Raw genomic sequence first — 54,931 nt, forward strand, 5'->3', positions numbered from 1 at the left:
GCGGCGCGGACAGGTGGACCGGCTGGTCATCACCCGTCCGGCGGTCGAGGCGGGCGAGAAACTGGGCTTCTTGCCGGGCGACCTGAACGAGAAGGTCGATCCCTATCTGGCCCCGATCTGGGAGGCGCTGAACGACATCCTCGGCGCCGAGGACGTGCAGCGCCGCCGCGACAAGGGCGAGATCGAGGCCGCCCCCATCGCCTTCATGCGCGGTCGCACCCTCAGCCACGCCTTTGTCATCGTCGATGAGGCCCAGAACACATCGCGCCTGCAGATGAAGATGGTCCTGACCCGTCTGGGCGAGGGCGCGCGGATGGTGGTGACGGGCGACCCGTCGCAGATCGACCTGCTGAACCCGCGCGATTCCGGCCTGGCCCACGCCCTGCGCATCCTCGACGGGGTCAAGGGCGTCGGCATCCTGAAGTTCGAGGCCTCGGACGTGGTGCGTCACGCCATGGTCGAGCGGATCGTGCGCGCCTACGACGCCGACGCCGCAAAAGGGCGTCCAGCTCCGGACCTTGAAGACCCCGCATGATCGAGATCGAAGTCGAGGCCCAGGCCTGGACCGGCGCCCTGCCGGAAACCGAGGCCGTGGTGACGAAGGCGGCCGAGGCCGCGCTTGGCGCCGTCGCGGGCGATGTGGTCGTACTTCTGACCGACGACGAGGCGGTGCGGGAACTGAACGCCCGGTTCCGTGACAAGGACCGGCCGACCAATGTCCTGTCTTTTCCCGCGCCCGAAAGCGCCGCCCCGCACCTGGGCGACATCGTCCTGGCCTACGGCGTCTGTGCATCCGAAGCCCAGGCCCAGGGCAAGTCCCTGTCAGACCATCTGAGCCATCTGATCGTCCACGGCGTCCTGCATCTTCTGGGGCGTGACCACGAGGACGACGCCGAGGCCGAGGAAATGGAGGCCGAGGAGCGCGAGATCCTGGCCGAACTGGGCGTCGCCGATCCCTATGCCGCCGAATCCGCTGACCTTGGGCAGGACGTTTGATCATGTTTCCCGACGCCGCCCTGGACCGGTTCGCCGCCCGTATCCGCGCCCTGCCCGAGCGGCGGCGCGCCCTGACCTGGCGGTTGATCCGCATCGGCCTGGCCCTGATGGCCGGGGCGGGAACAGCCCTGGCCCATCCGCCGTTCGGCGTCCTGATCGGCCTTTTGGGTTATCCGCTGCTGATGATCCTGGCCGAGCGCTCGGACACGGTGCGCGGCGCCTTCTGGATGGGTTGGCTGGCCGGTTTCACCTATTTCTTCATCGGCTGCTGGTGGGTGGCCGAGGCCTTTTTCGTCAATCCGGAACAGGCCTGGATGGCGCCCTTCGCCGCCAGCCTGCTGCCCGCCGGGATCGGCCTGTTCTGGGGGACCGCCTGCGCCCTTTATCGCCGGCTCGCCCCCGTCGGGGTGGTCCGGGTCCTGCTGTTCGCCGCCCTGTTCTGCGCCGCCGAATGGCTGCGCGGCCATGTGCTGACCGGTTTTCCCTGGAACCCAGCCGGGGCGACTTGGCGGGCAGGGGGCGGCATGTCGCAATTCGCCTCGGTCGTCGGCGTCTATGGACTGAGCCTCGTCACGCTCGCGGCCACCGCCGCCCTGGCCCCTCTGGTCGGCCCCGGCGCGGCGCGCAGCCGTCTGATCTCGGCAGGACTGGGTGTCCTGGCCCTGGTTTCGGCGGGCGTCTTCGGCGCCGTGCGGCTGGCGCAGGCCGATCTGCAGTTCACCGACACCCTGGTCCGTCTGGTCCAGGCCGATGTGAAACAGGAGACGAAATGGTCGCCCGAGGCCTATCGCTCCATCGTGGATCGCTATGTGGCCCTGACCGGCCAGCCCGGCGCCCGGGTTCCGGATGTCGTGGTCTGGCCCGAGGGCGCCCTGCCGGCTTCGGCCAACGAGGTTTTCGCCTCGACAGATGCGATGGCCATCGCCGGCGCCCTGCGGCCGGGGCAGACCCTGTTGATGGGGCTGGCGCGCGGCGAGGCGGATCTGACGGCGCCGGGAGGCGGCCGCTATTACAACAGTCTGTTCGCCCTGGCCGACGAAGGCGGGCCCGGCCTTCGGATCGCCGCCGTCTATGACAAGCACCGGTTGGTCCCGTTCGGCGAATATCTGCCGCTGGGTTCGGTCATGACCGCCATCGGCCTGCGCAGTCTGGTGCATATGCCCAGTGATTTCACCGCCGGGCCGACCCCGGCGCCGATCCAGATTCCAGGCGCGCCGCCGGTCCAGGTGCTGATCTGCTATGAAAGCCTCTATCCAGGCTTCACCCCCGGCGCGGCGGGTCGGCCGGACTGGATCGTCAACGCCTCCAACGACGCCTGGTTCGGGGCGACCTCGGGTCCCCGCCAGCATCTGAACCTGGCCAGCTACCGCGCCATCGAAACCGGACTGCCCATCGCCCGAGCGACGCCGACGGGAATTTCGGCCATGATCGACCCCTGGGGCCGGATCGTGGACGGGCAGCGTCTGGACCCCGGCGTCATGGGGGTGATCGACGCTCCTCTGCCGCGCCCGACCGGCGTCACCCCCTATGGACGACTGGGCGACTGGCCTTTCCTGGCGGCCCTGCTGGCCGCCGGGCTCGCCGGCTTGTGGCCGCTGATTCTAAGAACTAGGCTTCGCCCGAATCGGTCAGTGATTTGAGTGGGCGGGGACGGCATGGCGCGTGAGAAGCTCGAGGAGCCGCATCCCGTCGATCGCCACGTCGGCCGCCGCGTTCAGGAAAAACGCCTTGATCTGGGACTGACCCAGACCGCCCTGGCCCGCGCGGTCGGTGTCAGCTTCCAGCAGGTCCAGAAGTACGAGAAGGGCGCAAACCGCGTCTCGGCGTCGAAGCTGTTCGAGATGGCCGAGTTCATGAAGGTGGACATCCCCTTCTTCTTCCAGGGTTTCCACGACGCCCAGCCGGGCGTGGGTGAAGAAGAGGCGCCCGGCTTCGACCACGAGCACAAGCCGACGAAACACAGTGTCGAGATCGCCCGCCTGGCCCCGCGCCTGCCGGCCCGGAACCAGAAGCTGATCCTGGACATGATGCGCGAAATGCTGGGCGAGGGCGCCGACAAGCCGGGCTGAGCCCGATCATCCGACGGCCGTGATCTCCACCGACTGTCCCGCCACTACGGCTTCGTCCCCGACCCGCTTGCCCAGCAGGGCGCGGGCCAGCGGCGAGACATGGCTGACCGAGCCCTTGGCCGGATCCGCCTCGTCCTCGCCGACGATCCGCCAGGTCTGGACCCGGCCGTCCTCGCGTTCGATGGAGACTGAACCGCCGAAGCGCACTCCGCCGTCGTCTGCGGTGGGCTCCTGCAGTTGGGCGGAGGCGCGGCGGGCGGACCAGTAGCGCAGATCCCGCGTCGCGCGCGCCATGGCGGTTCGGTCGCTTTCGATCGAGCCCTTCACCTGGGCGGCGGTATAGGCGGCGCGGGCGGCGGCCAGTTCGGCTTCGATCAGGGCCAGGCCTTCGGGCGTGACCAGATTGGGGTGGGGCGAGATCGGCCGGTCCGCCAGGTCGGCGGCGGTGGCTTCCAGATCTTCTTCTCGGGTGAATGCAACGCTCATGGTTCGGAACATAGGGACCCGCGTCCCTATAGCCAGCGTCGCCGCGAGCGGGCAAAGCGGGGGATGACCCAATCCAAACGTCAAGTTCATGTCATCGGCGCCGGCCCCGCGGGACTGATGGCGGCTGAACGCCTCGCCCAGGCGGGTCTGAACATTGTGGTTCACGAGCGGATGCCGTCCGTCGCGCGCAAATTCTTGATGGCCGGTCGCGGCGGGTTGAATCTGACCCATTCCGAGCCGCTGGACCGGTTCCTGACCCGCTATGGCCCGGCCCAGGCGTCGGTCTCGCGTTGGATCGACGCCTTCACGCCCGCCGACCTGACCGCCTGGGTCGAGGGTCTGGGCCAGCCCACCTTCGTCGGCTCCAGCGGGCGGGTGTTTCCCGACGCGATGAAGACGTCGCCCTTGCTGCGAGCCTGGCTGGCGCGGCTGGAGGGTCTGGGCGTCGAGATCCGCACCCGGTCGCGCTGGACGGGCTGGCGGGATGGGACTCTGGTGTTCGAGACCCCGGACGGAGAACGGTTGGAACGGCCGGACGCCGTGGTCCTGGCCCTGGGGGGCGCCAGCTGGCCGCGCCTGGGTTCGGACGGCGCCTGGAAGCCCTGGCTTGAGGGCGCCGGGGTCGCCGTCGCGCCCTTCCGCCCCGCCAATGTCGGCTTCGACCTCGCCTGGTCGCCGCTGTTCCGTGATCGGTTCGCCGGCCAGCCGCTGAAGGGCGTCGCCGTGACCCATGGGAACAAGACAGCGCGCGGCGAGGCCATGATCGCGCGGTACGGCCTCGAAGGCGGCGCCATCTACGCCCTGTCGGCCGCGCTGCGGACGTCGGTAGAGACGGACGGTCAGGCTGATGTCCGGATCGATCTGAAGCCTGATGTCGCGGTCGGCAAGCTGACCGACCGGCTGTCGAAACCCCGGGGCAAGGCCAGCCTGTCCAACCATCTGCGCAAGGTTGTGGGGCTTGAGCCGGTCGCCGTCGCCCTGCTGTATGAAGTCGGCCCCCTGCCGGTTTCGCCGCGCGCCCTGGCCGAGCGGATCAAGGCCATGCCGTTGACGCTGAAGGGCGTTCAGGGGCTGGAGCGCGCGATCTCTTCCGCCGGCGGGGTGGCGCTGGAGGGCGTCGACAAAAGGCTGATGCTCACCGCCCGACCGGGCGTCTTCGTCGCCGGCGAGATGCTGGACTGGGAGGCGCCGACCGGCGGCTACCTGCTTCAGGCCAGCTTCGCATCCGGCGTCCAGGCGGCGCGCGGCCTTATGGCCTGGCTCGACAGCCGGGACTGACGCGGGCAGGGTTGAACCCCCCGCCATTCTGGAGCTCTCCCCCGATGCGCCACGCCCTGCCCGCCGTTTCCGCCCTCGCCCTGATCATCGCCAGTTCCTCTGCGACCGCGCAGGATAAGCCTGACATCAATGCGTCGCGGATGAATGAGGCCGTGCGCGTTCTGGCGTCGGACGAATTCGAAGGCCGCGCCCCCGCATCGGCGGGCGAGGAAAAGACGGTCGCCTGGCTGGTGGAGCAGTTCCGCGCCGCCGGGGCCGAGGGCGGTGGACCGGACGGGGCCTTCGTCCAGGTCGCCCATCTGTCGCGCACGCGCCAGGACGGCCCCGCCGCCATCTCCGCCCAGGTCGGCGACCGCGCCCTGGTTCTGGAACGTGGAGCGGACGTCCTGGTCTCCAGCGACCGCCCCACCGACCATATCACCGTGACCGACGCCCCCGTCGTCTTCGTCGGCTATGGCGCGACTGCGCCCGAGCGCCAGTGGGACGATTTCAAGGACGTGGACGTGCGGGGCAAGGTCATCGTCGTCCTGGTCAATGATCCGGATTTCGAAGCGCCGGCCGGCGATCCGGTGGCCGGCAAGTTCGACGACAAGGCCATGACCTTCTACGGTCGCTGGACCTACAAATTCCTCGAAGCGGGCCGTCGCGGCGCGGCCGGCGTGCTGGTGGTGCATGAGACGGCCGGCGCCGGCTACGGCTGGTCGGTGCTGCAGAATTCGTCGGCCGCGCCCAAGTTCGACATCGTCCGCGTCGATCCGAACGCCGAGCGCGCCCCTTTCCAGGGCTGGATCCAGCGCGCCAAGGCCGAGGAACTGTTCACCGCCGCCGGCCTGGACTTCGCCACCCTGAAGGACAGCGCCCGTCGCGCCGATTTCCGTCCCATCGTCCTGCCGGGGATGACGATGAGCGTCGATTTCGGACAGATCGCCGACCGGGTGGAAACCAAGAACGTCATCGCCCGCATACCCGGCTCCGAACGACCCAATGAGACCGTCATGTACGGCGCCCACTGGGACGGTTACGGCGTGGGCACGCCCGATGCCTCGGGCGACACGATCTATAATGCGGCCGTGGACAATGCGACCGGGGTGGCGGCCCTGCTGGAGCTGGCCCACGCCTTCGCCGATGCGCCGCGTCCGAAACGTTCGGTGGTCTTCGCCGCCTGGTCGGGCGAGGAGGCGGGCTTGCTGGGTTCGACCTATTACGCGGCCAATCCGGTCTGGCCGCTGGAGACGACCGTGGCCAACATCAATGTCGACAGCCTGCTGCCGGGAACGGAGATCGACCCCAATGTCGTCGTCATCGGCAAGGGCAAGAACCAGCTGGACGAGGTTCTGGCCCGCCATGCGACCGCGACCGGCCGCACCCTGATCGCCGATCCCGCGCCCCAGGCCGGCGCCTTCTATCGCTCGGACCACTTCCCCCTGGCCCTGAAGGGCGTGCCGGCCCTGTTCCCGGCCGCCGGCTTCACCGGCGCCAGCGCCGCCAGCCGCGACTATGTCCAGAACCGCTATCACCAGCCGTCGGACGAATGGGATGCGACCTGGCGCATGGACGCCGCCGCTGCGGATGTGGCCCTGATCTACGCCGTCGGCCGCGACCTGGCCCAGTCCGACGTCTGGCCCGAATGGAACCCCGGCGCCGAGTTCGGCCCCGCGCGGGATCAGTCCAAGGCTCTGCGGCCCTAAGAGGCCGCCGTCTGGAAGGAGGGCACGACGAGCTGCAGCTCGGGCGCGGCGGCGCTGGTCGCGGCGCCCAGCGGCAGGTGCAGGATGAAGGCGGCGCCCTTGCCGGGCTCGCTCTCGACCTCGGCCCAGCCGCCGTGCAGCTCGACCAGGGCCTTGACCAAGGCCAGGCCGACGCCGGGGCCGCCGCGCTCGCGCCGCACGAACCGGTCGAAGACGTGGGCCTGAAGGTGATAGGGGATGCCGCGTCCCGAATCCGAAACGGTCACGCGCATTTCCGACGGGCCCATCTCGGCGGACAGGGTCACGGCGCCGCCTTCGGACACGGCGCGGGCGGCGTTCTCCAGCAGGTGGTTCAGGGCCTGGCCGATGCGGTGGTCGTCCGCGCGGATCGGCTTCAGCCCTGGCGGGCAGGTCACGGTCAGGGTCGCGCCCCGGCCCTCGACCTTTGCGCGCACCCGTTCGGCGGCCTGCTCCAGAAGATCCTGAACACGCACGTCGCCCAGCGACAACTCCATCTCGCCGGCGTCGATCTGGGCCATGTCCAGGACGTCGTCGATGGACCGGGCCAGCTGGCTGGCGGCGACCCGGATGGCGCCCGCATGCTGGCGGCTGCGTTCCGGCAGGTCGCCCATGGTCTCGAGCAGTTCGGAATAGCCGACGATGGTCGTCAGCGGGGTGCGCAGCTCATAGGAGACGCTGCCGACGAACTCGCGTTTCAACGCCTGACTCTCGGCCAGAGCCTGTTCACGCTGAACCAGGGCCTGTTCCAGACCGCGCCGGGCCGTGATGTCCGAGAAGGCGACCAGGGTGGCGCCGTCCGGCAGGGGGCGGGTCTGCCAGGCCGCGATCCGGCCATCGATGGTGCGCCCTTCGCCCGATATGGCGACCCGGCTTTCGGGGTCGGGATCGGCGACGCGAGCCTTCAGACCCAGCCACAGGGCCGGATCGGGCAGGACGGCCTTGCACAGTTCGGCCAGGGCGTCGAAGTCGGTCGAGCCGGCGATCTGTTCCGCCGACAGTTTCCAGAAGGTCTCGAACGCCTCGTTGTGCAACCGCAGCCGTCCGTCCGAACCGAACACCGCGACGGCGTCGTTCAGCTTGTCCAGGGTCGCGGTCTGGACCTGGATCTGGGCGTTGAACCGGCTTCTCAGGTTCAGTTCGTCGGTGATGTCCGAGAAGATCAGCAATATGCCGCCCAGCGGATGGGGCTGGCGCACGACCCGCAGGGTGCGACCGTCCGGAAGCGACCAGCTGTCGTCGGGCGAGGCCTGGGACGCGCCGTAGAACTCCAGCTCGCGCGCCTTCCAGCCCGCATAGTCCATGACCTCGGGCAGGCGGCGACGTTGCCGCAGCCGGTCCAGCAGTTCGGCGTGGGTCGGGCGTTCGTCCAGCCAGGCGGGGTCGATGTCGAACAGGGTCTGGAAGGCGGTGTTATGGAAGGCCAGCCGCTTGGACGGGCCGAAGATGGCCACGGCGTCAGCCAGATGGTTCAGCGTCTCGTCATGGGCGTCGACGTGGCGGCGCAGGGTGTCGCGTGTCTCCTCCGCCTCGGTCACCTCGATGGCGAAGGCGGTGACGGCGCCGCCGCCGGCCGGTTCGGCGATGATCCGCCAGGCGCGGCGATGGCCGCCGCCGGTGGTCCAGCGGAAGCCCTCCTGGCGCACGCCCAACCGCCCGGCTTCCGCGACCAGGGCGTCGGCGCCCCGGTCGAACGACAGGCCCTTGTTCCGCGCCGTCTCGACGCTGTCGGCGCCGATCTCGTGCAGCCAGACCCGGTTGGCCCAGGCCAGTTTGCCGGCGCCGTCCACCACCCAGGTCGGGATCGGCGAGGCGTCGCCCAGCAGGGCCAGGCCGCTCTCGGTCGCGTCGGCGCCGGTCAGCATCACGCGCGACGCCGGTGACAGTCTCAGCCAGGCGCCGCCGCCGGCCACCCGTCCCTCGATCCGCCAGGGTTCGACGTCGCCCAGTTCGATCAGACCTTCGAACGCCTTGCCGGCCGTCACCAGGCCGTCGATCAGCACCACATAGGAGGTCTTCAGCCGGGTCAGCAGGGCGTGTCCCGCCGTATCGCCGCTGGCCTCGGTCAGGCGATCGATCAGTTCGGGCGGGCCGATGGGGGCGCCGCTGGCTTCGCCTTCGGGGGTCAAGGCCAGGCTGACGTCGTCGAAGGCGCGCAACATGCTGTCGTGGCGGCTGAGATCGGCGACGGCCGCCGCCCGCTCGCCCTCAGCCAGGGCCGTGGCGGCGTTCAGCCTGGCGCGCAGACGCAGAGCCCAGGCGCTGACCGCCAGGGCTAGCCCGGCTGCGCCCGCAGTGGCGACATAGGCGATGTCGGCCTCGGCCATTCTTGTCCCTGGGTCCCGCGACCTGATTCGGCGTTCACCATACCGCAAACCCGGCCAGAAAAAGTCAGTCTTCGTCGCGTCATCGCGCCCCGTTGCATGGCGGGCCCCAGACGGCGATAGCGAAGGCATGACCGACGCGACCGCCGATCTCTTCGCCCCCTCCCTCGACGATTTCGCCCGATTGGCGCGCGAGGCGTTCGACGCCCTGCCGGCCGAGTTCCGGGCAGCGGCGGGCGAGGTGGTGTTCCGCATCGACGATTTCGCCGACGAACAGACGCTGGCGGACCTTGAGATCGAGGATCCGTTCGAACTGACCGGCCTGTATCATGGCGTGGACATCGGCCGACGCGACAGCCTGGGACCGGCGGCGGAGCCGTCGCGGGTCTTTCTGTATCGCCGCCCGATCCTGGACGAATGGTGCGAGCGCGGCGACGTCGGCCTGGCCGAACTGATCGCCCACGTCCTGATCCACGAGATCGGCCACCATTTCGGCCTGTCAGACGACGACATCCACGCCATCGAGGACGACGCCGACTGAAGCCTTATTTCGTGGCCGGGTAGGGGGTCGTCACCGCCCCCGAGATCATGCCGGGGATGGCCTCGCCCAGACCCAGCAGGATGAACTGGATCGCCAGGGCGCACAGGATCAGGCCCAGGACGCGCACGATGATGGCCATGCCCACCTCGCCCAACAGGCGGCTGAGCGATCCGGTCATGGCGAAACAGACGAAGGAGACGGCGCAGGCGGCCGCGATGGCGACCAGCGACCCCATGGTTCCGGCATAGCCCAGCTTGGCCGCCTCGCCTGCCTGGATGATGACCGCCGAAATGGCGCCGGGGCCGATCATCAGCGGTATGGCGAAGGGCACCACCAGCCGTTGGAACCGGCGACGGGCGTAGCCGCGCACATCCTGGCCGTCGGCGATGGCGTCCTTGTCGGCGAACAGGGCCAGGAAGTCGCCGCGCGCCATGTCCAGGCCGAGCAGCAGCAGCAATATGCCCCCCGCGATCCGGAAGGCCGCCAGCGAAATGCCGAAGAACTGCAGCAGGCCCAGGCCGGTGAACAGGAAGAAGGCCAGGAAGACGGCGGCGAAGGTGCAGATCAGGGCCGAGACTGAAATCCGCTGGCGCAGGGTCGCCCCGGCGGTCGCGGCGGCGAAGATCGGCAGATTGCCGATGGGATCCAGCAAGGCGAACAGGGTCACGAACAGGTTGACACCCAGATCGACCGCGTTCATCGCCTCGCCTCGCTCTTGAAATTCAACACGCCGGCCGCGCCGACGCACCCCTTGCGTTCCCGCATAGCCGCTCAGCGCGAGTCCGTCGATGACCCAGACCGAAACCTTGGCCCCCAATCGCGGTCCAGACGAACGGATCATCTGCGCTCTGGACGTCCCGACCATCGCCGAGGCGGCCGCCCTGGTCGCGCGGGTCCAGGACGCGGTGGGCTTTTACAAGATCGGGCTGCAGCTGTTCGCGGCGGGCGGCATGGACCTGGCGCGCGACCTCAAGGCCGAGGGCCGCAAGGTGTTTCTGGACTGGAAGCTGCACGACATCGGCGCCACGGTCGAGAAGGCGGCGGCCAATCTGGCGGACGCCGGCTGCGACCTGCTGACCGTTCACGCCCGGCCCCAGGTGATGGCGGCGGCGGCGCGCGGCGTGGCGGGGTCGAGCTTGAAGGTGTTGGGGGTCACGGTCCTGACCAGTCTGACGGCCGAGGATCTGGCCGCCGACGACCACAGTCTGTCGCCGGCCGACCTGGTCGAGCGCCGGGTTCGACAGGCGCTGGACGCCGGGATCGACGGCGTCGTCTCCAGTCCCCATGAGGCGGCGCGGGTGCGTGAGATCGCGGTCGAGGCCGGCCGTCCGGACTTTTTGATCGTGACCCCAGGGGTCCGGCCCGCAGGCTCGGCCCTGGACGATCAGGCCCGGGCCGCTACGCCCGAAGCGGCGCTCCAGGCCGGGGCGACCCATCTGGTGATCGGCCGCCCGATCACGGCGGCGGCCGATCCCCGGGCCGCCGCCCTGGCGGTCGCCGAAAGCATCGCCCTGATCTGATCAGCCGCGCTCGCCCGGCTCCTGGGCGTAATGCTGGCGCGGCGGGGCTTGCGGCGCGACATAGCCGGGGGGCGGGAGGTCGCCGTAATAGTCCTGGACGGGCGGCGGCGCGTGGATTTCGGGCGGCGCGACATGGATCTGGGCCGGGGCGACCTCGACCGGCGGCGCCTGCACATAGACGGGCGGCTGTTCGATATAGACCGGCGGACCGGTCACGATCTCGGGCGGCGCGATGTTCACCTGAGACGGGGCGACATAGATCCGCTGCGGCGCGACATAGACGGGCGGCCCCTGAACCTGGATCGGAGCCTGCACATAGGCGCGCTGCGGCTCGTAATAGCCCCCTTGTTCGTAGCCGCGCTGCTCATAGTGTTCGTACCGCTCCTGATAACGGCCTTCGTACCGATCTTCGCGATAGGCCGGGCGCGGGGCGGGGCGGCAGTCGCAGTCGACCGGACGTTGCGGCTGATAAGGGCGCCAGCCGATATAGTCGCGCCCGAAGCCATAGGTGGGATAGCCGACCGGGGCGCTGACCGGGGCCGGGCCGACGAAGTTCACGGGCGGGCCGGGAATATAGCCGCCCGAATACCCGCCGTCGGCGTAACCGCCGCCGCCGACATAGGTCACGCCGCCGCTGCCGCCGCGGCTGAAGCTGGACGAATGGGAATAGGCGCGGGCGTTGACGGCGGAATAGGCGGCCGCACCGGCATGGGCCGAGGCGCCGGCCCCCGCATTCACGTTCACATTGACGTTGCTGTTGTGGCCGCCGCCGTAATGACCCCCGCCCCCGTGTCCGCCGCCGCAGCTTCCACAGCCCCCGCCATGGCCGCCCGACGGGCCGCCGGCCAGGGCGGGAGCGGCGGACAGCAGAAGGGCCGCAGACGCGGCGGCGATCGTGGACTGTATCGTCACGGGACAGACTCCTCTGAATTGTCTCCGTTCAGGCAAGTCCCGCGCCCCGCAGAATTGCGCCGCGTCAGAAGTCGATGGCCAGGCCCTTCTTCTCCCAGTCGCCGTAACGGGTGGGTTCGGGACCGCTCGGCCCGCCGTGTTCCGGGTCGGTCTGGGCGACCTGTTCGGCCGCGCGACGATCAGCCGCTTCCAGCAGGGCGCGGCGCGCGACTTCGCTCAGCGGCTTCTCCGGCGTCGCATGGGGGATTTCGGCGTTGAAAACAGGCGCGTTTTCATTGTCGGGCGAGGGGGCGGTCCCCTCGGGGGTGGGATGTTCGGTCACAGGTCGGCTCCCTTGAGGGCGGCGTCTCATGGCCTCAAATAGTCGATTGAAGCCGCGACGCCAGAGAAACCGGATGATCGCGGATGGAACGACGATGAACCATCTGAAGACCTTCATCCTTCTGGCCGCCTTGACCGCCCTGTTCGGGGGGGTGGGTTATCTGATCGGCGGCGCGACGGGCATGGCCGTGGCCCTGGTGTTCGCCGGCGGGATGAACCTGTTCAGCTACTGGAACGCCGACAAGATCGTGCTGAAGATGTACCGGGCCCAGCCGGTCGACGAGCAACATCCGAATGCGGTGGTGCGCAACTATGTCGCCGATGTGCGCCAGATGGCCCGCGACGCCGGCCTGCCCCAGCCCCAGGTCGCCATCATTCCCAACGACCAGCCCAACGCCTTCGCCACCGGCCGCAATCCGGAACGGGCCGCCGTCTGCGCCACCACCGGCCTGCTGGACATGCTGACGCGCGAGGAGGTGCGCGGGGTGATGGCGCACGAACTGGCCCATGTGAAGAACCACGACACCCTGATCATGACGGTGACCGCCACCATCGCCGGCGCCATCGCCGCCCTGGCCAATTTCGCGCTGTTTTTCGGCGGCGGCGAGGACCGCGAGCGACCGGGCGGCATCATCGGAACCCTGGCCCTGATGATCCTGGCGCCCATGGCCGCCGGCCTGGTGCAGATGGCGATCAGCCGGGGCCGCGAATACGAGGCCGACCGTATCGGCGCCGAGATCGCCGGCGACCCCCAGGCCCTGGCCTCGGCCCTGCAGAAGATCGACGCCTACGCGAAGCGGATCCACAATCCGACGGCCGAACGCAATCCGGCCTCGGGCCAGATGTTCATCATCAATCCTCTGGCGGGACGCGGCGCCGACAACCTGTTCTCGACCCATCCGGCCACGGTCAACCGGGTGCGCGCCTTGGCGGAGCTGGGCGCCAAGACGGGGATGCGCCCTCGCGCGGCGGCGACGACGCCGTTCGTCTCGGCGGTTCCTGTCACGCCACGTCGCACGATCACCGGCGTGCCGACCACGCCGCCGGAGCCACGCGGACCCTGGGGCTGATCGCCGCGCTTTGGGCCGCTTTTGCCGTTTGCGCTAGGCGTGCGGATCAATTCAGATGCGGGCCTGACCAAACAAGGGGGTTCCATGTCGCGTCTGCTTGCCTTCGTTTCCGCTGCCGCTCTGCTCGCCACGCCCGTCGCCGCCCAGTCGGTGGATCGGGTCGTCGTCAACGGCATCATCGACCAGGGGCTGAACCACAGCCAGGTCATGCAGACTGCGGCCTATCTGACCGACCGGATCGGCGGGCGGATGACCAACTCCCCGCAGATGCGCGAGGCCGAACAATGGTCTCAGCAGCGGTTCCGCGACTGGGGCCTGTCCAATGTCCGGGCGGAAGGGTTCGAGTTCGGCCGGGGCTGGTCCATCGTCCACTCCAGCGCCCGCATGACGGCGCCGCGCCCGCTGGACCTGCGCGCCATCCCGGTGGCCTGGACCCCGTCGACCAACGGCACGATCAGCGGCGGGGTGATCGTCGCCCCGATCTCCAAGGTCGAGGACTTCGACAAATGGCGCGGCAAGCTGTCCGGCAAGATCGTCATGCTGTCGCAACCCGGCACGGGGTCCGAGCCGACGGAACCGGCCTTCAAACGCTGGACCAGCGCCGAACTGGCCGAGCGGAACACCTATTCCCAGCCGCAGTATTCCCCCATCGCCATCCAGAAGCAGCTGGAGACCGCTGACTTCGCCGCCAAGCTGGACGCCTTCCTGGTCGAACAGGGCGCCCTGGCCTGGGTGAAGATCTCCCAGCGCGACGGCGGCCTGCTGCACGGCACAGGCTACACCTATCAGGTGGGAGCCACGCCGAAGCTGGCGGGGATGGAGCTGGCGGCCGAGGACTATCGCCGCCTCGCGCGTCTCGCCCTGACCGATGCGCCGCCGACCCTGGAGCTGAACAGCGAGGTCCGGTTCCACGACGAGGACGTCAACGCCTACAACATCCTGGCCGACATCCCCGGCACGGCGCGGGGCGCTGAATATGTCATGGCCGGCGCCCACCTGGACAGTTGGGTAGCTTCGGACGGCGCAGTGGACAACGCGGCCGGCAGCGCGGTCGTCATGGAGGCGGCGCGTATCCTCAAAACCCTGGGCGTCCGGCCCAAGCGCACCATCCGCTTCGCCCTGTGGAGCGGCGAGGAACAGGGCATATTGGGCTCCCTGGCCTATGTGGACCAGCATCTGGCGACGCGCGCGCCTGCGACCGATCCGGCCTTGGCGGCCCTGCCCAACAATCGCACCTGGCGCAACCGCTGGCCGGTCGAACCGCGCCCCGGCTATGGCGATCTGGTCGCCTATTTCAACATCGACAATGGCTCGGGCAAGATTCGCGGTATCAATGCCGAGGGCAATGTCGCCGCCGCGCCGATCTTCCAGGAATGGCTGGCGCCCTTCGCCAGCATGGGGGCCACGACCGTCTCCCTGCGCCCGTCCGGCGGCACCGACCACGTCTATATGCAGACCGTCGGCATCCCCGGCTATCAGTTCATCCAGGACCCGCTCGACTATTCCAGCCGCCTGCACCACACCAGCATCGACAGCTATGACCACCTGAAGGCCGAGGATATGCGTCAGGCGGCCGTCATTCTGGCCAGCTTCCTGCTGAACGCCGCCAATCGTGACGAGCCCCTGCCGCGCATGCCGCTGCCGACCCAACCCACGCCCAGCGATCCGTTCGAATATCCGGCGGACTGAGATCGACGCCTGATGAGGGGGCGGCGGGAACGCAGCCCCCTTTTTTACCGGGTCAGTCGCGCTCGACGCACAGGGCCACGCCCATGCCGCCGCCGATGCACAGGGTCGCCAGGCCCTTCTTGGCGCCCGATCGTTTCATTTCGAACAGCAGGGTGGTCAGGATGCGGGCGCCCGAGGCGCCGATGGGATGGCCGATGGCGATGGCGCCGCCGTTGACGTTGACCTTGGCCGGGTCGAGGCCCAGTTCCTTGACCACGCACAGGCTCTGGGCGGCGAAGGCCTCGTTGGATTCCACCAGATCCAGGTTAGCGACGGTCCAGCCCGCCTTTTCCAGCGCCTTCTTCGAGGCGGGGATCGGCCCCGTGCCCATGATCGACGGGTCGACCCCGGCGGTGGCGTAGGAGGCGATGCGGGCCAGGGGCTCCAGGCCGCGGGCCTTCGCCTCATCGGCGCTCATCAGCACCAGGGCGGCGGCGCCGTCGTTCAGGCCTGAGGCGTTGGCGGCGGTGACGCTGCCCTCCTTGGCGAAGGCCGGCCGCAGTTTCTGCATCAGCTCGATGGTCGCGCCGTGGCGGATGTATTCGTCCTTGTCGACGACGACGTCGCCCTTCTTGCCGGGAATGACGACCGGAACGATCTCGGCGTCGAACCGACCTGCGTTTTGCGCCGCCTCGGCCTTGTTCTGGCTGGCGAGGGCGAATTCGTCCTGGGCCTCACGGGTGATGGCCCACTTGTCGGCGATATTCTCGGCCGTCTGGCCCATGTGATAGCCGTTGAAGGCGTCCCACAGCCCATCCTGGATCATGGTGTCGATCAAGGCGACGTCGCCCATCTTGTGGCCGGCGCGGAGCTGCTGGGCGTGCGGCGCCTGGCTCATGCTCTCCTGGCCGCCGGCGACGACGATCTTCGCATCGCCCAGCGCGATCTGCTGGGCGGCGATGGCCACGGCGCGCAGGCCCGAGCCGCAGATCTGGTTCAGGCTCCAGGCCGTCGCCGCCTGGCGCACGCCGGCGCCGATTGCGGCCTGACGGGCCGGGCCCTGTCCGGCGGCGGCCTGCAGCACATGGCCCAGGATCACCTCATCGACCTCATCGCCCGAGACGCCCGCCCGTTCCAGCGCCGCCCGAATGGCGACCTCGCCCAGTTTCGACGCCGGCAGCGCGGACAGGGCCCCCAGGAAGGACCCGACGGGCGTGCGGGCGGCGGAGACGATGACGACCTCGGTCATGGGATTTCACTCGATGCGGAATAATGAGTTGCCGTTTTGCCGCATCCCGGCGGCTTCGTCACCTGTGGCCGAAACAGACCGCCGCAGATTCAGTCATTCGTCACCCTGTCGGCGCATTCTGGAGGAACGATACGGACGATCCCGGATTTGATTGGCCATGCTCCGCACGCTGAAACGCTTCGCCGCCCACGTCTGCACGCCGGACGAGCTGGACATGATCGAGCACTACCAGACGCGCGCCGAAAGACTGGCGGACCTCTGGGTCCATGTCGTCGGTCTGATGCTGGCGGCGGTCGGGGGCGTCATCCTGGCCGGTCTGGCGGGAGTCTACGCCGGAATCGGCGGGGTCATGGCCACGGCCATCTACGCCCTGTGTCTGGTCGGCATGCTGACCGCTTCGACGATTTACAACTGGACCAGGCCCTGCGCCGCGCGACCCGTGCTGCGACGGCTCGACGAGGCGGCCATCTTCCTGATGATCGCCGGCAGTTATACGCCCTTCACCACCCAAAGATTCGAAGGACTGTGGTCGGTCGGTTTCACCGCCCTGATCTGGACCCTGGCCTTCGTGGGCGCCGGGGTGAAACTGTTCGCGCCACGCATTTCCGACAAGTTCTGGAGCGGCGTCTATGTGGTGTTCGGCTGGCTGGCCGTGGCCGCGCTCAAGCCCATGGTCGAGACGGTCCATCCGGTCGCCCTGGCCCTGCTGGTGATCGGCGGTCTGATTTACACCGCCGGCGTCCTGGTCTTCATCAGCCCCAAGGTGCGTTTCCGCCGCGCCATCTGGCACGGCTTCGTCGTCACCGGCGCGACGGTCCACTGGACGGCGGTTCTGGTGGGTGTCGTGCTGGCCCCGGCGATGAGCCACTAGATATCCGTCCGATCCCTGCGTCTTTAGGCCGCCGAAACCCCCCTCTGGCGCATCGCGTCGCAACGGAGGATAGTGACGCGTTGCAACATCGCGAGAACAAGCGTGGCTGACGAAAAGATCAAGGGTGGAAAACACGGCGACGGCGCCCAGGTCGTCATCAAGAAGTATGCGAACCGCAGGCTCTATAATACGCGGACCAGCGCCTATGTGACGCTGGAGGACCTGGCCGCCATGGTGCGCGAAGGCACCGAGTTCGTCGTCTATGACGCCAAGACCAATGACGACCTGACCCGTCAGATCCTGACCCAGATCATCTTCGAGGAAGAGAGCCGGGGCGAAGCCCTGTTGCCGGTTCAGTTCCTGCGCCAGCTGATCGGATTTTACGGCGGCTCCATGCAGGGGGTTCTGCCCTCCTATCTGGAGATGTCGCTGGCCAATTTCGGCCGCCAGCAGGAACAGTTCGCCAGTCAGATGAGCCGGGCCTTCGGCACGGGGTCGGGCGCGACCCTGATGGAGGAGGCGGCCAAGGCGAACATGGCCATGTTCGAACGGGCCATGCAGATGTTCCCGGCCTTCGGCTATTCCCGGACCGAGTCCCAGGCGATGACGACTGAAACCGGGGACGGGGCTCCAGCGGCGCCTGACGCCTTGGACGAGATGCGTCGCCAGATGGACGAGATGCGCGCCCAGATCGATCGTCTGGCGGGCGGGGCGAAGGCGATATGACCGAGCGCATCCGGGCGGTCGGCGGGCCTGAGCGGATCGATCGCCGCGAAGGCGAGCGCCGGGAACGCGAGCGGCGGGCCGAGCATGAGGCGTCCCGCGCCCTGGTCCCGATCGAACCCGCCGAACCCGAGTTCAAGCCCGAAACCGCCCCGGCAAGACCTGCCGTCCATGTGGCGGCCGAGCCGGGGGCGGCCGCCTTTTTCGCGCAGCAGATGGGACAGCGCGGCCAGAAGCGCGGTCTGCGCGGCGGCCCACCCGTGCTGGGCGCCGCCCGCGCCGCCTATCTGGGGACCGAATATTCGGGCGAGGCCGAGCGTCGCCCTCCGGCCGGCCAGGCGGCCAAGACCGACATCTGATCGCCGCAGGGTCCAAGCGGCACGGGGTTTGCTGGGGCGGGGGCAGGACGCCTCTTTTCGGACCAGCCCATGCCCGCGCTTCATCTCGCCGCCAAGGTTTTCGACGTCGCCGTCGTGGCCCTGATCTTTACGGCTTTTTCTTAGGGGGCCTATCGCCCTTCGGGCGACTTGAGGCCCGCACCCGTCAGCCCGCCAGGTCGAAGTCCTTGCGGGACGAGATGATGGTGACGATGAAGCCGGCCAGGACGTCCAGCAGGATCATCACCACGATCAGGAAGAAGGTCGAGGTGGCGAAGCCGCGGATCAGCAGGAACTCGACCAGAACGACGATGAACAGGACCATCGACAGGGCGTGATTGACGATGGCGACCTTCTGGCTGGAGGTCGACTTGATCAGCTCGAAGAACAGCAGGATCAGGCCCAGGAACAGGATCAGGTCGCCCGAACCGATATTCCACTGGGCGCCGGACGCCATCGGGATGGAGAACATCGGATCACGCAACAGGGCGTCGGCCTGGGCCATGCCCATGTCGCCCGGGGCGCCGAACAGCACGACGATATTGTACAGGATCACCGGGATCAGCAGCAGGGGTATGGCGATCAGCATGGCGGTCCTCCCCGGCGCAACGGCTGCGCTTGTTAAGCTTGATTAACTCTATTTGACCGGTTTCGCCACGCCGGAGGTGTGACGGCGCCCTCAGTGGCGGGGAAATCCGCCTGCGCGGCTGAGGGCGGACGGGGCCGGGCGGCCGAGGGCCTCGCCGATCCAGCGGGCCGTGGCGATCAGGGCGTCCAGATCATAGCCGGTCTCGAATCCGCCGCGCGCCAACATATAGACCAGGTCCTCGGTGGCGATATTGCCGGTGGCGCCCGGGGCGAAAGGACAGCCGCCGATGCCGCCGACCGAGGCGTCCAGCACGTCGATCCCGGCCTCGACCCCGGCGTAGGCGTTGGCCAGGCCGGTGTTGCGGGTGTCGTGGAAATGCAGGCGGAGCACGGCGTCGGGCGCGGCCTTGCGGGCCGCCTCGACCTTGCGCGTCACGGCCCAGGGATCGCCGGCGCCGATGGTGTCGGCCAGGCCGATCTCTGCGACGCCCAGGTCCGCCAAGGCCCCGACCACGTCCGTCACCTGATCCACCGAGACCTCGCCCTCGAATGGACAGCCCCAGACGCACGAGATCATGGCCGACAGGGACGGGGCGCCGTCCGAGGCTTCCGCATTGTGCCGACGGGCGACGATCTCGCCCAGCATGGCCAGCTGGTCCTTCACCGACAGGCCCTGGTTCTTCAGGCCGAAGCCGTCGGTGGCGGCCACCGAGACATTGACCTCGTCCACCCCGGTCGCCAGGGCCCGGTCATAGCCCTTGCCGTTCAGGACCAGGCCGATGCGGCTGCGGCCCGTTGCGTGCGGCAGGGCGGCCATGACGGCTTCTGCGCCCGCCATCTGCGGCACATATCTGGGATGGACGAAGGAGACGGCCTCGATCCGTCGGGCGCCGGCCGCTTCCAGCCGCCGCACCAGATCGGCGCGGACGGCGGGGTCCAGCACGGTTTTCTCGTTCTGCAGCCCGTCGCGGGGCCCCACTTCGACGATCTGGACGAACCGGCTCATGGGGCTTCGCCTGCGTCATCGCCTGTTCCGGGCCGAGGCGGCGGCGCATAGACGGTCAGGGTCATCTCGTCCCCGCCCGAATAGTTGTAGCCCCGCACCACCCCGACGGCCCGGCCCGAAACCCCTAACCGGCCGGCGGCGTCGCGGAAGGCGTCGGCGTCGCGCGCCTCGACGATGGCGGGCCGTCCCTCGGCCAGGGCGCGGGCGGCGCCCTCGGCGTCGGTCAGGTCCGTGTCCCGGCCGGTCAGGAAGACGAAGCTGGGCTCATGATAGGTGGTGATGGCCACCGGGCCGGGGGTGCGGCCCTGGCGCGGATGCAGGTCGGCGGCCTCCAGCGTCTTCTCCAGCTGGGGGGCGATGGCCAGGGGGCGCAGCTGACGGATGGTCCCGGCCAGGGCGCCATGGGCCACGATGCCGAAGGCCAGGGACGCGACCAGGGCCGCGACCGGTGCCCGGTTCAGCAGCAGGAAGGCGCCCATGGCCGCCGCCGCCAGGGTCGTGACCACGGTCAGGGCGGCCCAGGTCTGGGCCGTCGAGGTGCCATAGACCGTCAGCCCATAGACGGTGACGCCGATGATCAGCAGGGCGGCGAACAGGGCCAGGGCCGCGCCGGTGATGCGCGAGACCTTGCCGATGGGCCGCGCCAGGGCGGCGGCGGCCAGCAGGGCCAGGGCTCCGAAGGTCGGCAGGGTGTAGTGCCACAGCTTGGTCGGGGCCAGTTCGAACATCAGCCAGCCGGGAACCAGCCAGCAGACCAGGAAGCGGATGGCCGGCTCGGCCCGCCGGCTCCAGCCGGTCGAGACGGCGGCCGGCAGCAGCAGGGTCGAGGGGAAGAAGAGCAGGGGCGCCAGCAGCAGATACAGGCCGGGGAAGCCCGAATGGCTTTCGTGGGCGCCGGCGATCTTGGGGGCCAGGTCGCCGCCGATGGCTTCGCGCCAGAAGCCGCCGTCGGTGGCGATGGTGATGGCGATGGCCCAGGGCCCGACCATCAGGGCGACCAGGGGCAGGCCCCAGCCCCAGCCGAGGCGGGACAGCCATTTGATGTTCCGGTCCCAGATCGACAGGGCGATCACGGCCAGGGCGATGACCAGAAGCCCGATCGGTCCCTTGATCAGGATCGACAGGCCGACCCCGATCCAGAACAGCAGCTTGTGCGGCCGGATCGGCCGTTCCCCGGCCCGGGTCGCCATATAGATCCGCGCCAGGGCCGCCATGGCCAAGGTGGTGGCGCCGCACAGCATGGCGTCGGTCTTGGCGATGCCCGCCTCGGTCGACAGCAGGAAGGTGGCCCCCATGATCGCGCCGCCGAAGAAGCCGACGCGGGCGCCCAACAGAGCCGATCCGGCCCAGGCCACGGCCCAGGCGGCCAGCATGGCGCCGAGCAGGGACGGAATCCGGTAAGGGGCGATGTCGCGATCCTCGACATCCGAGGTCAGGGCGACGGCGACGGCCTGCATCCAGTAGATGCCGACCGGCTTCTTCCAGCGCGGCTCGTCCTGATAGCGAATATCGACATAGTCGCCGCTCTCCAGCATCTGGGACGTGGCCTGGGCGAAGCGGCTCTCGTCGCGGTCCAGCGGCGGCAGCAGCAGCAGGCCGGGCAGGCCGGCGATCAGCGTCAGCAGGGCCGCCAGGAGCGGACCTTTCCAGCCGGCGATGCGGCGATCCAGATCGAAAGTCTTCATGAGAGACTCCTTACACGGCGACCGGCCCGTCGTCAGCCGTCTCCCCTAAGCCGTCGATCTCGTCTATGGAGCGGCCATGACCGCCGAAAACAGCCCTGCGCCTCTGATCTCCGTCGTCGTGCCCGTCCATGACGAGGCGGGCGCCGCCGTGCCCCTGGCCCGCGAGATCGCGGCGGCCTTCGCCGGGCGATCCTATGAGATGATCTTCGTCGACGACGCCTCCAGGGACGCGACCCTGGCTGAGCTCAGGGCCGCCATGGCCGAACTGCCGGCCCTGCGGGTCCTGGCCCACGGGACCAATGCGGGCCAGAGCCGGGCGGTCCGCACCGGGGTGCTGGCGGCCCGCGCCCCCGTGGTCGTCACCATGGACGGCGACGGCCAGAACCCCCCGGCCGACGCCCCGCGCCTGGTCGACGCCCTGCTGGCCGCGCCGGCCGACGTCGGCCTGGTCGGCGGCCGCCGCGCCAAGCGCCAGGACAGCCAGGCCAAGCGCCAGGCCTCGATCTGGGCCAACCGCATCCGCCGCCGCCTGCTGGGCGACGACGCCGACGACACCGGCTGCGGTCTGAAGGCCTTCCGCCGCGACGTCTTCCTGCGCCTTCCCTATTTCGATCACATCCACCGCTATCTGCCGGCCCTGATGATCCGCGAGGGGTTCCGGAACCAGTACCTCGACGTGGACCACCGCCACCGCGAGACGGGCCAGTCGAAATACACCAACTGGGGCCGGCTGCGGGCCTCCTTCTCGGACCTGCTGGGCGTCATGTGGCTGAAGACCCGGTCGCGCCGTCCGGGCGCCATTTCGGAATTCTGACACGGCGAAACGCTCCGTCCCTTCGGCGGAGTTTGAGGCCCTTTGGAAGCGGAGGGCTGGGCGGGGCGCCGGGCCTTCGCCCGGAGTTTGGAGTGTTGAGTACCGTTTCGACGAAGGTTTGACGCCCCGCGCGGAAGGTTGGCCTGCAAGCTCGGGGCGCCGAGCGGTGGCGGTCTTATCGCCTAACCCCATAAGCCTGCGACGGGTCGGCAAGGTCTGCGAACCCTGTCCCGAGTGCGGCCGAGTATCCCCCTCGACCCTCCGGCGGCGCACCATGTGTCGCCGTCGGCGCGGAGGGATTTCACCCCCGCTCCCGTTCCATCCGCTCCCGCCGCCGCAAGGTCGCAGGCCTTACGAGCCCTCCAAGCGACGAGACCGGGGCGGATTATAGGGGGTGGGGGAACCCTGGCGGGAAAGTCGGGGCGAGAATCTGACAAGCCGTTGGAATTGCTGGGGGTGAGGCAGCGTCATTGTGACAGTTGGGTGGGATTGTTGATCACGTTCGGGCCCCCTCCGTCTCGCCGGCTTCGCCGGCGATCCACCTCCCCAAGGGGGGAGGAATGGGACGACGGAGATCCTCCCCCCTTGGGGGAGGTGGCGCGGCGCAGAGCGCCGTGACGGAGGGGGCGCGTCACCCCTCGCCGACGTCAAACGAAAAGGGCGGGACCTTGCGGTCCCGCCCTTCTGCCTTTCAGCCTGAGCTGGAGTGGCTTGGACTTAGAAGTCCATGCCGCCCATGCCGCCCATTCCACCCATGTCGGGGGCCGAGGAGCCGCCCTTCTTGGGGGCGTCGGCGACGGCCGCTTCGGTCGTGATCAGGATCGAGGCCACCGAGGCGGCGTCGGTCAGGGCGGTGCGAACCACCTTGGCCGGGTCGATCACGCCCATGGCGACCAGGTCGCCGTACTCTTCCGTCTGGGCGTTGAAGCCGTAGGTGGCGGAGCTGTTTTCCAGCACCTTGCCCACGACGATCGAGCCTTCGACGCCGGCGTTTTCCACGATCTGACGGATCGGGGCCTGGATGGCGCGACGGATGATGGCGATGCCGGCGGTCTGGTCGGCGTTGTCGCCGGTCAGGCCGTCAAGCGCCTTGGTCGCCTTCAGCAGGGCGATGCCGCCGCCGGGGACGATGCCTTCTTCAACGGCTGCACGCGTGGCGTTCAGGGCGTCGTCGACGCGGTCCTTCTTTTCCTTCACTTCGACTTCGGTCGAGCCGCCGACGCGGATGACGGCGACGCCGCCGGCCAGCTTGGCCAGACGTTCCTGCAGCTTTTCCTTGTCGTAGTCCGAGGTGGTGTCCTCGATCTGGCGCTTGATCTGGCCGATGCGGGCCTCGATCTCTTCCTTGCCGCCAACGCCGTCCACGATGGTGGTGTCGTCCTTGGTGATCGTGACTTTCTTGGCCTTGCCGAGCATGTCGATCGTGACGTTCTCAAGCTTGATGCCCAGGTCTTCCGAGATGACCTGGCCGCCAGTCAGGATGGCGATGTCTTCCAGCATGGCCTTGCGGCGATCGCCGAAGCCCGGAGCCTTGACGGCGGCGACGCGCAGGCCGCCCCGCAGCTTGTTGACCACCAGGGTGGCCAGGGCCTCGCCTTCGATGTCCTCGGCGATGATCACCAGCGGACGGCCCGATTGCACGACGGCTTCCAGGATCGGCAGCATGGCCTGCAGCGACGACAGCTTCTTCTCGAACAGCAGGATCAGGGGCTCTTCGAGTTGAACCTCCATCTTGTCGGCGTTGGTGATGAAGTAAGGGCTCAGGTAGCCGCGGTCGAACTGCATGCCTTCGACGACGTCCAGCTCGGTCTCGGCGGTCTTGGCTTCTTCAACCGTGATGACGCCTTCGTTGCCGACCTTGGCCATGGCCTTGGCGATCATTTCGCCGACTTCAGCGTCGCCGTTGGCCGAGATGGTGCCGACCTGGGCGATCTCGGAGTTATTCTCGACCTTCTTGGCCGAAGCCTTGATGTCGGCGAGGACGGCGGTGACGGCCTTGTCGATGCCGCGCTTCAGATCCATCGGGTTCATGCCGGCGGCGACGGCCTTGAGGCCTTCCTGCACGATCGATTGCGCCAGGACGGTCGCGGTGGTGGTGCCGTCACCCGCCTTGTCGTTCGTCTTCGACGCGACTTCGCGGATCATCTGGGCGCCCATGTTCTCGAAGGCGTCTTCCAGCTCGATCTCTTTGGCGACCGAGACGCCGTCCTTGGTCGAGCGCGGGGCGCCGAAGGACTTCTGGATCACGACGTTGCGGCCCTTGGGACCCAGGGTCACCTTGACGGCGTTGGCGAGCACGTTGACGCCGCGCAGCATCTTGTCGCGCGCGTCGGTGTTGAACTGTACGATTTTAGCGGCCATGCGGGCAGCTCCTATCTAGATGGATTGATTGAAGAAAATCGACCGTCGGGTGCTTACGAAAGCACGCCCAGGACGTCGGATTCCTTCATGATGATCAGGTCGTCGCCGTCGATCTTCACTTCCGTGCCAGACCACTTGCCGAACAGGATGCGGTCGCCGGCCTTCAGTTCCAGGGCGTTGACCTTGCCGGATTCGTCACGAACGCCGGGGCCGACGGAGACGACTTCGCCTTCCTGCGGCTTTTCCTTGGCGGTGTCGGGGATGATGATCCCGCCCTTGGTCTTGGATTCTTCTTCAACGCGCTTAACCAGCACGCGGTCGCCGAGCGGACGAAACGCCATCGGTTCTCTCCTTATGTACCCCCGGACGGGGGCGACTTGAAAACGGTGGGTCAGCCTCTCTTCGATCACCGTTTTGGCAGCCGACCGGTGAGAGTGCTAACGCGACCGGGAGGTAGTCAGAGGGCGGGGCGACGTCAAGCGGCAGGCCCGCTCTCGGTCTGCGAAACTTCCGCGACAAGTGAACCGAAAATGAATGGCGGGCTCCGAGGCCGTTCAAGCGGGGGCTGGCAGAACCGTCTCGACGCTGGATGCATTTCCTTCCTCGGAAACGCGGACCCGGCCCGAAAAATAAAAGGAGACGACCATGTCCAAGACGCTGAAGATCACCGCCGCCGTCGCCGCACCGGTGGTCGCCATGAGCCTGATGGCCGCCCCGGCCTCGGCGCAATCCCGTGATCGCGACCGCGACGACACCGCCCGCAACGCCCTGATCGGCGCGGCCGTCGGCGGCCTGGCCGGCGCCATCTACGGCAACGGCGACGGTCGTTATATCGCCGGCGGCGCCCTGGGCGGCGCGGCCATCGGCGCCGTGGCCTCCTCCTCGAACCGGGGTTCGGGCTGCGAATATTATCGCGGGGGCCAGTGCTACCGGAACCAGGGCCACTGGGAGCGCGAGCACGGCATCAATAGCCGCGACCCGCGCTGGGAGCAGCGCCGCGACTATCGCGACTATCGCCGTGAGCAACGCTACGAGCGCCGGGATGATCGTCGCGACTACCGCTACGACCGCCGCTGGTAGGCGACGGATTCGATGAAGAAAGGGCGTCCTGCGGGGCGCCCTTTTTTGTTAAGCCGCATCCTGGCGCGGCCCCCAGTGCGGGAAGGGATCCTCCAGCCTGGCCCAGCCCTTGGGCCCTCGCTCCATCTCGAACCGGGTCAGCAGAGCGGCGTCGAACATGGAGGTCAGCAGGTCGCGGTTCATGTCCTTGCCGATCAGGACGATTTCCTGACGGCGGTCGCCGTAGGGCTGACGCCAGACCGCCTCGATCGCCTCCAGCCATTCGGGATTGTCGTCGGGCCATCGGTCGCGCGGGGCCGAGGCCCACCACAGACCGCCCCATTCATGTTCCGTCACCGCCCCGGCCTGGCTCCAGGAGCCAACATAGTCCATCCGGCTGGCCAGCCAGAAGAAGCCCTTGGAACGCCAGACGCCGGGCCATTCCCTGTTCAGCAGGCCGTAGAAGCGCCGGGGATGGAACGGCCTCCGCGCCCGATAGACGAAGGTTGAGACGCCGTATTCCTCGGTCTCGGGCGTCACCTCGCCGCGCAGGGCCTGGGACCAGCCGGCGGCCTGTTCCGCCCGCTCCATGTCGAACAGGCCCGTGCCGATCACCTGATCCAGGGCGACGACGCCCCGCACCGCCTCGATGATCCGGGCGCGGGGATTGAACTGGGTCATCATCGCCCTCAGCGTTCCGAGCTGGGTCGCATCAAGCAGGTCGCACTTGTTCAGCACGATGACGTCGGCGAACTCGATCTGGTCGATCAGCAGATTGGCGACCGTGCGCTCGTCGTCCTCGCCCAGATGTTCGCCGCGGGTCTTCAGCCGGTCGGTCGAGGGATAGTCGCGGTGGAAGTTGAAGGCGTCCACCACCGTCACCATGGTGTCGATCCGGGCCAGATCCGACAGGCTGAAGCCGTCCTCGCCGCGGAAGTCGAAGGTGGCCGCGACCGGCATGGGTTCGGAAATCCCGGTGGATTCGATCAGCAGACAGTCGAACCGACCCTCGCGCGCCAGCTTGCCGACCTCGATCAGCAGATCCTCGCGCAGGGTGCAGCAGATACAGCCGTTGGACATCTCCACCAGCCGTTCCTCGGTCCGCGACAGGTCCGCCCCGCCGCCGTCCCGCACCAGGGCCGCGTCGATGTTCACCTCGCTCATGTCATTGACGATCACCGCCGCCCGCAGACCGTCGCGGTTCGACAGGATGTGGTTCAGCAGGGTCGTCTTGCCGGCCCCCAGGAAGCCGGACAGGACGGTGACGGGCAGTTTCTTGGACTCGGACACGAAGGCGCTCCACGGATGCTGCGCCGAGCTTGACCACAGCCGGGCGACTATGAGAGTGACGTTATAGTATAACACATACATTCAGCAAGGTTTTCCATGGCGGTCGGCTCAGTCGTCCAGGGGCAGGCGCCCACGGTCTTCACCACATTGTTCGAGCCGCAGGTGCGGATGGCGATCTGGTCCAGACCCAGCCCCATGCCGCCCGACGCCCCGCCCCCGGCCGACTTCACCGCCGAATGCGACGGGCGCTGGATCGCCCCATCGGGTCCGGCGCCCGAGTGGTTGCTGCAGGATATTCAGGGACTGGGGGAGATCGTGGCGGCGATCAGCGGATGCGAGACCTGGCGCGCGCGGTGCGAGACCTTGACCCGGCGCGCCTGCCCGCGGTTTCACCAGGACGCCGTTCCTGTGCGCCTGATCGTCGCCTACGAGGGGGCGGGGCCGGAATGGGCCTTCGCCGGCGAGATCGGCGAGGATCTGGACGGGCGCAACATCAGCACGCGCCGCCGGGTCCGCACCCTTCACCCCGGCGATGTCGCCGTCATGAAGGGCACGGCGCCGGGGTGGGAAGCCTGGCCGGCGTTTCCGGAGGTTCTGCACCGCTCGCCGCCGGCCGGGCGACGAGCCCCCCGGCGTGTCCTGACGATCGACGCCGCGTCGGCGTGAACCTCAGCCCATCAACCGCGTCATCAGGCCGGCGGTCGACGGATCCAGATCGGCGGACGGTCCGCCGGCGTGGACGTCCTTCAGGACGGCCTTGGCCAGGACCTTGCCCAGTTCGACGCCCCATTGGTCGAAGCTGTTGATGTCCCAGATCACGCCCTCGACGAAGGTCTTGTGCTCATAGAGGGCCAAGAGGGCGCCCAGGGTCTCGGGCGTCAGACGGTCCATCAGGATGGCGGTCGAAGGGCGATTGCCGGTGAAGGTGCGGTGGGGGGCGAGACGGGCCGCCTCCTCTTCCGACAGGCCCTGGGCCAGGCCTTCCGTCTTGGCCGCCTCGGTGGTCTTGCCCAGCATCAGGGCCTGACCCTGGGCCAGGGCGTTGGACCAGAGCGGGGATTCCGGCGCGTCGCCATGGGTTTTGGCCACGATCACGAACTCGGCCGGGACGATCTGGGGTCCCTGGTGAATCTGCTGGAAGAAGGCGTGCTGGCCGTTGGTGCCGGGCTCGCCGAAGACGACGGGGCAGGTCTGGCGCGTCACCGGGGTTCCGTCGCGATGCACCCGCTTGCCGTTCGACTCCATCTCCAGCTGCTGCAGGAAGGACGGCAGGCGACGCAGGGCGTGGGCGTAGGGGGCGACGGTGCGGGCCGGTCGGTTCAAACCATCGACGTTGAACACCTGAGCCAGGGCCAGCAGGATCGGCGCGTTCTGCTCCAGCGGGGCCGAGACGAAATGGTCGTCCATGGCCGCGGCCCCGGCCAGCATGGCCTCGAACACGTCCCAGCCCAGGGCGATGCCGCACGACAGGCTGACGGCCGACCACAGCGAATAGCGGCCGCCGACCCAGTCGCGGAAGGCGAAGGTGCGGCCGCAGCCGAAGGCCGCCGCCTTGTCCGGCGCCGCCGTCACGCCGATGAAGTGTTTGGTCATCCCCTCGGCGGGCAGGGCCGCCGCCAGCCAGGCCTTGGCGGCCTCGGCGTTGGCCAGGGTTTCCTGGGTGGTGAAGGTCTTGGACACGACCACGACCAGGGTGGTTTCGGGATCCAGGCCGGTCAGGGCCTCGGCCATGTCGCGCGGATCGATATTGGCGACGAAGCGAAGATCAATGGCGGGATCCAGCGGGCGCAGGGCGTCCCAGACCACGCGCGGTCCCAGGTCCGAACCGCCGATGCCGACGTGGACGATGGCCTCGAACCGCTTGCCCGTGGCCCCCGCCTCGGCGCCCGAGCGCACGGCGTCGGCATAGGTCTTCATGTCCGCCCGCACGGCGTCCACCTCGGCCGAGACCGGTTCGCCCAGAGCCTTGAAGTCAGCGCCGGCGGGGGCGCGCAGGGCGGGGTGCAGCACGGCCCGGCCCTCGGTCAGATTGACGGCCTCGCCCGCGAACAGGGCCGCGCGGCGCCCCTCGACGTCGCAGGCGCGGGCCAGATCCAGGCAGGCTTCGAAGCCAGCCTTGGTCCAGCTCTGTTTCGACAGGTCCAGATAAAGCCCCGCAGCCTCGACCGACATCCGAGCCAGCCGGTCGGGATCGGCGGCGAACTGCTGGTCGATACGGGTCGCGCCGGCCTCGGCGGCGGTGCGGTCGAAGGTCGTCCAGGCGTCGTCACGGGTCATCGGTCGTCCTCTGGGGGGAGAGAAGAAGGTAAACACTCGTTTACGGGTCGGGCGTATGTCGGTTCAACGTCCTAGCCGACGCTGAAACAGGAAGTCACCCTCATGTCCTGCGGCCTTGCTCTCACGATCGCCCTGGCTCTGTCCAATCCCGCCGTGGCCGTGGCGGCCGAACAGCCCCCTGCGGCGGTCGGGGCGCCGGTGTCGGTGGCGACCGAGCCCCTGTTCGCCGACATCGTCGCCCGGTCCGGCGCGCTGAAGGCTATGGTCGACGGCTGGGCGGCGGCCAAGGCGGCTGACCAGGCGGACTTCTTCACCAGCCAGGCCTTCACCGGCTTCAAGGCCCAGGCCGAACAGCTGGCGGCGCTCGACATGCAGGGCCACCTGATCCTGAAGGAACGCGGCACGGACGGCGATCTGAAATGCATCCTGCGCGGCATTTCCGAGGACATGCCGAAAAAGGTCCAGGCGGTTCAGGCGGCGGCCACGCCCGCCGACCGCGCCGTCGCCCTGTCGGAACTGTCCTATCTGCTGAACGACAATGTCGAGGTCATCACCGCCCCGCCGCAGCCGGAAGTCTAGGCTTCTTCGTCACCCGGCGGAGGCCGTCACGCCCCCTTCAGAGCCTCGATGACCACGCCTTCGGTCAATAGTTGCGGCAGGATGCGGGGCTCGCCGCCGTTCGCCGGATAGAGCAGATACAGGGGCACGCCCGAACGGCCGTGACGCTCCAGTTCGCGGGTGATGGCGTCGTCACGGCGGGTCCAGTCGCCGACCAAATAGACGGCGTTCGTCGCCTTCAGGGCCGCGGCGACGCGGGGCGAGGACAGGGCGGCGCGCTCGTTGATCTTGCAGGTCACGCACCAGTCAGCCGTGAAATTGACCAGGACCGGACGGCCTTCGGCCTGGGCGGCGCGGACGGAGTCGGCCGACCAGGGCGCGGAGGCCAGGGGACCGGACTCGGCGACCGAGGCCGCCCCCAGAACCGGCGCGCGACCGGCGATCACGGCCAGGACCAAAGCGGCCCCGAGCGCGATCAGGCTGAATCCGCCGGACAGGCGGGCGGATCGACCCAGGGCGCGCTGGGCCTGGGTCAGGCCGAACAGCCACAGGGCGAAGGCGGTGGTCAGGGCGGCCGCCATCAGCAGGGCCAGTCCCTCCGCGCCGGTCTGGCGTGAAAAGACCCAGACCAGCCACAGGGCCGCACCGTACATGGGGAAGGCCAGCAGGCCCTTCAGCCGATCCATCCATGGGCCGGGCCGGGGCAGGCGCCGCAACAGGCCGGGCGACAGGCTGACGGCCAGATAGGGCAGGCCAAGGCCGAGGCCCAGCATCAGGAAGATCAGCAACGCCGCCGGCCAGGGCATGAGAAGGGCCGCGCCCAAGGCCGCCGCCATGAAGGGGGCGGTGCAGGGGGCGGCGACGACCACGGCCAGAACCCCGGTGAAGAAGGCGCCCGCGCCGCCCGGCAGGCGCGACAGGGGACCGGCCCCGGCGCCCTGGAGCCCGGCGCCGACATGGAAGACGCCCGACAGGTTCAGCCCCACCGCCAGCATCAGCAGGGCGAGACCCGCGATCACCGCCGGCGACTGAAGCTGGAAGCCCCAGCCGACGGCCTCGCCCCCGGCGCGCAGGGCCAGCAGGACGACGGCCAGGACCAGGAAGGTCGCCAGAACTCCGGCGAGGAACAACAGGCCGTCGCGCCGCGCCTCGCGCGGCTGATGGGCCGAGGCGGCCAGGGCGGCGGCCTTCATGGCCAGAATGGGAAAGACGCACGGCATCAGGTTCAGGATCAGGCCGCCGACCAGGGCGAACAGGGCCGATTGCAGGATCAGGCCCAGGTTGAGCCGGGTTCCGGCGCTTGGGGCCTCGACCTCGCCGGACAGGGCCTTGCCGCCGGTGGTTCCGGCCAGGACCGCGCCGGGCTGGGCCGTGATCTCCCAGGCGCCGGCGTCGGTGGCCAGAACCCCCGAGATCGGACCGTTCAGACCCTTGGCCGTCAGGTCGCCGCCGGGGGTCAGGGTCAGGCTCAGCCCGTTCCGGCCGCTGTGGCCCGACTGGGCGGCGGCGTGGTCGATGATCCCGCCCTCGAACGGATAGAAATAGGCCTGGCTCAGGTCCGCCAGGGAGCCGCCCGTCGCCGACAGGGTCAGGACGCCGTTCTGCAGGGTGGCGCGGGCGTCCAGACCCGCCGGTCGCGGCGCGGCCTCCAGCACGGCCTGGATGGCGGCGCCATGGTCGGGATCCAGCGGCGGGGCGCCCTCGCGGATCGGCAGGTCCAGACGCAGGCTCATCTGCACCGGCACGCACATCTGGTCGCTGCACACCAGGAACAGGGCGTCGACGGTCAGGGGCAGGGTGGTTCCCGGCCGGGCCGAGGCCGGAACCTCGATCGGGACGGGCAGATAGACCTCGCCGGAATAGCCGTAGTTGACCAGGCTCATCAGCCGCTGGCGCGTGGGCAGGGGCCAGACGATCTCGCCGGCCTTGACCCCGGCCGGCAGACGCCAGTCCAGGGTGGTCGGCCCTCCGGAATCGCCGGGATTGCGCCAATAGGTGTGCCAGCCGGGCGCGATGGTCTGATGCACCGCCACCACGACGGTCGACCCCGGCGCGGCCCAGCGCGACAGGGGAACCAGTTCCGCCTCGATATTGTCGGCCCGTCGCGGACCGGGCGGCACGACCGCCGTCGCCTCGGCCGGACGGCTGACCGGCTGGGCTTCGGCGACGGACGGAACGCCCGGCAGCACGGACAGGCCGAGGCAAAACAGCAGGGCGTACAGGAAGGCGGTCGGGCGCATGACCTGCTTCTAGGCCCTGCGAACCGCTCTGTCAGCGTGTCCGATCAGCCGAGTTTCAGCGGCGCGGGTGGGCGTCCACGACGACTTCGGTGCGGCGACGCAGGGGCTCGGCCGTACCGCCCGCCGTGGTCGCGCCCGCATCGCCTGCGGCGCCCACGTCGAAGGCCGGCGAGGGCAGGCCCGCCGCGTTCAGGGCCTGGGCCACGGTCCGCGCGCGGCGCTGCGACAGGCTCAGATTGGCCTCGCTCGCTCCGGTCGCGTCCGCCAGACCCACCACCTGGATGCTGCGCACGTCGCAGGTCCGCAGCACGCCCGCCGCCGCATCGATGGCCTGGTCGGCCGCATCGGTCAGACGCGCCTCGCCCTCGCGGAAATAGATGTCGAACCGCACCGGCATGCACAGGGAGCCGCTGGTCACGATCTGATCCCGCCGCATCGGCGTCGCACAGGCTCCCAAGGCCATCATCCCACCGGCCAAGGCCAGAATTGTTATAGTTTTCATGACTATCCCCTGTGTCCCACCATCATCCTGCACACGAAAAAGGCGGCCCGTCCACGACGAACCGCCCTTCCCGAAACTCAAACCGGTCTCGAACCAGACTTGGGTCCGGTTCGAAGGTCACGGCTCAATAACGGCGTTGGCCGTTGTCCCAGTAGCACTCGTCCTGGCGGTTATCGTAGCAGTAGTAGGTGCGGCCTTGGCTGTCGCGGTAGCGCTGCTGGTTGTTGCGGTCCTGGTTCGAACCGCGGATCGCGCCCGCTGCGCCGCCCAGGGCGCCGCCGATCAGGGCGCCGGTGGCTGCGTTGCCGCCGCCGACATTGTTACCGATGACGGCGCCGGCGACAGCGCCGAGGCCGGCGCCGATGGCGCCCTGGCGCACGGTCTGGTTCGAGTTGCCGTAAGGGTCGCTCGCGCAGGCCGAAGCCAAAAGACCGGCGCCGGCGATCGCGATGATGGCCTTGTTCATGGTGAAATCCTCTATCCTGGGTTCGCCCCGAAGGCGATAACGCTGGAGTACGGCTCCGGTTCCCCTGTCTATCGTCGTTCTGCCGAAACGACTATGCTTAACCGGCGTGGGTCAGCCTGCGCAGTCCTTGGGGGGAAATGATGCGGTTTTCTGATGTGACGCGCGCCGCGACCGGCGCTGAAGGCCCGATCTGGGCGCGCAGCAAGAAGCGCAAGGCCTCGGCCGCGCCGCTGGTCAATGTGCTGGTGACCCTGCTGGCCCTGATCGGCGCCCTGACCCTGGTCTTGTCGATCAAGGAAAGATCCGTCCAGGCGGCGGGCCGGATGATGGACGGCTGGATCATGACCGGCTGGACCGAGGCGCAGAGACTGGCGGGACGCGCCCCCGAAGCCGCAGACGTCGCAGCCGACAAGGCGGGTCAGGCGACCGAAAGGACCGGCGACGCTCTGAAGGCCGGCGCCTCGACCGCCCGCGACGAACTGAAGCAATAGTCACGCTTGTCGGGAACAGGCGGGCCGTCTGGACGTTCGGCGGCCATGACCGACACCCTGAGTTCAGAACCCGACGCCGGCGCAGGCGAGTCGCGCGACGAGGCGGCGCGTGTTCTCACGCCCCATGCGCCGCTGGCCCGGGCGGTGATGCTGGTCAATCCCTTGTCCGGCAGCGTCGGCCCGCGCGCCGCTGCGGAGGCCGAGGCGATCCTGGCCGACTATGATCTGGAAACCCAGGTCGTGGTCCTGGAAGCCGGCAATTTCGACCAGGCCATCGCCGAGGCCTTCGCCGCCGCGCCCGACGTGATCTTCGTCCTGGCCGGCGACGGCACGGCGCGGTCGGTGGCGGCGAAGGCCAGGCCCGAGGGTCCGATGATCGCCCCCCTGCCGGGCGGCACGATGAACATGCTGCCCAAGGCCCTGTACGGCACGGCCGACTGGAAGCTGGCCCTGCGCCGCGCCCTGGAGGAGGGCGAGCCCCAATCGGTGTCCGGCGGCGAGGTGTCGGGGGAATACTTCTACTGCGCCGCCATCCTGGGCTCGCCGGCCCTGTGGGCGCCGGCGCGCGAGGCGATGCGGACCGGCAAGGTGAAACTGGCCTGGGCCTATGCGCGGCGGGCGTTGAAGCGGGCCTTCACCGGTCGGTTGAGGTTCAGTCTGGACGGCGGTCCCCGGCGCCGGGCCGAGGCCCTGGTGCTGATCAGCCCGATGATCTCCAAGGCCATGGAGGAGCCGAACGGGCTGGAAGCGGCGGCGATGGATCCGTCCGACGCCAGCCAGGCCTTCCGCCTGGCCGCCAACGCCCTGTTCAGCGACTGGCGCCATGATCCCGCCGTCTCGACCCGCCCGGCCAAGCGGATCGACGTCCGGGCCCGCTCCAAGATTCCGGCCGTGATAGACGGTGAACCTGTTCTGCTGAAATCCGAGGCGACCGTGCGATTCATTCCCAAGGCGTTCCGCGCCCTTGCGCCCCGGCCCCCCGCGGCCGAGGACAGTCTCTGATGGGGCGGGTTCTCCAGTTTTCGGACGTACATTTCGGATGCGAGCACAAGGGAGCGGTGGCGGCGGCGCTGGAGTACGCCCACGCCACGCCCAATGATCTGGTTCTCATCACCGGCGACATCACCCAGAAGGGCTATCCGGTCGAGTTCCGGGCGGCGGGCGAATGGATGCGGGCCATGCCGGAGCCGCGCTTCGTCATTGTCGGCAACCACGACGTCCCCTACTGGAGCCCGGTCGCCCGCCTGTTCCATCCGTGGCGCGCCTTCGAGACGGCGACGGGCTTTCCTGCTCACGACGGTCAGTTCTGCAACGACACGGTGATGGTGCGCGGCGTCGTCACCGCGCGCGGCTGGCAGGCGCGGCCCAACTGGTCGAAGGGGGTCATCGATCTGGACCAGACCCGACGGGCGGCTGAGGCCCTGCGTCAGGCGCCGATCGGGGCGCTGCGGATACTGGCCTGCCACCATCCGTTGATTGAGATGATCGGCACCCCGATGACCGGCGACGTCAAGCGCGGCGACGAGGCGGCCCTGATCTTCGCCGAGGCGGGGGTGGATCTGATCATGACGGGCCATGTCCATGTGCCCTTCGCCCTGCCCATCGATCTGGCGGACCGCTGCTCCTACGCCGTCGGCTGCGGAACCCTGTCGCACCGCGAACGGGGTTCGCCGCCGGGCTTCAACCAGGTGGACTGGGACGCCAGGACCATCACGGTCACGGCCCTGGCCTGGGACGGGCGGGACTACAGCCCGCATCAGGTCTGGCGGCTGCCGCGTCGTCAGGACACCCGCAAGGCCGCGACCGCGCCCAGCCCGAACAGGCCGGGCGAACTGGAGAAGGCGGCGGTCTGAGCCGTCTCGTCTCCCTTCGTGAGAGGCGCCGCCAATAGAGAAAGGGCCGGAACTTGCGTTCCGGCCCTTCTGCATTTTGTCGGTTCTGCGGGCCCTATAGTCGGGGGGCGCCGCGTCCGCGGAGTCCGCCGGCCACGAGGGCGATGACGAACAGGATGATGGCGATCACGGCGATGAATTTGGCGATCTCGAACGAAAAGTTCGCGATGCCCCCGAAGCCGAGGACGGCTGCGATCAAGGCCACGACCAGGAAGATAATTGCCCAGCGAATCATGGGTTTAGCTCTCCTGCGTTGATGTTTCCGACGGCGGCCTTGCAGCCGTTCGTCCCGTCGGAAGATCAACGATCACGGACGCAGGGCGTTCCGTGGCCTTCGCAGAATCCTCAGCGCCGACGGCGCCTTTTGGCGTAGCCGCCCTGGTCCATCTTCCGTTCGGCCACCATGCTGGCGACGATCGCGGCGAGTGCGGGATTACGCAGCAACAGGAAGGCCGCGCCCAGTCCGCCGACCGCGCCGATGATCGGGCGTTCGCGAACGATATGGATCAGCTTGCCGATCAGACCGTCGGGCGCATCCTCCTCGTCCTCCTCGTCGTGACTTTCGCCCTTCAGGAAGACGAGCGCGACGATCAGGGCGACCAGGGCGAACAGGGCGAAGGTGATGGCCGAGGCGCCCAGGGGCGTCGTCACCAGGCTGATGGCGTGGAAGATGGCGACGCCGAGAAACACCACGGCCAGAAAGACACTCGCGGCGACCACGCTGGTCGCCACGATGCGTTTGACGATGCCCTTGAACATCAGCGGCGACGGCCGGCCAGAAGCAGGCCCAGAACCACGCCGACGCCCAGGGCGATGGCGGTCGACTGGACCGGACGTTCCTGCACCCGCTCGACGATATAGCGCTGGGCCTCGTCCAGGCGTTCGGCGGCGTCGTCGTAATACTCGCGGCCGCGCACCCGGGCGGTGTCGTAATAGCCGCGCGCCTGGTCACGCACTTCCTCGCTCTTGGCCCGCAGCTTGGCCTCGGCCTCCTCGGCCTTTTCGCGCAGACGCTGGGTTTCTTCGCGGGCGCCGATCTTCAGATCCTCCTTGAGGGTCTTCAGGTCGGCCTTGATGTCTTCTCTAGCCTTGGTGGTGGCCATGGTGCGCGCTCCGGTTTCAAGCTTGGCAATAGAATAGGGGACCCCGTTTCGGAACGCTACACCCGGCGCGAGGTTCCCTTCGTCCACCCGTGATCCACGGCCTCGTCAGGCGCGTTTCGTCGTTCTAGATAGGGGAAATGACCGACCTGCTGTTCGCCCCCCGCACCGCCCCCACCCTGCCGATCACCGGCGACGACCGGCGCTTCCCGGTTCGCCGCATCCTGTGCGTCGGCCAGAACTACGCCGCCCATGCGCGCGAAATGGGATCGGACCCGGACAAGCAGTCCCCCTTCTTCTTTTCCAAGCCCGGCGACGCCCTGGTGTCGGACGGGGCCGACCCGGCCTATCCGTCGGCGACGGACAATCTGCATTTCGAGGCCGAACTGGTGGCGGCCATCGGCGAGGACGGGCGGATCGTGGGCTGGGCGGTCGGCTGCGACCTGACCCGGCGCGACCTGCAGGCCGAGGCGAAAAAGACCGGGCGGCCGTGGGACGCGGCCAAGGGGTTCGACCAGTCGGCCCCCTGCGGCGCTCTGACCCTGGGGCCGCTTCCGGCCCCGGCGGGGGTGATCGCCCTCAGCGTCAACGGCGAGACGAAACAGTCCAGCACCCTGGACGACATGATCCTGAACCCCGATCAGATCGTCGAGGCGGCCGGGAAACTGTGGTCGCTCCAGGCGGGCGACCTGATCTTCACCGGCACCCCGTCGGGCGTCGGACCCTTGGCGCGCGGCGACGCGGTGGTCGTGACCATCGACGGCCTGGCGCCCCTGAGCTTCAAGATCGTCTGATGATCCTGCACGGCTATTGGCGCTCGGGCGCAAGCTACCGGGTCCGCATCGCCCTGGGCCTCAAGGGCCTGGCCTATGAGACGGCGGCGCATGACCTGCGCAAGGGCGAGCAAAGGGCGGCCGATTATCTGGCGCTGAACCCTCAGGGCATGGTGCCGGCCCTGCAGGACGGCGATCACGTCGTCACCCAGAGCCCGGCCATTCTGGAATGGCTGGAGGAGGTTCATCCCGAGCCGGCCCTGTTGCCGAAGGGGCCGGCCGATCGGGCCCGTGTCCGGGCCATGGCCGCCCTGATCGGCTGCGACATTCATCCGCTGAACAATCTGCGCGTTCTCAGGTCGTTGCGCGAGGATTTCGGGGCGGACCAGGCCGCCGTTGACGCCTGGGCCGCACGCTGGATCGCGCCGGGCTTCGACGCCCTGGAGATCCTGGTGGGCCGCCACGGCCAGGGCTGGAGTTTCGGCGACCGGCCGGGCCTGGTCGACTGCTATCTGATGCCGCAGCTCTATTCCGCGCGGCGGTTCAACATGGCGCTCGAGACCTGGCCGGGGCTTCTGGCGGTGGAGGCGCGGGCGCTGGACCACCCCGCCTTCGGGGCGGCGCACCCGGATCGTCAGCCCGACGCCGACGCCTGATCCACCATACCGACGATCTCCAGGTAAGACTCGCGTAACGTCTCGCTCAACCTCCTTTAAGCTTTGGGGGTGCAAGATGGGAATGTGACGCATTCCCCCGCCACCCCTTCGGCGCCTTCGCCCATCGATCGCCTGGCTCTCGCCGTGGTGACCGAGCCGGGACGCGCCCTGAATCCGTTCATGGCCGCGCCGTCGGGCGCGCGCGAGGACGCCATGCGCTTCCTGTTGCAGACGGGCGCGGACGCCGGCGTCAAGATGATCGCGACCAAACCGGGCGGCGACGGCGAACGGCTGCTGGGCCAGGCCTGGCCCTTCCCCTCGCCCTTCCGCGTGACGGTTCAAACCGTGGCCCTGAGTGAAGGTCTGGATCGGGTCGAGGCGCGGGCGCGCCGGTCGCTGGAACGCATGGGCCTGCCGCGCGGCGAGGCCCTTCTGGTCAATAACGCCGCCGACCTGGCCGGGGCCGAGGGCCGCGCCCTGTGGGACCGGCTGCAATCCCTGAAGACCCGCGGCCTGTTCCGCAGCATCGGTTTCTGCGCCACGGTCGAGGACGGCCCGGCCCTGCTGGCGCGCCGGCTGGAGGCCGACGTGGTTCAGATTTCCTGCAATCTGCTGGACCAGCGGGCCGCCGCCGAAGGCGTGCTGGACGAGATCAAGGCCGGCGGCGCCGAGGTGCACCTGGCCTCGGTCTTCGCCGGCGGGCTTCTGTTCGCGGTCGGCGATGAATTGCCGCCCCATCTGGCGACCTACGCCCAGGCCCTGTCGCGGACGCGCCGGCGTCTGGCCGAACGGCGCTGCGATCCGATGCAGGCGGCCCTGGCCTATGCGTTTTCGCTGAAGGCGGTGGACCGGGTGGTCGCCAGCGTGGCCTCGGCGGCCGAACTGCGCGCCATCCTGGCCGCCGCCCATGCGCCGCGCCCCGACCTGAGTTGGCCGGAACTGGCGCTCGAGGCGCCGGCGGCCTTCACCGCCGACGCCCGCGCGCGGATCAGTAGCGCAGCGTGACCCCGACATAGGCCGAGCGGCCAGGCTCGCCGTAGCCCAGCACCTGCTGGTAGTGTTCGTCGGCCAGGTTCTCGATCCGGGCCGTCAGCGTGACCTTGTCCGTCAATTCATAGGCGGCGTTCAGATTGGCCGTGACGAAGCCCTCGCGGGCCACGGTCGAGAAGCCGCCGGAATCGTCCTGGTCGCCTTCCGCCCGCACCGTCAGCGCGCCCGAGACCCGGTCGCCCGTCCAGCCCAGGGTCGCCGAACCGGCATGCTCGGGCACACGCAACAGGCGGGCGCCCGTCGTGCGGTCCTTGGCGTCGGTCCAGGCATAGGCCAGCGTCAGGTCGAAGCCGGCGCCCAACAGCGCACGGCCTTCCAGCTCGAACCCGTCCGAACGGGTCTTGGCCACATTGATGTAGCGGCCGGCCGTATAGGTGATCTGGTCCTCGACGTTCAGGCGATACAGGGTCGCGCGACCGTCGAAGCGGCCATCGGCCGAGGCCCAGCCCAGGGCGATCTCGACGCTGTCGGCCGTTTCCGGCTGCAGCTCGGGCCAAGGCTGCGGCGCAAAGCAGAAGTCGCAGACCGCCTGGCTGACCGTCGGCGACTTGAAGCCGGTGCCATAGGCGCCCGACAGGACGAAGCCGCCGGCCAGATCATAGGCCGCCGAAACCCGACCCGTCGTCTTGGATCCGAAATCGTCGGTGTCGTCGTAACGCAGACCCCCGGTCAGGTTCAGTGCGCCGACGTCATACTGGGCCACGCCGAACACCGAGGTGATCGACAGGTCGCGCGACAGGCCCGACGACAGGGCCGCCGACGCCTCGTTGCGTTCGACGCCGAACGCATAGTCGATATCCTGTGTCGCGCCATTGGCCTGCCAACGATAGGCTTGGCGGTCGCCGGTGAAGGTCGAGCCGAAGCCGTCGCTGACCGAGCTGCGATCCAGATCCGACGCCGAGACGCTGAACTGATGGTTCAGGCCGAACGCCTTGGCGGCCACCCGGCCAAACCCCGACCATTGCTCGCTTTCCTGCGTATCGTCGGTGTCGGCCAGCGCATAGTTCGGCGCCGGGAAGCCGTCCAGATCGGCCTTCGACCTGTTCCAGCGCACCGAGCCGTCGACCTTGACCAGGTCCGAGAAGGCGTAGCGGCCCTTGGCGCCCAGGGTCGTGCTGCGGAAACCGTCGGCTTCGGGATTGCCGTCGGCCTCGTCGGCGGCGGAGATCCCGTCGGTGTCGAAGCGCGAGACATAGGCGCTGACGGCATAGGTCTCGTTGGCGACGCCGGCGGCCAGGCGGCCGCGCACGGTGTCGAAACTGCCGGCCTCGGCCTCGGCGCGCAGGCCCTCGATCTCCTTGGTGGTGAAGGCGATCACGCCGCCGATGGCGTCCGATCCCCACAGCGACGACTGCGGGCCGCTGAGCACTTCGATGCGCTCGATGTCGGCCAGCTCGAAGCTGGAGAAGTCATAGGCGCCGTTGGGCTCGGCCGCGTCGTTGACGGGCGCGCCGTCGACCAGGACCAGGGTCTTGCCGGGCGTCGCGCCACGCATCCGGACCTGAGCCACGCCGCCGAAGGCGCCGGAACGGGTCACCGACAGGCCGGGGACGTCCGACAGGATGTCGGCGGCGAAGATCGCGCCGCGCTGTTCGATGGTCTTGCCGTCGATGACGCGGGCGCCGGGCGTATCGGCGACGATGGCCGGGATGCGGGTGGCGGTGATGACGACGTCGTCCAGCTGGGTCGTGTCGCCAGAATCGTAGGGGGCGGCGAAGGCAGGCGCGGCGAAGGCGGCGGCCATCGCGGCCGTCGAGAGAAGAATGGAACGCTTCATTGAGCGAGATCCCCGTTTCGGTCCCGCGAATGCGCGCGAGAGACCGTCATGAGCGAGCCGACCCGCCAGACCGCGAGGGTCTGGACGGCGCAAGGTCGGGTCGCTGCGACGGTTAAGTCCCGCGCCTCTGTCTGGTCCCGGACAGCAGCGAGCGACACAGGCGGCCAGGTTTCCTGGCTTGCGGGTCAAAAACCGCCGTCCTCGCCTTCCCAGTCACCCAGTGGCGCCGAAGTCGTCAGACCCCGGACGGACGACGCTCTCGCCGCCTACAGTTGCGGGCACAGCCACGGTGTCTCACCGTGTTCCCTAAACCGCCTGGCGCGGCCTATCGCAGGGCCTCGCTCCACAGACAAGAGCCTTGCCGCTTCAGGGCGCCCAGCTAGGCGTGGCTGTGTCCTCGCTGCGACGGCAGCCCTGAGCGATCAGGGCGGTCTGCAGCGGTTCGATCCGGCCGATCACGCTCAAATAAAGCATCGTAGAAATTACCTGAGCCACCATTCCGGTCGCAGATACGATGTCGGTCGTCACGACCTGTCCCGCAGTTACCGCTGACCTCTCCATCGCCGACCCGGCAATCGCCAAAAAGCTTGTGAGCAAATGCGCCGCCCACCACCACCTTAGACGGACAGGATCTTTCAGAACCTTCCAGCGATCCGGCTCCATTGCGCCGCGCCAAACCTCGCTAATGACGGCGAAGGGTTTGAACAGGGCGGCGAACGGAATGAACCACCACCCGATCGCCCACTTCGGCGTGTTCTCAATCCCTCGCGAAAAGATGTGCGCGTTGGCATTGGAGCGATAGCTCCATTTCAAGGCCAGAATCCCGGCCACCAGACCGACAAGCAGAAGCGCCAGCCCCGAGCACATCAGCAATAGCTCGGCTGCCTGAGCCCCGTCCAAGACGTCGTACGGCCCAAGATAGGCGTCCACATCATAGCGCGACGCTATGGCGGCGTGCAGACCATAACCCAAAGCGCAACCGGCGCTGGCGACGATATTGATCGCCAGGGTGATCCGAAGGGCCTGGGTCAGTTTTCGGATGGGGCGGGGTTTGGTCGTCGGCAGGCCCATATTCGCTCCAAGGTTGCTCAACCGCACTTACAGACGCTCCTACCGTCAAGCCAGCAAATTGCTTGAGCCTTGAGGCGGCTTCCGTCACTTTCCGCGCCACATGAACGCCCCTGTCTCTCCCTCTCCCGAAATCGCCGCCTCACTTGAGGGGGCGACGCCCTTCATGGCGCAGTATCTGACGGCCAAGGCCGGCCAGCCGGACGCCATACTCTTCTTCCGCATGGGGGATTTCTACGAGCTGTTCTTCAGGGACGCCGAGGTGGCGGCGGCGGCCCTGGGCATCACCCTGACCAAGCGGGGCAAGCACCAGGGCGAGGACATCCCCATGGCCGGGGTGCCGGTTCACGCCATGGAGGGCTATCTGGCCCGGCTGATCCGCCTGGGCCACAAGGTCGCCATCTGCGAACAGCTGGAAGACCCGGCCGAGGCCAAGAAGCGCGGCGGCAAGGCGGTGGTCCATCGCGGCGTGGTGCGAGTGGTGACGCCCGGCACCCTGACCGAGGACAGTCTGCTGGACGCGCGCGGCGCCAACCGGCTGGCGGCGGTCGCGGTGCGCAAGGGCCGGGCGGCCGTGGCGGTGGTGGAACTGTCGTCCGGCGCCGTGGACAGTGTCGCCTGTGCGCTGGAGGACCTGGGTGCGGCGCTCGCCGCGTTTCGGCCGTCCGAGGTTCTGGTCACGGACCGGATGTATTCCGACCCGACGACGCGAGACGCCCTGGACGGGTCCGGCGGCGTGGTTCAGGCCCTGGCCTCGGCCATCGCCGAACCCCAGGCGGCGCGGGCGCGGGTCGAGCGGCTGTATGCGGTGGCGGCCCTGGACGGCTTCGGCGCCTTCGAGGAGGCCGAGGTCTCGGCCCTGGGCCTGATCGCCGCCTATCTGGAGACGACCCAGGCCGGCAAGGTTCCGGCCCTGGCCCCGCCGCGCCGGCTGGGCGAGAGCGGCTTCCTGGCCATCGATCCGGCCACGCGCACCAGTCTGGAGATCGACCGGACGCAGCGGGGCGAACGCGAAGGCTCGCTGCTGGCCTGTATCGACCGCACCGTCACCTCGGGCGGAGCCCGGGCCCTGGCGGAACGGATCGCCCGGCCGCTGCGCGATCCGCTGGCGATCAACGAACAGCTCGACGCGGTCGAGTGGCTGCTGGAGCGGCGCGATCTGCGCCGCAACCTGCGCGAGGGGCTGAAGGCCTCCTCGGACATCGCCCGCGCGGTCGGGCGGCTGGCCTTGGGACGCGGCGGTCCGCGCGATCTGGCGGCGGTGCGGGTCGGCCTGACCATAGCGGAGGGGGTGGCCGGCCTGTTCATCGGCCAGGTGGATCCGATCACCGGTCAGCCGCGCCGCATCGCCCTGGCCCTGGACCGGCTGAGCCTGTCGCCCGACGTGTCGCGGCTGAAGGCCGATCTGATCGACGGCCTGGTGGACGAGCCGTCGCATCTGGCGCGCGACGGCGGCTTCGTGCGCCCCGACTATCGCCCCGAACTGGACGCCGCCCGCACCCTGCGCGACGACAGCCGCCGGGTCGTGGCCGATCTGGAGGCGCGGGCCGTGGCGGAGTCGGGCGTGGCCTTCAAGGTCAAGCACAACGCCGTCCTGGGCTATTTCCTGGAGACCTCGGCCAAGGCGGCGGAAGGCCTGCTGCGCGCCGGACCGGACAGTCCCTTCATCCATCGCCAGACCCTGGCCAGCCAGGTGCGGTTCACCACGGTCGAACTGTCGGAGCTGGACGCCAGGATCAGCCAGGCCGGCCATCGCGCCCTGGCCATCGAGGCCGAGACCTTCGAGACCTGGCGACGCGAGGTCGCCCGTCTGGCCCAGCCGCTGCAGGCGGTCGCCGAGGCCCTGGCCGAACTGGACGCCCACGCGGCCCTGGCGGAATGGGCGCAGGAAGTGGGGGCCACCCGGCCGGTGGTGGACGACACCCTGGTCTTTTCCGTCGAGGCCGGGCGGCATCCGGTGGTCGAGGCGGCGGTCAAGGCGGCCGGCGATCCCTATACGCCCAACAATGCGCGGCTGGACGGCTCCGGATCGGATTGCGCGCGCCTGGCCATCGTCACCGGGCCGAACATGGCCGGTAAATCCACCTTCCTGCGCCAGAACGCCTTGCTGGTGATCCTGGCCCAGGCCGGGGCTTTCGTGCCGGCGCGGTCGATGCGTCTGGGCGTGGTCGACCGGCTGTTCAGCCGCGTCGGGGCGGGCGACGATCTGGCGCGGGGGCGGTCCACCTTCATGATGGAGATGGTCGAGACCGCCGCCATCCTGACCCAGGCCACGCCGCGCAGCTTTGTCGTTCTGGATGAGATCGGCCGCGGCACCGCAACCTATGACGGCCTGGCCATCGCCTGGGCCACGGCCGAGGCCCTGCACGAGACCAACCGTGCGCGCACCCTGTTCGCCACCCATTATCACGAGCTGGCCCAGCTGGAGACGCGGCTGGACCATGTCTGCAACCTGTCCATGGTCGCCAAGGAGTGGAACGGCGACCTGGTCTTCCTGCACGAGGCGGCGCCGGGGGCGGCCGACCGGTCCTATGGGGTGCAGGTGGCCAAACTGGCGGGCGTGCCGGGGGCCGTGGTCGCCCGCGCAAGATCCGTTCTCGAACGGCTGGAAGGCGAGAAGGCGGCCACCGCCCGTCTGGACGACCTGCCTCTGTTCGCCCTGGCGGAACCGGCCCCGGTCTTCGCCCCCTCGCCGGTCGAGACGGCGCTTGGGGCCGTGGACCCTGACGCCCTGACCCCGCGCGAGGCGCTGGAGGCCCTCTACAGGCTCAAGGGAATGCTCACATCGAGATGAGATCAAGTAATTGCTGTCGGGGAAGGTTCTTAACCTTGCTCATCTCAGGGATGCTTGACTGAAGACCCGAAGCCTCCACTGGATACGGCGATGAAACCCAGCGCGCTTTCCCTCTCGGCCAAGATCGCCCTCATGGTGATCGGCGCCCTGGCCGCCCTGACCGCGATCCTGCTGGCGGTGGCCGTGGTGCTGCTGACCCGGGATGCAGAGGCCAGCGCCGCCGAACGCCAGGAGGCCAATATGCGCGTCGCCTGGGACGTGCTGGCCGATTACGGCGACGGATTTTCGGCGCGCGACGGCCGACTGTATGTCGGCTCCACGCCGATGAACGACTTCGTCGAACCGGTCGATCGGATCAAGGCCCTGGTGGGGGGCACGGCGACGGTCTTCATGGACGACCTGCGGGTCACGACCAATGTGGTCAAGGCAGACGGTTCGCGCGCCGTCGGCACCAAACTCAAGCCCGGCCCCGTCCATGACGCGGTGCTGAAGTCCGGCAAGCCCTATCGTGGTCAGGCCGACATCCTGGGCAAGCCCTATTTCGTCGCCTACGATCCCATCAAGAACGCCGCCGGCCAGACCATCGGCGTGCTGTATGTCGGCATTCCCAAGGCCGACTTCATGGCCTCGGTGAACCATATGATGGCCGGCCTGCTGATCTGCGGCGTCGTCGTCACCTTGCTGGTGGTGGGCGGCTGTCTGGTCGCCTCACGCCGCATGTTCTCGCCGCTGCAGGCCCTGTGCGAGCGGATGGAGGCCCTGCGTCAGGGCCGCACCGACTTCGACGCCCCCTGGGTCTCGCGCGGCGACGACATCGGCCAGATCGCGCGCGCCGTCATCGCCTTCCGCGACGCCGCCGTGCGCCAGAAGGCGACCGAGACCGAGGCCGAGGCGATGCGCGAAACCGCCCGCGCCACCCACGCCGCCAGCGAGGCCGAGCGCGAACGCCTGGCCAAGGAAGACGCTGTCGTGGTCGGGGCCCTGGGTCAGGGTCTGGCGGCCCTGGCGCGCGGCGACCTGAACCACCGCATCACCGCCAGCTTCGCCGAGCGCAGCCGAAAGCTGAAGGACGACTATAACACCGCCGCCGACACCCTGGCGGCCACCATGGCCGATATCGTCGATCTGGTCGGGGCGATGCGCGCCGGAACCGCCGAGGTGTCCACGGCCACCGACGACCTGTCGCGCCGCACCGAACGCCAGGCCGCCGCCCTGGAACAGACCGCCGCCGCCCTGGATCAGATCACCGTCACTGTCCGCAAGACGGCCGAGGGCGCCCGGTCCGCCGCCGAGATCACCGCCCAGGCGCGCGGCGGGGCCGGAACGCGCGAGCGGATCATCGCCGACACCACCGCCGCCATGGGCGAGATCGAGGCGACCTCGGGCCGGATCGGCGAGATCATCGGCGTCATCGACGAGATCGCCTTCCAGACCAATCTTCTGGCCCTGAACGCGGGCGTCGAGGCGGCGCGGGCCGGCGAGGCCGGTCGCGGCTTTGCGGTCGTGGCGTCGGAAGTGCGGGCCCTGGCGCAACGCTCGGCCGACGCCGCCCGAGAGATCAAGGGTCTGATCGCCGCCTCCAGCGCCAGCGTCGGCGAAGGCGCCCGGCTGGTGTCCCAGACCGGCGGCGCCCTGTCCGCCCTGATCAGTCAGGTAGCCGAGATCAACCAGCTGGCGGGCGAGATCGCCGCCTCGGCCAAGGAACAGGCCGTGGGCCTGGCCGAGATCAATGTCGCCGTGAACCAGATGGACCAGACGACCCAGCAGAACGCCGCCATGGTCGAACAGACCACCGCCGCCAACCAGGCGCTGAGCCAGGAGGCGGAGAAGCTGGCCGAACTGGTGTCGCGCTTCCGCATCGGCGAGCCAGGCGCGGACGGCTATTCGCAGGACGACCGGACCGTCTGGGCCGCCTGAGCCCAAGCCGGACAAGATCAAAAAAGGCCCGCTCGGCGATCACCGAGCGGGCCTTTCGTTATCAGACGCCTGTCAGGGCGCGGCGGATCAGGCCTGCATCATCCAGCCTTCGACATCCATGGCCGCCTGGCGGACGGCTTCCGAACGGGTCGGGTGGGCGTGGCAGGTGCGGGCGATGTCTTCCGAGGCGCCGCCGAAGCTCATGGTGATGGCGGCCTCGTGGATCATTTCGCCGGCCTGCGGGCCCATGATGTGGACGCCCAGGACCTTGTCGGTGGCGGCGTCGGCCAGCACCTTCACGAAACCGTCGGTCTCGTGGTTGATCTTGGCGCGGCTGTTGGCGGTGAAGGGGAATTTGCCCTTCTTGTAGGCGACGCCGGCCGCCTTCAGCTGATCCTCGGTCTGACCGACCCAGGCCACTTCGGGGAAGGTGTAGACGACGCTGGGCACCAGGGCGTAATCGACGTGGCCGTACTTGCCGGCGATGGTGTCGATCACGGCGACCGCGTCTTCCTCCGCCTTGTGCGCCAGCATCGGGCCGTGGGTCACGTCGCCGATCACCCAGACGCCGTCGGCGACCTTGAAGTGGTCATGGTCGATGAAGCCGCGCTTGTCCGGCGTGACGCCGATGGTCTCGAGACCCAGGCCCTCGGTGTAGGGGCGGCGGCCGATGGCGACCAGGACGACGTCGCCCTTGATGGTTTCGGCTGCGCCGCCGGCCGAAGGTTCGACCGTCAGTTCGACCCCGTCCTTGACCGGCTTGGCGCCCGTGACCTTGGCGCCCAGTTTGAAGACCATGCCCTGTTTGGTCAGTGTGCGCTGGAAGGCGGTGGCGACCTCGGTGTCCATGCCCGGCGTGATCCGGTCCAGGAACTCGACCACCGTCACCTCGGCGCCCAGGCGGCGCCAGACCGAACCCAGCTCCAGGCCGATGATGCCGGCGCCGATGACGATCAGCTTCTTCGGCACGGCCGGCAGCGACAGGGCGCCCGTGGAATCGATCACCTTGCCGTCCTCGAAGGCAACGCCGGGCAGGGGGGTGGGCTCCGAGCCGGTGGCGATGACGATGTTCCTGGCCTCAAGCGTCTGGACCGAACCGTCGGCGGCGGTCACCTCGACCTTGCCTTTGGCGACGATCTTGCCGCGGCCCTTGATCCAGTCGGCCTTGTTCTTCTTGAACAGGAATTCGATCCCCTTGGTCAGGGCGGTGACGCTGTCGTCCTTGGCCTTGTGCATCTGGCCCAGGTTCAGCTTGGGCTGAACCTCGATGCCGATCTTGGCGAACTCGCTGTTGGCGGCGTCGAACATTTCCGAGGCGTGGAGCAGGGCCTTGGACGGCATGCAGCCGACGTTCAGGCACGTGCCCCCCAGGGTGGCGCGCATCTCGACGCAGGCGACCTTGAGGCCCAGCTGGCCGGCGCGGATCGCGGCGTTATAGCCGCCGGGCCCTCCGCCGATGATGACGACGTCGTAGGGAACGGGGGCTTCGGCCATGATATCCTCTGGTCTTCTGGCGCGTGGGGGGCAGGCGGGCGGACACTAGCGCCGACCCCGCAGGGGTCAACCGCCGGGCGACATATGGGGCGCCGGAATCGACCTTTGCAGGGGGATGCGGCCGTCAGGAGGCGATTTCAGGCGCCGGTTCGTCCGTCTGGCCCGTATTTTCGCTCGCGTCCGCGTCCTGCTGCTCCGCGCGGGGCAGGGTGACGGAGACCTCCGCCCCTTCGCCCGGCGTGCTGTCGATCGCCAGGACGCCCGAGGACTGGCGCGCGAAGGCGAAGGCCTGCGACAGGCCGAGGCCGGCGGCGTCCGGCCGGGTGGTGAAGAAGGGCTCGGCCGCACGGCGCAGGGTGTCGGCGTCCATGCCGGGGCCGGAATCGCGCACGCTCAGTCTCAGGCTGTCGTCGGCCATCACCGCCAGCCGCACCGCGACCGAACCGACGCCGTTCGACGCCTCGACCGCGTTTCGCGTCAGGGCCAGCACCGCCGCCTCGAAGGCCGCCGGATCGATCCGGGCGAAGGCCGGTTGGGCCGGGGTTTCGATCATCAGGTCGATCGACGGCCCCGACAGCAGACGCAGCTTGGCCTCCAGGCCCGCCAGGAAGATCCCGACGTCCAGCCGCTGAAGATTGGTGCGGTCCTCGTCCTGCGAGAAGGCGCTGAGGCGGCGGGTCAGGCGTTCGCCGCGCTGACCGGCGGCCAGGGCCGCCTGGCCCAGGCGGCGAATGCGCTCGGGCTCGTCGGCATGGCGCAGCATCATGTCCAGGGCCGAGGTCATGACCCCCAGAAGGGCGTTGAAATCATGGGTCACGCCGCCGGCCAGACGGCCGACATTGGCCATGCGCCGTTCGGCCTCCAGCTCGGCGCGAACCGCCTGTTCGGCGCGCGCCGCCTCGGCGACCGTGTCCAGCAGCGCCTGATTATGGGCGGCCAGGATCTCGCTCTCACGGCGGGCGAAGTCCGCCTGGGCCGCTTGAAGGGCCTCGGCGACGGGGTCGAGCGGATCGTCCTGGCCGGCGTCGTCTTCCGGCGCATCGGACAGAGGGGCCGGTTCTGCGGTTTCGGAGCCGGTCTGCGCCGGGGCGATGTCGGCCAAGGGGACGCCGGCCAGCAGGACGGCGTCCGGACGATCCGTCTCGTCGGTCAGGGGCAGCAGGGTCCAGCGGATCCCCGCGCCGTCCGCGTCCACCGTCTCGATCGGCGCAGCCTCGCCGTCATCGGCGGTCAGGGCGGCGCGCAAGGCCTGGCGGCCCTCGGTGCGACGGTCGAGCGGAAGGAACAGGTCGGCGAAGTCGGAACCCGTCACCCCCTCGCCGCGCCCCAGCATGATCAGGGCGGCGCGGTTGGCCTGGCGGATGCGGCCGTCGGCGTCGACCACCACCAGGGCGCTGGAGGCGGCGTCGAACACCCGGTCGGCCAGGCTGGGCGGGGCGGCGGGCGGCGGCGGGGGCGGCGCCGGTTCGATGGCGGGGGTGGTCAGGACGTCGGTCTCGACGATGGCGGCGATGGAGCCGGTGATCTGGCCCCTTTCGTTCTCGATCGGCATGGCCGTGACCGAAACCAGCATCTTCTTGCGGGTCGCGGCGTTCATCATCAGATGCTGGAAGCCCCGCACCGTCTGACCACGCAGGGCGCGGGCGCTGGGCAGCAGATCGGCGGGGATCGGCTTGCCGTCCGGGAAGGTGATGCCCCAGGTCGCGGAATGGAAACGCAGGCCCAGCAGTTCGGCGTCGCGACGGCCCAGCAGCTGATGGGCGGCGCGGTTGGCGAAGACGAACTTGCCGGTGCTGTCGGTCTCGACCATGGCCACGGGCACGGCGTTCATCGTCTCGAACAGGCGTCTGTCCGAGGATTCGGCCACCTTCTGGACGATGTCGAGCTGGTCGCTTGCGCTGGCGTGGCGGGCGCCGTGGGTCACGGCGAACCAGAGGGCGACGGCCGCGAGGGCGTAGCCGACGACGGCCATGATGCCGAAGATCAGCGTCCAGTTGACCTCGCCTTCGAGAAACATTCGGTCGATCCGTTTCAATCTGGGGCGTCCGCCGCCCAGGTTCGCCAGGATCTGCAAGGGGCGAACCAGCGGAGCGGGGGGTGGTCTCCGATACCCAGACCTCATGACGAGGCCCGTCGTCAAGCCGCCGGGAAGCGCGGCGCGCATCGCCCATGAAAAAGGGCCGGACGTCGCCGTCCGGCCCTTTCTATGTCTAGGTTTCGGGGTCCTAGAGCTTGAAGCGGACGCCGACGAAGATGTTGTAGCCGAACTTCTCGTACTCGTAGGTGCGCTCGCGCGAGCCGTAGTAGCGAACCCCGGCCGAGTCGGTCAGGTTCTTGGCCTCGCCGAACAGTTCGACCCCGTTGCCGAAGTCATAGCTGGTGGTGAAGTCCAGCTGTTCGCGGCCCTCGACATAGAGGTCCAGATCGGCGTCGTCGGCGTTGATCTCTTCAAGATAGTCGCCACGCTTCGTGTAGGACAGGCGGGCGCTGAAGCCGGCCATTTCGTAGAAGAGGGCCGCATTATAGTTGCTGTCCGACTGGCCCGGCAGGGAGAAGGTATCGCGACCGCCATAGGATTGCGCCGTTTTGATCTCGGCGTCGGTCCAGGTGTAGTTGGCGAAGACGCCGAAGCCCGACAGCAGACCTGGCAGGAAGTCGAACTTGCGCTGCAGGTTCAGCTCCAGACCGGCCAGATGCCCGTCGGGGGCATTGATCGGGGTTTCGAAGTCCGCCTCGCCATCGGCGCCGAAGGCTTCGGTATATTTCAGGATGTACCGATAGTCGGTTAGATCCTTGTAGAAGGCGTTGGCCGAGACCACGCCCAGGCTGGTGAAATAGTATTCGAGGCCGACGTCGATATTGTTCGACAGCGTGGGCTGCAGGTCCGGGTTGCCGATCTCGTAGGAGATGTTCGAACCGTCGGTTTCCTCGATGCGACGCGGAACGATTTGACTGAACTCGGGCCGCGAGATCGACCGCGTCAGGGCGAAGCGACCGATCAGGTTGTCGGAGAAGCTGTGGCGCAGGGTCAGGTTGGGGAAGAACTCGGTATCGTCGCGGCTGACCTTGGCCATGTCGTAAGGATCGCTGCCGTCGTTATCGATCAAAGCGGCCGCCTCGCCGTCGAACTTGGTGTTCTCGACACGAAGACCGATGATGACGTTGGTCGCGCCCATGTCGAAACGTGCCTGGGCGTAGCCGGCCAGGATGTCTTCCTGGGCCGTGTAGTCCGCGGCGATCGAGTCGGGCAGGCGGATCGGGGACGCGGCGCGGGCGCTGGCGAAATAGGCGTCGGCCAAGTCAGCGTCGAACTTGAAGCCGAGGTCATAGTCGTAGTTGCGCGACGCGCGGTCGCTCAGCACCGAGGCCAGCGTGCCGGGGCTCGCCGAGGACGCGCGGTTGCGATAGCGCTGCTCATCCGCATTGATCTCGCGGCTGTTGAACTTGGCGCCGAACTTCCACGTCACATCGCGACCGGCGAACTGGCTGGGCAGCTCGAAGTTGGTCCTGAAGGCGACGTCTTCCTGCTTGGTGCTGTTCTCGCGGAAGGTGTTTTCGCGGAAGGAGAACTTGGTGGGGTCGCGGTAGAAGCCGGTCGCGTCGCTGAACACCGAATAGGTCGGCATATAGTGGTCGGTGGTGTTGTAGCTCAGCGTCGTGGCGCTGGAGCGATACAGCAGCTCATTGCGGTTCGGATAGGTCTGCTCGCTGTCCGCCCACGACAGGCTGGCGTCCCAGACCGCGCCGTTGTCGAATGTCTTTTCGCCGCCCGCGACCAGGGTGGTGATGTCATTCTTCTGGGTGCGGTGACGCAGCTGACGTGTGATGCGGGCGCCGGTGTAGGTTGCGCTGGTGTTCGTGGCGCCGGGTTGGAGCGTGCCGTCAGAATAGATGAGGCCCAGGGTGTTGCGGTATTCGTCGTCTTCGAACTGGGCGAACGATCCGCGCAGATAGGCGCGGAAATCGTCGGTCGGTCGCCATTCCAAGGCGCCGGTCACGGCCTGGCGGGTCCGCTTGGTCTCGTAGTCCTTGAACAGGGTCTCTTCGAGCACGAACACGTCGGCGCCGTTCTGCTCTTCCTTGACCCAGGCGTTCTCGACGTTGTCGGGGCGGCGGTTGGTTTCGGAATAGCTGACCGACAGCAGGGCGCCGAAAGTCTGGTCGGCGAAGACGTTCGACGCCGTGGCGCCCGCCCGGGTGTCGGAGCCGCCGTAGTCGTTATAGCTGCCGCCGGCGTAGCCGCTCACAGCCAGGCGACGACGGTCGAAGGGCGAACGGGTCTTGATGTTGACGGCGCCGGCGATGGAATCGGCTTCCTGGCTGGGCAGGAGCGTCTTGGAGACCTCGATGTTGGCGACGATGTCGCTGGGCAGGGTGTCCAGATCCACCGCGCGGGTGCCCGGATCGACGGCGGGAACCTGGACCCCATCCACCGAGACGGCGGTGAAGGCCGAGGGCGCGCCGCGGACGTTGATGTAGCGGCCTTCGCCCTGGTCGCGCTGGATGGCGATGCCTTGGACGCGCTGCAGGGATTCGGCGACGTTGGGGTCGGGATAGCGGCCGATGGCGTCGGCGGACAGGACATTGACCGTGCCGTCGGCGTTCTTCTGCTGGTTCAGCGACCGCGCCACACCGTCGGTGATGACGCCGGTGACGATCACGTCGCTGACGGTCGCGGCCTCGCCTGCGCCCAGCATGATCGACACTTCGGTTCCGCCCTGGACCACGCTGACGGTCTGGGTCGCCGAGGGCTGGCCGATATAGCGGACGTCAAGCACGGCCGTGCCGGTCGGCAGGACGAGATCGAACTCGCCCTGGGTGTTGGTCACGGCGCGTTGTCCGGTGGCTCGCACGATCACCTCGGCGCCCGGAAGCGCGTCCCCGGCGGCGTTGGTGACCCGGCCGTGAACGACTTCGCCGGCGACGGCGACCGAGGCGGCCAGGGCGGAGGCTTCATAGGCGTGGGCCGGTAGGGCGGCGGTCACAGCGGCGAGCGACGCGAGCGAAGCGCTCGCGAGGAGATGGAATTTCATGACGAGGTCCCCAATGTCGGGTTTGCTCCCGACGAATACAGCCGCGCTTACCCCCAGGCGGCGAAAGGATCGCGACGTTTTGGCGACGCTTGCCGCTCGTTTCCTTGTCGGTGAGATTGCGAATGATCCGATAACGTCCAAAATCATGCGATTTCGTCGTGCAAACGTCACAATATGTCCATTGACGCGCTGCGGAGCCTTGCCGATCAGGACGCAGCAGATTCTGTCGGGGGCCAGTCATGACGTTCAAGCCAGCCAAGATTCTAGCGGGCGTCTCGCTCGCGGCCCTGATGCTGACCGCCTGCGCGACCCGCGAGGTCGATTTCCAGGGCGAGGGCGAAGGCTTCGTCGGGCCGGGCGCGCCGGTCCAGGCCGTGCTGGAAACCCCCTCGGTCGGCACGGCCGGCCAGGACGCGGCGGACGATCCGGCCGTCTGGGCCTCGGCTGCGCCAGTCATGGTGATGGGCCAGGCCACTCAGGGCTTCGTGGCCGGGACGGACAAGAAGTCGGGCCTCTACATCTACGGTTTCGACGGCCGGATCCTGCAGTTCCTGCCGGAAGGCCTGCTGAACAATGTCGACCTGATCGAGGGATTGAACATCGACGGCCGGCCGCAGCTGGTGCTGGGCGCCAGCGACCGCACGCCGGGCAAGACGGGAATCTCGCTGTATCTGTTCGATCCGGCCGGGACCGGCCAGAACGCCGTCCGCCCCTGGGGCGCCATCGCCACCGACGTGATCGAGCCCTATGGCTTCTGTTTCGCGCGCCGGGGAGCCGAGGTTCACGCCGTCCTGGTGGGGCATGAGGGCGAACTGCGACAGTTCGTGCTGAGCGTCGACGCCGCCGGTCAGCCTGTCTCGCGCGAGGTGCGTCGCGCCGAGATCGGAACCATTTCCGAAGGCTGCGCCGCCGACGAGGCCACGAACGCCCTCTATATCAACGAGGAAAACGTCGGCCTGTGGCGCTATGGGCTCGACCCGGCGTCGGGCGCGGCGCGGACCCTGGTCCAGCCCATCGCCAAGGACGTCCTGGTCGCAGACGCCGAGGGGCTGACCACGCTGACGGATGGCGACAAACGCTATCTGATCGCGTCCAGCCAGGGCGATTCGACCTTCCCGGTCTGGCGCATCGACGGCGCCACGCCGCAGTACAAGGGCCGGTTCAAGATCGTGGACGGCGTGGTGGACGGCGTCACCGGCACGGACGGTCTGGCCGCCGCCAGCGGCGCGGTCGGTCCCTTCCCCGAAGGTCTGGTCGTCATCCAGGACGACGTGAACGACGTGGGCACCCAGAACTTCAAATATGTGGACTGGCGCGACATCCGCCGCGCCCTGGGCCTGTAATCCGGGGGCGGAAGCCCCTACTGATCCTCGTCGAACTTGCGCGCGACGAGGTCCGTCAGGGCCTCGATCGCCTCTTCGGCGTCTGCGCCCTCGGCCGAGACTTCGATGCTGCAGCCGATGCCGGCGCCCAGCATCAGCAGGCCCATGATCGAACGGGCGTCCACCGAGACGCCGTCGCGGGTGACATGGATCTCGCTGTCGAAACTGGAGGCCAGTTTGACGAACTTGGCCGAGGCGCGGGCGTGCAGGCCGCGCGTATTGCAGATGTCGAGAGTCGTCTTCACGCTCATTTTTCGCCCGCGAGCACCCAGGACGCCACCGAGATGTATTTGCGCCCGGCGTCCTGGGCGTGGGCCACGCAGGCCTCCAGGGTCTCGCGCCCGCGCACGCTGGCCAGCTTGATCAGCATGGGCAGGTTCAGGCCGGCGATGACCTCGGCGTGGGTCTGTTCCATCACCGATATCGCCAGGTTGGAGGGGGTGCCGCCGAACATGTCGGTCAACAGGATCACCCCGTCGCCGTCGTTCACGGCGGCGGCGGCGTCGACGATGTCGCGACGGCGCCGCTCCATGTCGTCATCCGGCCC

Annotated in this window: 52 protein-coding genes and 1 riboswitch (2 of these 53 running past the window's edge); of the genes, 26 read left to right on the forward strand and 26 right to left on the reverse strand. The window is 68.6% G+C overall.

Features of this window, described 5'->3' with window-relative positions; genetic code table 11:
- From GGR11_RS11290 to GGR11_RS11305, 4 genes are all read left to right on the forward strand, one after another.
- Window positions 1–535: the 3' portion of a PhoH family protein gene (locus GGR11_RS11290; RefSeq protein ID WP_183197056.1), read on the forward strand. Its footprint begins 452 nt before the window's first position; 535 of the gene's 987 nt are visible here — the last part of the coding sequence; its start codon lies off the left edge, out of view; it ends in the stop codon at window positions 533–535.
- Entirely contained in the window at window positions 532–996 is a 465-nt protein-coding gene (gene ybeY, locus GGR11_RS11295) for an rRNA maturation RNase YbeY (RefSeq protein WP_183197059.1), read from the forward strand. Before GGR11_RS11290 ends, ybeY begins: the two co-directional genes overlap by 4 nt.
- 107 nt (window positions 997–1,103) lie before the next feature.
- Window positions 1,104–2,636, forward strand: a complete 1,533-nt coding sequence (lnt, locus tag GGR11_RS11300) for an apolipoprotein N-acyltransferase (RefSeq protein WP_425485678.1) — start codon at window positions 1,104–1,106, stop codon at window positions 2,634–2,636.
- Between the two features lie 15 nt (window positions 2,637–2,651).
- Window positions 2,652–3,065: a helix-turn-helix domain-containing protein gene (locus GGR11_RS11305; RefSeq protein WP_035310355.1), complete on the forward strand. Its 414-nt coding sequence runs from the start codon at window positions 2,652–2,654 to the stop codon at window positions 3,063–3,065.
- A 6-nt stretch (window positions 3,066–3,071) separates the two neighbouring features.
- Here GGR11_RS11305 and greA read toward each other — a convergent pair whose 3' ends face one another.
- Window positions 3,072–3,551 (reverse strand): transcription elongation factor GreA, encoded by a 480-nt coding sequence (gene greA, locus GGR11_RS11310; protein WP_183197063.1) that lies wholly within the window; start codon window positions 3,549–3,551, stop codon window positions 3,072–3,074.
- Window positions 3,552–3,614: 63 nt separating this feature from the next.
- Here greA and GGR11_RS11315 point away from each other — a divergent pair, with 63 nt between their 5' ends.
- Together GGR11_RS11315 and GGR11_RS11320 are read left to right on the forward strand one after the other, a co-directional pair.
- The gene (locus tag GGR11_RS11315; RefSeq protein ID WP_183197065.1) at window positions 3,615–4,829 is read left to right on the forward strand and encodes a TIGR03862 family flavoprotein; all 1,215 of its coding nucleotides are present in this window, start codon (window positions 3,615–3,617) and stop codon (window positions 4,827–4,829) included.
- Between the two features lie 44 nt (window positions 4,830–4,873).
- Entirely contained in the window at window positions 4,874–6,517 is a 1,644-nt protein-coding gene (locus GGR11_RS11320) for a M28 family metallopeptidase (RefSeq protein ID WP_183197067.1), read from the forward strand.
- Here GGR11_RS11320 and GGR11_RS11325 read toward each other — a convergent pair.
- Window positions 6,514–8,862, reverse strand: a complete 2,349-nt coding sequence (locus GGR11_RS11325) for a sensor histidine kinase (protein ID WP_183197068.1) — start codon at window positions 8,860–8,862, stop codon at window positions 6,514–6,516. The genes GGR11_RS11320 and GGR11_RS11325 overlap by 4 nt on opposite strands.
- Window positions 8,863–8,989: 127 nt before the next feature.
- On the opposite strand from GGR11_RS11325, the gene GGR11_RS11330 reads away from it, so the two are divergent.
- Window positions 8,990–9,400 (forward strand): metallopeptidase family protein, encoded by a 411-nt coding sequence (locus GGR11_RS11330; protein ID WP_008263498.1) that lies wholly within the window; start codon window positions 8,990–8,992, stop codon window positions 9,398–9,400.
- Between the two features lie 4 nt (window positions 9,401–9,404).
- Here GGR11_RS11330 and GGR11_RS11335 read toward each other — a convergent pair whose 3' ends face one another.
- Window positions 9,405–10,100 carry a MarC family protein gene (locus GGR11_RS11335; protein WP_183197070.1) on the reverse strand — a complete coding sequence of 232 codons (696 nt, stop codon included), beginning with the start codon at window positions 10,098–10,100 and terminating at the stop codon, window positions 9,405–9,407.
- Between the two features lie 88 nt (window positions 10,101–10,188).
- On the opposite strand from GGR11_RS11335, the gene pyrF reads away from it, so the two are divergent.
- Entirely contained in the window at window positions 10,189–10,920 is a 732-nt protein-coding gene (gene pyrF / locus GGR11_RS11340; RefSeq protein WP_183197072.1) for an orotidine-5'-phosphate decarboxylase, read from the forward strand.
- On the opposite strand, the gene GGR11_RS11345 is transcribed toward pyrF, so the two are convergent.
- Window positions 10,921–11,832: a hypothetical protein gene (locus GGR11_RS11345; protein ID WP_183197074.1), complete on the reverse strand. Its 912-nt coding sequence runs from the start codon at window positions 11,830–11,832 to the stop codon at window positions 10,921–10,923. It lies immediately after the preceding gene.
- Between the two features lie 64 nt (window positions 11,833–11,896).
- Window positions 11,897–12,154 (reverse strand): DUF1674 domain-containing protein, encoded by a 258-nt coding sequence (locus GGR11_RS16945; RefSeq protein ID WP_183197076.1) that lies wholly within the window; start codon window positions 12,152–12,154, stop codon window positions 11,897–11,899.
- A 94-nt stretch (window positions 12,155–12,248) separates the two neighbouring features.
- Between GGR11_RS16945 and htpX the strand changes: the two genes are divergently transcribed.
- Both htpX and GGR11_RS11360 read left to right on the forward strand, forming a co-directional pair.
- Entirely contained in the window at window positions 12,249–13,223 is a 975-nt protein-coding gene (gene htpX / locus GGR11_RS11355) for a zinc metalloprotease HtpX (RefSeq protein ID WP_183197078.1), read from the forward strand.
- 84 nt (window positions 13,224–13,307) lie between these two features.
- A complete protein-coding gene (locus GGR11_RS11360; RefSeq protein WP_183197080.1) occupies window positions 13,308–14,912 on the forward strand; it encodes a M20/M25/M40 family metallo-hydrolase in 1,605 nt (534 codons plus the stop codon).
- A 52-nt stretch (window positions 14,913–14,964) separates the two neighbouring features.
- Here the strand turns inward: GGR11_RS11360 and GGR11_RS11365 are convergent, their stop codons facing one another.
- Window positions 14,965–16,140 carry an acetyl-CoA C-acetyltransferase gene (locus GGR11_RS11365; protein WP_183197082.1) on the reverse strand — a complete coding sequence of 392 codons (1,176 nt, stop codon included), beginning with the start codon at window positions 16,138–16,140 and terminating at the stop codon, window positions 14,965–14,967.
- Between the two features lie 157 nt (window positions 16,141–16,297).
- Between GGR11_RS11365 and trhA the strand changes: the two genes are divergently transcribed.
- The 3 genes from trhA (at window position 16,298) to GGR11_RS11380 (ending at window position 18,093) form a co-directional block, all read left to right on the forward strand.
- Window positions 16,298–17,011, forward strand: a complete 714-nt coding sequence (gene trhA / locus GGR11_RS11370; RefSeq protein WP_183197084.1) for a PAQR family membrane homeostasis protein TrhA — start codon at window positions 16,298–16,300, stop codon at window positions 17,009–17,011.
- 102 nt (window positions 17,012–17,113) lie between these two features.
- Entirely contained in the window at window positions 17,114–17,737 is a 624-nt protein-coding gene (gene phaR, locus GGR11_RS11375) for a polyhydroxyalkanoate synthesis repressor PhaR (protein WP_183197086.1), read from the forward strand.
- Window positions 17,734–18,093 carry a hypothetical protein gene (locus GGR11_RS11380; RefSeq protein WP_183197088.1) on the forward strand — a complete coding sequence of 120 codons (360 nt, stop codon included), beginning with the start codon at window positions 17,734–17,736 and terminating at the stop codon, window positions 18,091–18,093. Before phaR ends, GGR11_RS11380 begins: the two co-directional genes overlap by 4 nt.
- 184 nt (window positions 18,094–18,277) lie before the next feature.
- Here the strand turns inward: GGR11_RS11380 and GGR11_RS11385 are convergent, their stop codons facing one another.
- From GGR11_RS11385 to GGR11_RS11395, 3 genes are all read right to left on the reverse strand, one after another.
- The gene (locus tag GGR11_RS11385; RefSeq protein ID WP_183197090.1) at window positions 18,278–18,700 is read right to left on the reverse strand and encodes a hypothetical protein; all 423 of its coding nucleotides are present in this window, start codon (window positions 18,698–18,700) and stop codon (window positions 18,278–18,280) included.
- A gap of 90 nt (window positions 18,701–18,790) precedes the next feature.
- Window positions 18,791–19,705, reverse strand: a complete 915-nt coding sequence (locus GGR11_RS11390) for a hydroxymethylglutaryl-CoA lyase (RefSeq protein WP_183197092.1) — start codon at window positions 19,703–19,705, stop codon at window positions 18,791–18,793.
- Entirely contained in the window at window positions 19,702–21,390 is a 1,689-nt protein-coding gene (locus tag GGR11_RS11395; RefSeq protein ID WP_183197094.1) for an ArnT family glycosyltransferase, read from the reverse strand. Before GGR11_RS11395 ends, GGR11_RS11390 begins: the two co-directional genes overlap by 4 nt.
- A 76-nt stretch (window positions 21,391–21,466) precedes the next feature.
- Here GGR11_RS11395 and GGR11_RS11400 point away from each other — a divergent pair, with 76 nt between their 5' ends.
- Window positions 21,467–22,204, forward strand: coding sequence for a glycosyltransferase family 2 protein (locus tag GGR11_RS11400; RefSeq protein ID WP_183197096.1), 738 nt, complete (start codon window positions 21,467–21,469; stop codon window positions 22,202–22,204).
- 717 nt (window positions 22,205–22,921) lie between these two features.
- Here GGR11_RS11400 and groL read toward each other — a convergent pair.
- Window positions 22,922–24,565, reverse strand: coding sequence for a chaperonin GroEL (groL, locus tag GGR11_RS11405; protein ID WP_008264422.1), 1,644 nt, complete (start codon window positions 24,563–24,565; stop codon window positions 22,922–22,924).
- Window positions 24,566–24,618: 53 nt separating this feature from the next.
- Entirely contained in the window at window positions 24,619–24,906 is a 288-nt protein-coding gene (groES, locus tag GGR11_RS11410; RefSeq protein WP_008259448.1) for a co-chaperone GroES, read from the reverse strand.
- Window positions 24,907–25,210: 304 nt separating this feature from the next.
- Between groES and GGR11_RS11415 the strand changes: the two genes are divergently transcribed.
- Window positions 25,211–25,645, forward strand: a complete 435-nt coding sequence (locus GGR11_RS11415) for a hypothetical protein (protein WP_183197098.1) — start codon at window positions 25,211–25,213, stop codon at window positions 25,643–25,645.
- Window positions 25,646–25,693: 48 nt separating this feature from the next.
- Here GGR11_RS11415 and zigA read toward each other — a convergent pair whose 3' ends face one another.
- Window positions 25,694–26,914 carry a zinc metallochaperone GTPase ZigA gene (gene zigA / locus GGR11_RS11420; RefSeq protein WP_183197100.1) on the reverse strand — a complete coding sequence of 407 codons (1,221 nt, stop codon included), beginning with the start codon at window positions 26,912–26,914 and terminating at the stop codon, window positions 25,694–25,696.
- A gap of 96 nt (window positions 26,915–27,010) precedes the next feature.
- Between zigA and GGR11_RS11425 the strand changes: the two genes are divergently transcribed.
- The gene (locus GGR11_RS11425) at window positions 27,011–27,580 is read left to right on the forward strand and encodes a DUF1826 domain-containing protein (RefSeq protein ID WP_183197102.1); all 570 of its coding nucleotides are present in this window, start codon (window positions 27,011–27,013) and stop codon (window positions 27,578–27,580) included.
- 3 nt (window positions 27,581–27,583) lie between these two features.
- Here GGR11_RS11425 and pgi read toward each other — a convergent pair whose 3' ends face one another.
- Window positions 27,584–29,191 carry a glucose-6-phosphate isomerase gene (gene pgi / locus GGR11_RS11430; protein ID WP_183197104.1) on the reverse strand — a complete coding sequence of 536 codons (1,608 nt, stop codon included), beginning with the start codon at window positions 29,189–29,191 and terminating at the stop codon, window positions 27,584–27,586.
- Between the two features lie 102 nt (window positions 29,192–29,293).
- Here pgi and GGR11_RS11435 point away from each other — a divergent pair, with 102 nt between their 5' ends.
- Window positions 29,294–29,770: a hypothetical protein gene (locus GGR11_RS11435; RefSeq protein WP_183197106.1), complete on the forward strand. Its 477-nt coding sequence runs from the start codon at window positions 29,294–29,296 to the stop codon at window positions 29,768–29,770.
- 26 nt (window positions 29,771–29,796) lie between these two features.
- Here the strand turns inward: GGR11_RS11435 and GGR11_RS11440 are convergent, their stop codons facing one another.
- The 3 genes from GGR11_RS11440 to GGR11_RS11450 form a co-directional block, all read right to left on the reverse strand.
- Window positions 29,797–31,989, reverse strand: coding sequence for a protein-disulfide reductase DsbD family protein (locus tag GGR11_RS11440; protein ID WP_183197108.1), 2,193 nt, complete (start codon window positions 31,987–31,989; stop codon window positions 29,797–29,799).
- Between the two features lie 55 nt (window positions 31,990–32,044).
- Window positions 32,045–32,491, reverse strand: a complete 447-nt coding sequence (locus GGR11_RS11445) for an OmpA family protein (protein ID WP_183197110.1) — start codon at window positions 32,489–32,491, stop codon at window positions 32,045–32,047.
- Window positions 32,492–32,615: 124 nt separating this feature from the next.
- Window positions 32,616–32,957, reverse strand: coding sequence for a glycine zipper domain-containing protein (locus tag GGR11_RS11450; RefSeq protein ID WP_183197112.1), 342 nt, complete (start codon window positions 32,955–32,957; stop codon window positions 32,616–32,618).
- A gap of 137 nt (window positions 32,958–33,094) precedes the next feature.
- On the opposite strand from GGR11_RS11450, the gene GGR11_RS11455 reads away from it, so the two are divergent.
- Genes GGR11_RS11455 through GGR11_RS11465 form a run of 3 tightly spaced genes read left to right on the forward strand, consistent with a single transcriptional unit; the run spans window position 33,095 to window position 35,301 of the window.
- Window positions 33,095–33,448: a hypothetical protein gene (locus GGR11_RS11455; protein WP_183197115.1), complete on the forward strand. Its 354-nt coding sequence runs from the start codon at window positions 33,095–33,097 to the stop codon at window positions 33,446–33,448.
- 45 nt (window positions 33,449–33,493) lie between these two features.
- Window positions 33,494–34,450: a diacylglycerol/lipid kinase family protein gene (locus GGR11_RS11460; protein WP_183197117.1), complete on the forward strand. Its 957-nt coding sequence runs from the start codon at window positions 33,494–33,496 to the stop codon at window positions 34,448–34,450.
- Window positions 34,450–35,301, forward strand: a complete 852-nt coding sequence (locus tag GGR11_RS11465) for a metallophosphoesterase family protein (RefSeq protein WP_183197119.1) — start codon at window positions 34,450–34,452, stop codon at window positions 35,299–35,301. The genes GGR11_RS11460 and GGR11_RS11465 overlap by 1 nt, the downstream gene beginning before the upstream one ends.
- A 94-nt stretch (window positions 35,302–35,395) precedes the next feature.
- Here the strand turns inward: GGR11_RS11465 and GGR11_RS11470 are convergent, their stop codons facing one another.
- From GGR11_RS11470 to GGR11_RS11480, 3 genes are all read right to left on the reverse strand, one after another.
- Window positions 35,396–35,575 carry a DUF1328 domain-containing protein gene (locus GGR11_RS11470; protein ID WP_008262305.1) on the reverse strand — a complete coding sequence of 60 codons (180 nt, stop codon included), beginning with the start codon at window positions 35,573–35,575 and terminating at the stop codon, window positions 35,396–35,398.
- A gap of 110 nt (window positions 35,576–35,685) precedes the next feature.
- On the reverse strand, window positions 35,686–36,099 hold the full coding sequence (locus GGR11_RS11475; RefSeq protein ID WP_183197122.1) for a hypothetical protein: 414 nt from the start codon (window positions 36,097–36,099) through the stop codon (window positions 35,686–35,688).
- The gene (locus GGR11_RS11480) at window positions 36,099–36,443 is read right to left on the reverse strand and encodes a glycine zipper domain-containing protein (protein WP_008260669.1); all 345 of its coding nucleotides are present in this window, start codon (window positions 36,441–36,443) and stop codon (window positions 36,099–36,101) included. Before GGR11_RS11480 ends, GGR11_RS11475 begins: the two co-directional genes overlap by 1 nt.
- A gap of 137 nt (window positions 36,444–36,580) precedes the next feature.
- Between GGR11_RS11480 and GGR11_RS11485 the strand changes: the two genes are divergently transcribed.
- From GGR11_RS11485 to GGR11_RS11495, 3 genes are all read left to right on the forward strand, one after another.
- Window positions 36,581–37,234, forward strand: coding sequence for a fumarylacetoacetate hydrolase family protein (locus GGR11_RS11485; RefSeq protein WP_183197124.1), 654 nt, complete (start codon window positions 36,581–36,583; stop codon window positions 37,232–37,234).
- On the forward strand, window positions 37,234–37,869 hold the full coding sequence (gene maiA, locus GGR11_RS11490; protein WP_183197126.1) for a maleylacetoacetate isomerase: 636 nt from the start codon (window positions 37,234–37,236) through the stop codon (window positions 37,867–37,869). The genes GGR11_RS11485 and maiA overlap by 1 nt, the downstream gene beginning before the upstream one ends.
- A gap of 84 nt (window positions 37,870–37,953) precedes the next feature.
- The gene (locus GGR11_RS11495) at window positions 37,954–38,874 is read left to right on the forward strand and encodes an aldo/keto reductase (protein ID WP_183197127.1); all 921 of its coding nucleotides are present in this window, start codon (window positions 37,954–37,956) and stop codon (window positions 38,872–38,874) included.
- On the opposite strand, the gene GGR11_RS11500 is transcribed toward GGR11_RS11495, so the two are convergent.
- Both GGR11_RS11500 and GGR11_RS11505 read right to left on the reverse strand, forming a co-directional pair.
- A complete protein-coding gene (locus tag GGR11_RS11500) occupies window positions 38,858–40,696 on the reverse strand; it encodes a TonB-dependent receptor plug domain-containing protein (RefSeq protein WP_183197129.1) in 1,839 nt (612 codons plus the stop codon). The genes GGR11_RS11495 and GGR11_RS11500 overlap by 17 nt on opposite strands.
- A gap of 145 nt (window positions 40,697–40,841) precedes the next feature.
- Window positions 40,842–41,027, reverse strand: a riboswitch (cobalamin riboswitch).
- 35 nt (window positions 41,028–41,062) lie between these two features.
- Window positions 41,063–41,767, reverse strand: a complete 705-nt coding sequence (locus tag GGR11_RS11505) for a DUF4328 domain-containing protein (protein WP_183197131.1) — start codon at window positions 41,765–41,767, stop codon at window positions 41,063–41,065.
- A gap of 100 nt (window positions 41,768–41,867) precedes the next feature.
- On the opposite strand from GGR11_RS11505, the gene mutS reads away from it, so the two are divergent.
- Both mutS and GGR11_RS11515 read left to right on the forward strand, forming a co-directional pair.
- Window positions 41,868–44,558 (forward strand): DNA mismatch repair protein MutS, encoded by a 2,691-nt coding sequence (gene mutS / locus GGR11_RS11510; protein ID WP_183197133.1) that lies wholly within the window; start codon window positions 41,868–41,870, stop codon window positions 44,556–44,558.
- Between the two features lie 90 nt (window positions 44,559–44,648).
- The gene (locus tag GGR11_RS11515; RefSeq protein ID WP_183197135.1) at window positions 44,649–46,475 is read left to right on the forward strand and encodes a methyl-accepting chemotaxis protein; all 1,827 of its coding nucleotides are present in this window, start codon (window positions 44,649–44,651) and stop codon (window positions 46,473–46,475) included.
- A gap of 87 nt (window positions 46,476–46,562) precedes the next feature.
- Here the strand turns inward: GGR11_RS11515 and lpdA are convergent, their stop codons facing one another.
- The 3 genes from lpdA to GGR11_RS11530 form a co-directional block, all read right to left on the reverse strand.
- The gene (gene lpdA, locus GGR11_RS11520; protein WP_183197137.1) at window positions 46,563–47,969 is read right to left on the reverse strand and encodes a dihydrolipoyl dehydrogenase; all 1,407 of its coding nucleotides are present in this window, start codon (window positions 47,967–47,969) and stop codon (window positions 46,563–46,565) included.
- A gap of 124 nt (window positions 47,970–48,093) precedes the next feature.
- Window positions 48,094–49,986, reverse strand: a complete 1,893-nt coding sequence (locus tag GGR11_RS16895; RefSeq protein WP_183197139.1) for a PAS domain-containing sensor histidine kinase — start codon at window positions 49,984–49,986, stop codon at window positions 48,094–48,096.
- A gap of 208 nt (window positions 49,987–50,194) precedes the next feature.
- Window positions 50,195–53,002, reverse strand: coding sequence for a TonB-dependent receptor (locus GGR11_RS11530; RefSeq protein ID WP_183197141.1), 2,808 nt, complete (start codon window positions 53,000–53,002; stop codon window positions 50,195–50,197).
- Between the two features lie 239 nt (window positions 53,003–53,241).
- Here GGR11_RS11530 and GGR11_RS11535 point away from each other — a divergent pair, with 239 nt between their 5' ends.
- Entirely contained in the window at window positions 53,242–54,345 is a 1,104-nt protein-coding gene (locus tag GGR11_RS11535) for a phytase (RefSeq protein ID WP_183197143.1), read from the forward strand.
- A 17-nt stretch (window positions 54,346–54,362) separates the two neighbouring features.
- Here the strand turns inward: GGR11_RS11535 and GGR11_RS11540 are convergent, their stop codons facing one another.
- Together GGR11_RS11540 and GGR11_RS11545 are read right to left on the reverse strand one after the other, a co-directional pair.
- Entirely contained in the window at window positions 54,363–54,635 is a 273-nt protein-coding gene (locus tag GGR11_RS11540; RefSeq protein WP_008262858.1) for an HPr family phosphocarrier protein, read from the reverse strand.
- On the reverse strand, window positions 54,632–54,931 hold the 3' portion of the coding sequence (locus GGR11_RS11545; RefSeq protein WP_008262883.1) for a PTS sugar transporter subunit IIA. The gene runs 105 nt beyond the window's last position; 300 of the gene's 405 nt are visible here — the last part of the coding sequence; its start codon lies off the right edge, out of view; its stop codon occupies window positions 54,632–54,634. Before GGR11_RS11545 ends, GGR11_RS11540 begins: the two co-directional genes overlap by 4 nt.

Source organism: Brevundimonas mediterranea (assembly GCF_014196125.1).
GTDB lineage: Bacteria > Pseudomonadota > Alphaproteobacteria > Caulobacterales > Caulobacteraceae > Brevundimonas > Brevundimonas mediterranea.

What these genes read in the sequence shown, in the direction of transcription:
- ybeY (WP_183197059.1), top strand. Translation starts at nt 532, where the DNA reads ATGATCGAGATCGAAGTCGAGGCCCAGGCCTGGACCGGCGCCCTGCCG.
- lnt (WP_425485678.1), top strand. Translation starts at nt 1,104, where the DNA reads ATGGCCGGGGCGGGAACAGCCCTGGCCCATCCGCCGTTCGGCGTCCTG.
- GGR11_RS11305 (WP_035310355.1), top strand. Translation starts at nt 2,652, where the DNA reads ATGGCGCGTGAGAAGCTCGAGGAGCCGCATCCCGTCGATCGCCACGTC.
- greA (WP_183197063.1), bottom strand. Translation starts at nt 3,551, where the DNA reads ATGAGCGTTGCATTCACCCGAGAAGAAGATCTGGAAGCCACCGCCGCC.
- GGR11_RS11315 (WP_183197065.1), top strand. Translation starts at nt 3,615, where the DNA reads ATGACCCAATCCAAACGTCAAGTTCATGTCATCGGCGCCGGCCCCGCG.
- GGR11_RS11320 (WP_183197067.1), top strand. Translation starts at nt 4,874, where the DNA reads ATGCGCCACGCCCTGCCCGCCGTTTCCGCCCTCGCCCTGATCATCGCC.
- GGR11_RS11325 (WP_183197068.1), bottom strand. Translation starts at nt 8,862, where the DNA reads ATGGCCGAGGCCGACATCGCCTATGTCGCCACTGCGGGCGCAGCCGGG.
- GGR11_RS11330 (WP_008263498.1), top strand. Translation starts at nt 8,990, where the DNA reads ATGACCGACGCGACCGCCGATCTCTTCGCCCCCTCCCTCGACGATTTC.
- GGR11_RS11335 (WP_183197070.1), bottom strand. Translation starts at nt 10,100, where the DNA reads ATGAACGCGGTCGATCTGGGTGTCAACCTGTTCGTGACCCTGTTCGCC.
- pyrF (WP_183197072.1), top strand. Translation starts at nt 10,189, where the DNA reads ATGACCCAGACCGAAACCTTGGCCCCCAATCGCGGTCCAGACGAACGG.
- htpX (WP_183197078.1), top strand. Translation starts at nt 12,249, where the DNA reads ATGAACCATCTGAAGACCTTCATCCTTCTGGCCGCCTTGACCGCCCTG.
- GGR11_RS11360 (WP_183197080.1), top strand. Translation starts at nt 13,308, where the DNA reads ATGTCGCGTCTGCTTGCCTTCGTTTCCGCTGCCGCTCTGCTCGCCACG.
- GGR11_RS11365 (WP_183197082.1), bottom strand. Translation starts at nt 16,140, where the DNA reads ATGACCGAGGTCGTCATCGTCTCCGCCGCCCGCACGCCCGTCGGGTCC.
- trhA (WP_183197084.1), top strand. Translation starts at nt 16,298, where the DNA reads ATGCTCCGCACGCTGAAACGCTTCGCCGCCCACGTCTGCACGCCGGAC.
- GGR11_RS11380 (WP_183197088.1), top strand. Translation starts at nt 17,734, where the DNA reads ATGACCGAGCGCATCCGGGCGGTCGGCGGGCCTGAGCGGATCGATCGC.
- GGR11_RS11385 (WP_183197090.1), bottom strand. Translation starts at nt 18,700, where the DNA reads ATGCTGATCGCCATACCCCTGCTGCTGATCCCGGTGATCCTGTACAAT.
- GGR11_RS11390 (WP_183197092.1), bottom strand. Translation starts at nt 19,705, where the DNA reads ATGAGCCGGTTCGTCCAGATCGTCGAAGTGGGGCCCCGCGACGGGCTG.
- GGR11_RS11395 (WP_183197094.1), bottom strand. Translation starts at nt 21,390, where the DNA reads ATGAAGACTTTCGATCTGGATCGCCGCATCGCCGGCTGGAAAGGTCCG.
- GGR11_RS11400 (WP_183197096.1), top strand. Translation starts at nt 21,467, where the DNA reads ATGACCGCCGAAAACAGCCCTGCGCCTCTGATCTCCGTCGTCGTGCCC.
- groL (WP_008264422.1), bottom strand. Translation starts at nt 24,565, where the DNA reads ATGGCCGCTAAAATCGTACAGTTCAACACCGACGCGCGCGACAAGATG.
- groES (WP_008259448.1), bottom strand. Translation starts at nt 24,906, where the DNA reads ATGGCGTTTCGTCCGCTCGGCGACCGCGTGCTGGTTAAGCGCGTTGAA.
- GGR11_RS11415 (WP_183197098.1), top strand. Translation starts at nt 25,211, where the DNA reads ATGTCCAAGACGCTGAAGATCACCGCCGCCGTCGCCGCACCGGTGGTC.
- GGR11_RS11425 (WP_183197102.1), top strand. Translation starts at nt 27,011, where the DNA reads ATGGCGGTCGGCTCAGTCGTCCAGGGGCAGGCGCCCACGGTCTTCACC.
- pgi (WP_183197104.1), bottom strand. Translation starts at nt 29,191, where the DNA reads ATGACCCGTGACGACGCCTGGACGACCTTCGACCGCACCGCCGCCGAG.
- GGR11_RS11435 (WP_183197106.1), top strand. Translation starts at nt 29,294, where the DNA reads ATGTCCTGCGGCCTTGCTCTCACGATCGCCCTGGCTCTGTCCAATCCC.
- GGR11_RS11440 (WP_183197108.1), bottom strand. Translation starts at nt 31,989, where the DNA reads ATGCGCCCGACCGCCTTCCTGTACGCCCTGCTGTTTTGCCTCGGCCTG.
- GGR11_RS11445 (WP_183197110.1), bottom strand. Translation starts at nt 32,491, where the DNA reads ATGAAAACTATAACAATTCTGGCCTTGGCCGGTGGGATGATGGCCTTG.
- GGR11_RS11450 (WP_183197112.1), bottom strand. Translation starts at nt 32,957, where the DNA reads ATGAACAAGGCCATCATCGCGATCGCCGGCGCCGGTCTTTTGGCTTCG.
- GGR11_RS11455 (WP_183197115.1), top strand. Translation starts at nt 33,095, where the DNA reads ATGATGCGGTTTTCTGATGTGACGCGCGCCGCGACCGGCGCTGAAGGC.
- GGR11_RS11460 (WP_183197117.1), top strand. Translation starts at nt 33,494, where the DNA reads ATGACCGACACCCTGAGTTCAGAACCCGACGCCGGCGCAGGCGAGTCG.
- GGR11_RS11465 (WP_183197119.1), top strand. Translation starts at nt 34,450, where the DNA reads ATGGGGCGGGTTCTCCAGTTTTCGGACGTACATTTCGGATGCGAGCAC.
- GGR11_RS11470 (WP_008262305.1), bottom strand. Translation starts at nt 35,575, where the DNA reads ATGATTCGCTGGGCAATTATCTTCCTGGTCGTGGCCTTGATCGCAGCC.
- GGR11_RS11475 (WP_183197122.1), bottom strand. Translation starts at nt 36,099, where the DNA reads ATGTTCAAGGGCATCGTCAAACGCATCGTGGCGACCAGCGTGGTCGCC.
- GGR11_RS11480 (WP_008260669.1), bottom strand. Translation starts at nt 36,443, where the DNA reads ATGGCCACCACCAAGGCTAGAGAAGACATCAAGGCCGACCTGAAGACC.
- GGR11_RS11485 (WP_183197124.1), top strand. Translation starts at nt 36,581, where the DNA reads ATGACCGACCTGCTGTTCGCCCCCCGCACCGCCCCCACCCTGCCGATC.
- maiA (WP_183197126.1), top strand. Translation starts at nt 37,234, where the DNA reads ATGATCCTGCACGGCTATTGGCGCTCGGGCGCAAGCTACCGGGTCCGC.
- GGR11_RS11500 (WP_183197129.1), bottom strand. Translation starts at nt 40,696, where the DNA reads ATGAAGCGTTCCATTCTTCTCTCGACGGCCGCGATGGCCGCCGCCTTC.
- GGR11_RS11505 (WP_183197131.1), bottom strand. Translation starts at nt 41,767, where the DNA reads ATGGGCCTGCCGACGACCAAACCCCGCCCCATCCGAAAACTGACCCAG.
- mutS (WP_183197133.1), top strand. Translation starts at nt 41,868, where the DNA reads ATGAACGCCCCTGTCTCTCCCTCTCCCGAAATCGCCGCCTCACTTGAG.
- GGR11_RS11515 (WP_183197135.1), top strand. Translation starts at nt 44,649, where the DNA reads ATGAAACCCAGCGCGCTTTCCCTCTCGGCCAAGATCGCCCTCATGGTG.
- lpdA (WP_183197137.1), bottom strand. Translation starts at nt 47,969, where the DNA reads ATGGCCGAAGCCCCCGTTCCCTACGACGTCGTCATCATCGGCGGAGGG.
- GGR11_RS16895 (WP_183197139.1), bottom strand. Translation starts at nt 49,986, where the DNA reads ATGTTTCTCGAAGGCGAGGTCAACTGGACGCTGATCTTCGGCATCATG.
- GGR11_RS11530 (WP_183197141.1), bottom strand. Translation starts at nt 53,002, where the DNA reads ATGAAATTCCATCTCCTCGCGAGCGCTTCGCTCGCGTCGCTCGCCGCT.
- GGR11_RS11535 (WP_183197143.1), top strand. Translation starts at nt 53,242, where the DNA reads ATGACGTTCAAGCCAGCCAAGATTCTAGCGGGCGTCTCGCTCGCGGCC.
- GGR11_RS11540 (WP_008262858.1), bottom strand. Translation starts at nt 54,635, where the DNA reads ATGAGCGTGAAGACGACTCTCGACATCTGCAATACGCGCGGCCTGCAC.